The organism is Brevundimonas bullata (assembly GCF_003350205.1).
GTDB lineage: Bacteria > Pseudomonadota > Alphaproteobacteria > Caulobacterales > Caulobacteraceae > Brevundimonas > Brevundimonas bullata.
The window spans coordinates 1-56,076 of the sequence record NZ_QLLC01000018.1; the positions used below are offsets into that span (position 1 = coordinate 1).

The following is a 56,076-nucleotide window of genomic DNA, read 5'->3' on the forward strand; positions in this document are numbered from 1 at the left end:
TTCAAGGGCCGGACTCTAGCTCCGCGTGGAGGAAATTCTCAGGGGCACGTCACCAGCCACATGGTCCGCAGCGCGTTGAATGTGATCGGGGAAAAGGCCGAAAAGGCCGACCTTCCACTATTTCGACAGGCCCTCGCGTCTCCCTACTTCACGATGTCCGAACGAGATTTCGAAGTGTTCGGAAAGTATGGAGAATGGTCAGATATCCCCAACATCGCTCGGGCTAGCCGCTCGTCTGGCGGGTCACTTCTTATCCCCGATGTCGTGGTGCCGGTGGAAGTCGTCGCTCGAGCTATTCTCAAGATCGCAGGACGGCGGACGAGAGAAGTGCTCGAGCTTGAGCTGCCCGATGTGGTCCGGCGCGCGATGCTAAAGCTCCTTTCCAAGGCCGCGTTCTCTGGGTTGCCGGATACAGCCCTTTTCCGCCTGTTCAACGAGACCTCTGACGATGTCCGTCGAACCGCAGCCATTCGCGCAGCTCGCGACCTAAGTCGGCGACGATGCGTTCAGATACTGGACATCTACAACACCCAGGCCACTTACTATTACAACGTCATGCATTGGCTTGATTTGGCCGTAAGCATGCCAAGAGCCTTGGTTGACACAGTCACCTTCTCCCATCTGTCCGAGGATTGAGCAGGGGCAGTGTCACTCGCGCCTAGCGCTTAGGCCCACTGCCTTCCGTCGGATGGTTTAGCAAGACGCTCTAAGCGCCCGCCCTTGCGCCGCGTGCCAACTCGGCGATCCGATCTTCGCCGGTCGCCGCGACCAAGTCTCGCAGTTGAACGACAGACACTAGCTGGAGCGTCAGGTCTTCAGCATCGACATCGTACTGGTCGGAATAGCGCGCCTCCACGTACGCGCGTTTCAGCAGTTCGAAGCGGCGGCGGTCGGCGCGTTGCTCTCTCGGCCACGCGGCGGCCAAGCGCTTGTCGCTATCCTCCGCGAGGGATCGAAGGAACTTGATGTTGTGGGAACGCGGGAAATAGAAGGTGTGGGTCAAGAGGAAGCAGGCATAGGCCGTCTCGGTCGCCTGATGCAGCAGGAAGGCGGCTCGCTTGCGGACATGCTGCCCCTCTCCGCTCATGGCCACATGCCGTCGCGCATCCTCGATCCAAAGGTCTAGATCCTTGATCCGGGCCTCGTAATAGCGCTGCGCCGCATCCCGCGCCTCAGCCGCCGTCATCGGCTGCGGCTGAGCGAACGGATGCCCCGGCAACTCATAGAGCGTCACCCCGTCGCGCAGGATGTCGGTCCAGAAATACTCGCCGCGCGTCAGGGCCTGGTTCACCTCGGCCATGGTGTGGACGATGATGTTGACCGTCCGCCCCACGGCGGGATCGCGCAGGATCTTGTCCTCGGCGACGTACCAATAGTCGGCGATGTCGGTCAGCTTCTCATGGCTGACGATCACCAGCAGATCGAAATCGGACAGATAGCCGTTGTCGGGTTCATCGACCCAGTCGTTGCGGGCGTATGATCCGAACAGGATGATCTTCAGCACTCGGCCGTCGCGCCGCCAGGACTGGGTGCCCCCGCCACCGCTTTTGATCGCGGCCTCGAACTCGGTCAGCAGGGTCGTGCGGACGCGTTCCAGCTCGCGCTGCTGCTTCGCCGGCAGATGGTCGAGATCAGCGCGCATGGCGGCGCCCGCCCTGCATCCGCAGCGTCGTCGGGTCGATGATCATGCCTGTCGCCTGCGTTTGCATCCGCGCCCCAAATCACTTCCGCACAAGCCTACCTCCCCTGCCCGCCAAGCGCCACAATGAGGGAGGGTGTCCGCCGGACAGTTGAGAACACGAGAGCTCGTGCGCCGACGCCTTTAGCTTGCGCCTGTACATAGCGGCGGCCAGCCGGGGACGCGGGACTGTCGCCGGTCCGGCGGCGCGAGGCAAGCCGCGGGGCTTCCCGAGCGGTATGTCATGAATGTGCCGGCGGCCAGACGCGATCGACGGAAAGCGCCCCCGCGGGCAAGGCCTTCAGCATTTCGCCCTCTGGCCGGGACAGGTCCAGCCAGGCCACCCCCTCATCCGGCGCCAGCACTACGACCTGTCGGTCATGGTAGGGCGCGACATCCGGGCCGGGCTCCGTCGTCAGCATGGCGAAGGCGCCGTCGCGAATGACGCCCGCGATCCAGAACCAGGGCGCTCCGCTCATGGTGAACAGCCATTTGGTCTTTCGCTTCTCACCGTGCTGAGCCTCAGTGAACTCATAGAAACCGTCGGCCGGGATCAGACACCGTGTCGATCCATCGAACCGTCGTCCGTCCGACCGGAAGTTGAACACGGGGCGACCGCCCGGCCCCTTCCACGCCCACGGCGTCATCGTCAGTTGAGGGGTCTCGCCTTCGAGTGTGATGACCGCGGCCCGATCACCAATACGGATGTCGTCCGTCGCCGGGAGGTTGGGCTGGCCATCAGGAAAATGCAGCGGCCTGTCCGCCTGGCGGAAGGCATCCCCGATCACGTTCACCGGGACGTGGAGGCGGTAGTTGTTGCACATCGGGTCAGCTTCTCATGGCGCCGGGGCCTTGTGGAGTCGCAGCGCCGTCACCGAACGTTCGAAGCCGAACAGGAGGAACCGAGCATCGTCGCGGAAGTTAACGGCTTGGAGGGTATGACCATGATCATCATCGCCTTGGCCGCCGCACTGATGCTGGACGCCTCGCCGAAACTGGAAACGGTGGCGAAGCTGACCGCGCGCGAAGCGCCGGCTCAGGAAAGCCACGCTGCGCCGATCCTCGCCGTCGCCGTGACGCTGGAATGCACCGCGCGCGCGACCGGCCAGGTCGAGAACTGCCGCGTGCTGGGAGAGACCCATCCAGGCCTCGGATTTGGCGACGCTGCGGTCGCCTTGATGCGAGACGCGACCGTTGAGCCTGGCGATGAGGACTTCCAGTTCGCCCGAACGATCCAGTTCACCCCCTAAAGGTCTGATCAGTCGCCACGACGGCGTTCGCAACACCCGCAGCCTTCAGCCGTTGAACGGCTTTGAAAGGGAAACCGTACATGCTCAGGTCCGTAATCCTGACGGTGGGAACCGTCGCCCTGCTCACCCTTGGCGCCTGCGGCAGTCGGGACGCCGAGCGTTCCGCGCCTGAAGCCGCATCCCTTGAGGATGACGCCACATCGGAGCTCACCACTGGCGCGGCCGCCTCCAATCCGGCGGCGACCCAACAAGCAGGTGTCGCCCAGACACCTACGCAACAGGTGGATCAGGGCGGGCAAGAGGGATCGAGCGCGCCGCCGCCCCAGTGACGCTCGCCCGAACGCTCAGCTACGAGGCGCCAGATCGCGATAGGGCTCCCCGCGTTCGCCCGCATCCGCCCGCGTCAGGACTTGGGTTTCCAGCGTGGAGGAGATCGCAACCTTGATGTTCCGATGTCGAACGCCGTCGTCCAGGGTTCGACACTCTTCCTTCAGGACATAAAAGATCGGGACCCACTCGACGTCCTTCACCGTGATCAGGCCCGGCATCAGGTCCGGGTTTGGGCCTGCTGCCGCCGCCATGGCGTCTAACGCTTCCGCGAGTTGGTCTGGGGTCATGGTAGCGCTTTAGCCGAGTCGGTCAGGCTCAAGAACCAGGTTGCAGCAAGGAAGACGGCCGCCGCCTAGACCCCCATCGCTTTCAGCGCCGACTTCAGGCTAACCGCCGAGGCGCGGAAGTTCGCCCATGGATCGGGCTTCTTCAGCAAAGCCCCATAAGTCCAAAGGTTGAATGCAGCCGGATCCAACCCGGCCTTGACCTGCGCCCATGAGAGGGGGAACGCGATCCCCGCCCCCGGTCGGGCGCGCGGCGACCAGGGGGCGACCGCCGTCGCCATCCGTCCGTTCCTCAGATAGTCGATAAAGATCTTTCCGCCCCGCGCCTTCTTGGCCAGGGTGGTCGTGAACCGATCGGGCGCCTCAGCGCGGATCTGTTCGGCTACAGCCTTGGCGAACGCCTTGTTCTGGTCCCAGGTGACACGCGAGCGGGCGTCCGTTTTGATCGGTGCGACAACGTGCAACCCCTTGCCCCCGGTCGTCTTGACGAAGGCCGCCAGGCCCAAAGCCTCGACCTTCGCCTTCACCACCTTGGAGGCAGCGATTACATCGGCGAAGTTCAGCCCTTCGTCTGGGTCCAGGTCGAAAGTGATCTGGTCCGGGATTTCCGGCTCGCCAGGGGCGCAGCCCCATGGATGCAGCTCCAGCCCGCCCGACTGGGCGATCGCGACCAGACCGCCCACATCGGCCGCGGCGACATAGGGCGTGCGCGCCTCGACATCGATCAACTTCAGGCGCGGGTTCGACCCCGGCATGGCGTGACGCTGGAAGAAGGTCTCGCCGGCGATGCCCTCAGGCGCACGAATGATCGAGGTCGGCCGGTCCGCCACATGGGCCAGAATCCGCTCGGCCGCCGCTTCATAGTAGCGCGCCAGATCGGCCTTGGTGATCGCCGGCCGGTCATCCACGGCGGGCCACAGCACCTTGTCGGGACTTGAGATCGTCACTCCGGCGACCATCACCTTGCCCGGTCCAGCCGACCGCGTCGTCATCATCGGGTTCTTCGCATCGCCCATCTGCGTCGGGGTCTGCGGCGCCTGCGTCACCTCGGCAGCCGTCTTGTCTTCGCGCAAGCCTTTGAACGCCGCCTGTCTTAGGGAGCCCGCCTCGGTGTATCCCCCATGCTCGACTTCGACGACCAAAACCGGTTTGACCCAGTGGATGTCTCTGGCCGCCCTCGGCGCGCGTGGACCAAAAAAAGGCGATCTGTCTGTCGCCACGCCCTTAAGCGCCGGCACCAGCATCTTCGTCACCGCTTCGCCATAGCCGGTCCCAACGCGTCCCAGATAGCGCAGGCCGTTCTCTTCCTTCACGCCGACCAGTAGCGAGCGAAACCGCGTCCCCCCTTCCGACGACCACCCGCCGATCACCACCTCGTCGCGCCCTCGGCATTTGGACTTCAGCCAGGTCGTGGACCGCCCCGCGTGATACGGGGCTTCCAGCTTCTTGGAGATCACACCTTCTAGGTCCATCCTGCACGCGCTCTCGAGCACGGCCTGCCCTGATGAGGCGAAGTGCTCGACGTAACGCACCCGACCCGCCGCTCGTTTGGCGATCCGGTCAATATAGGCCTGTAGCCGCGCCTTGCGATGCGAGAGCGGCAACTTGCGCAGATCCTCCGCCCCCTCGAACAACAGGTCGAAAGCGAAGTAGACAAGGCTGCCGGTCTTCTCGTTCGAGATTGCGGCCTGAAGCGCCCCGAAATCAGGCATGTGATCGTCGTCCAGCGCGCACAACTCACCGTCGATCACAGCGTCCGGCCAAGTTGCGGCATCCGCCGCCAGCTCAGGGAACCGGTCACTCCAGTCCAGACCCTTGCGTGTCCGCAGCACCGCCCGGCCGCCACCGACCCCGATCTGAATGCGATAGCCGTCAAACTTGATCTCATGCGACCAGCCCACTCCGCCGGGCGGATAGTCCGTCACCTTGCACAGTTGGATCGGCGCAAATGGTGGCGGCTTTGGCGCCTTCAGCGCCGCTTTCGACGACCTGGGTTTGGCCGGCCCCTTTCGCGGTTTCGGCTTGGACGACGTCCATTCCTTGGCGCCCTCTGCGATCTCGACCAGCGAGCGCCCCGTGGTTACGGAGGCATCGATCTCGGCCAAAGCATCCCCCTCGCCTGCCACCGCGAAGTCGTCCTTCTCCTTCAACAGCAGCCAGTTGTTCCGCTTGGACGGCTTGCCGCGATCGTTCTTCAACCGGATCAGCGCCCACTTGCCCTTCAGCCGCTCGCCGTGAAGGACCATTTTGATTTGCCCCTTGGCCCAGGCCGCCTCTAGGTCCGGCTCCTGTGGTTCCCACGTGCCGACGTCCCACATCTGCACCGTGCCGGCGCCATAGTTGCCCTCGGGTATCGTGCCCTCGAACGAGCCGTAGTCCAGCGGGTGATCCTCGACCTCCACTGCAAGTCGCTTGACCGCCGTGTCGCGCGACGGCGCCTTGGTCACGGCCCAGGACTTCAGCACCCCGTCCGCCTCAATGCGGAAATCATAATGTAGCCGCGTCGCCGCATGACGCTGGATCAGATAGCGAAAGGCGCCCGTGGATCGCCCGCCCTTGGCGCCCTTGGGCTCGGGAGTCTCGCCGAACCGGCGCTTGGTTTGGTAGGTCTTCAGTTCGCCACGCATCCCGCCATAATCCCTGCTGGAGCAAACCGTTGCGGCTCATGTCGTCAGGATCAGGGACACGGTGATTTCGGCAATGCGCCAGCAGCGGTCATTGAATGGTCGCCGATAGCAGACCTTCTAGCGCGCCCTCCTACATATCCGCTCCCGCAGGTTGCCACAGGGGGTCGCAAGTCGTACTGCGACGCATTCTTATCATGAGTGCGAGGCGACGATGCGCCCTTCCCTGTTCGGCCTCCTGGCATCCGTCTCCTGTATGGCCTTGACCAACGCCTCGCCGACCTGGGCGCAGCAAGAGGAACCGACAACTCTTTCCGACATCGTCGTAACAGGATCGCAGGTTTCCCTGCCCCCCGCCTATGCTGGGGGTCAGGTGGCTACAGGGGGGCGGGTCGGCTTATTCGGGTCGCTGGACACTATGGACACGCCCTTCTCCTCGACCAGCTTCACCGAAGACTTGGTCCGCAACCAGCAGGCCCGCAGCGTCGCCGACGTGCTGCAGAACGATCCGGCGGTCCGCGTCTCCAAGGGCTTTGGCAACTTCCAGGAGCTCTACATCATCCGCGGCTTCCCGGTCTTCTCGGACGACATGACCTATAACGGCCTCTACGGCGTGCTGCCGCGCCAGTACGTGGCGGCGGAGCTGCTGGAGCGAGTCGAGGTCTTTCGAGGGGCGACCGCCTTCCTGAACGGCGCTGCGCCCGGCGGCAGCGGCGTGGGCGGCGCGGTCAACCTTGTGCCCAAGCGCGCGCGCAATGCGCCCCTGACTCGTCTGACCGCCGGGTGGGAAGGCGGCGACGAGATCTACGCCGCCGCGGATGTTTCGCGCCGCTTTGGGGAGGGCGACGCCTGGGGCCTGCGTCTGAATCTGGCCAGCCGCGCGGGCGAAGGCTCGGTCGAGGGCGAAGGTCGCGCCATGACGGTTCTGGGCCTCGGCCTGGATCGCCGCGGCGATCGCGCCCGATTCTCCGCCGACTGGGGATGGCAGGACAACCGCATCGACGCGCCGCGTCCGCAGGTCACGCCCGCCGGCGCCATTCCAAAGCCGCCGTCCGCCGACAAGAATTTCGCCCAGCCCTGGACCTATACCGACGAAACCCAGCTGTTCGGCGCCCTGCGCGGCGAGTTCGACGTGACCGACGCCATCACGATCTGGGCCGCCGTGGGCGGACGCGAAGGCAAGGAGCGTAACAGCCTGGCCAACCCGACAGCGCAAGCCGACGGAAGCCTGAGCAGCAACCGTTTCGACAACGGACGGCGCGATCAGGTCTTTTCAGCCGACGTCGGCGTTCGCGCTGATTTTGACACCGGACTGGTCGGACATCGTCTGGTCGCCTCCGCCGCCCAGGTCCAGACGCGGGAGAGCAACTCCTACGCCTTCTCCGATTTCGGCGGCTTCGTCGGCAACATATATGATCCGGTCTTCGTCCCTGCGCCGCCCGCCGACGCCCTGATCGCCGGTTCGTTGACCGATCCCACCGTCGTCGGGCGGGTCAAGACGACCAGCTTCGCCGTGGCCGACATGATCTCATTCCTGGACGGCCGCGTCCTGGCCACGGTCGGCGCCCGCTATCAGGAAATCGACACTCGCTCCTACGACTACAACACCACGGCTCGCACCGGCAGGTACGCCAGCGATGCGGTCACGCCGGTCTTCGCCCTTGTCTACAAGCCCAGCGACAGGGTCTCGCTGTACGCCAACTATTCCGAGGCCCTGCTGCCCGGGAAAATCGCGCCGGGCGTGATCAACAACCTGCCGGTCGCAAACGCGGGCGAGGTGCTGGAGCCCTTCCGCGCCCAACAGGCCGAGGTCGGCGTCAAATACGACGGCGGCGCCTTCGGCGGCACGCTCAGCGCCTTCACCACCACCTTGCCGAGCGAGCTTTTCGACCCTGCCGACCGCCTCTATTCCGCCGGCGGTGAGCAGAAGAACCGGGGCGTCGAGCTGACGGTCTTCGGCGAGCCCGTCATGGGCCTACGGCTGCTCGGCGGCGCGACCTGGCTGGACGCCGAGATCAAGCGCGCGCTGGATGCGTCGCTGGACGGCAAGTCGCCCATCGGCGTGCCAGAATTCCAGGCCAACCTGAACGTCGAGTGGGATGTCCCCGCCCTCGCCGGCCTCACGCTAGAAGGCCGCGCCGTCCACACCGGCGCCCAGCCCGCCAGCGCCGACAATGCGATCGAGCTGGACTCCTGGACGCGGTTCGACGCCGGGGTGCGCTACGCCTTCGAGGCGGGCGGGCAGCCCCTGACCCTGCGGGCGCGGGTCGAGAACCTGGCCGATGACGATCAATGGGTTGCGGTCGGCGGCTATCCGGGCTCGAACTATCTGACGCTCGGCGCGCCCCGCACCCTGCGACTGTCGATCTCCACGGAGTTCTGAACCGCATGCGGACGCGGACCATCCGCGCCTGGTCCTGGGTGCACAAGTGGTCGAGCCTGATCTCGACCGTCTTCCTGCTGATGCTCTGCATCACAGGCCTGCCGCTGGTGTTCACGCACGAGATCGAGGAGGTCCTGTTGCATCAGCAGTGGGAACCAGCACGCTCAGACGGTTCGAAACTGAACCTGGATCAGGTGCTCGAGGTCGCCCTGTCGCGCCATCCCGGCGACGTCGCGGCCTTCATGAGTTTTGATGAGGAGCGCCCGGTCGTGAACGTGACGAGCGTCGATCCGAAGGGACCTGCCGGCGTCTACAACTTCCAGCCCATAGACCAGACCAGCGGCGAGGCCGCCCCGCCTGTCGCCGGCCACCCGGTAATGGAGTTCCTGCTCCAATTGCACACCCACATGTTCCTCGGCCTGCCCGGCATGCTGTTCCTAGGCGCCATGGGTCTGTTCCTCATTGCGGCCCTAGTGTCGGGCGTCGTGCTCTACGCCCCTTTCATGCGTCGCCTGCCCTTCGGCACGGTTCGGGCATCCAAGGCGGCGCGTACACGCTGGCTGGATTATCACAACCTTCTAGGCGCGGTGACGCTAGCCTGGGTTCTCGTCGTTGGCGTGACGGGCGTGGTCAACACTCTGGCGACGCCCATCATCGCTTTCTGGAAGGACACGGCGCTGAAGGAACTGACTGCCGCCTACGACGCCCCTGTCGCGGCAGGTGAACGCGCCTCGCTCGATGCAGCAGTGAAGCGCGCCCAGGCCGCTCTGCCCGGCATGAGGTTGCAGTTCGTGGCTTTCCCCGGTTCTGACTATTCGACGGATCACCACTATGCCGTCTTCTTCCACGGCGACACGCCGCTGACGATGCACATGACGACGCCAGCGCTGATCGACGCGCGGACTGGCGACCTAGCGGCGGTGGCGCCCATGCCTTGGTACGTGAAGACCCTGTCGCTGTCCCAGCCGCTCCATTTCGGCGACTATGGCGGGCTGGGTCTGAAAATCCTGTGGGCGCTGCTGGACATCGCCATGATCGTCATCCTGATCTCAGGCCTTTACCTCTGGCTCGCCAAGCGGAAGAAGACGTCATGAGCCGCAAGGACCTGGGCTTCCGGGCCATATTCGACGCGCCGATCATCCTCTTCGCACTCAGCCTGACCGGGCTGATCGGCGCTCTGTTGGAGGATGGTCTGTGGGACGGCCTCGGCGCCGCCCTCCTGGGAACGCCCCTCCTCGTCCTGGCGTGGGCTTTGATCCGTCGAAGACGGTAGAAGCCTGTCCGGTCTGCGTGGCCCGATACCAACTAAACCGTCGTCGCCGTTGCCTAACGGTCTCCTTATTCGTCCAGTCTGCGCCAAAAGCGGTCATCTGGGCAAGGCCGAAAACACGACATTCCGGATCACACACATAGCTCAAACCCGCCGGCGGTCGTCCTCAGTCGGCGGACGCCATGAGCGGATCTTCGACCTCTGGCGTCACGATATCTTCAGCCTCCCCTAGACAGGTTCGCCCAGACCCTCGGCTGAACTGACAACTACCGCTGCGGCAGGGCCCAGGCGATCACATGATCTCCCGCCGGGGTCTCCATGAAATGATGCCCGCCCGCCATTAGCACCAGGTACTGCCGCCCGTCCTGCTCATAGACCATGGGTCCGGCCTGACCGCCGGCCGGCAAGACGTCGGACCAGACCGTCTCGCCGGTCTCGATGTCGATGGCCCGGATCAGGTCGTCGGTCGTAGCGGCGATGAAGATCAGCCCGCCGGCGGTGACAACCGACCCGCCGTTGTTGGGGGTGCCGATGTCGAGCGGCAACATCGACGGGATGCCGAACGGGCCGTTCTTGCGCGCCGTGCCTAGGGGCCGATCCCAGACAGTCTGGCCGGTACGAATGTCGATGGCCCGGATGCCGCCGTAGGGGGGCTGTTTACACAGCATGCCGGTCGAGCCCATGCGCCAGCCGGCGTTGACGTCGATGGCGTAGGGCACCCCCATCTGGGGATCGCCTGCGCCCTCGGCGCCTTCCGGGACGCCGCCGCGGGACTCCGGCGTTTGTTCCTCCAGCCGTGGGTCGCCATGCGGGAACCAGCCCTTTTTATCGGCTTCTGCGCGCGGGACCAAGCGATTGAAGTTAGGCATATCGTTGTAGTTGGCGATGATCCAGCCCCGCTGCGGATCGACCGCAATCCCGCCCCAGTCCGACCCGCCATTGTAGCCGGGATACTGGATCCAGCGCCGGTCGCTGGTCGGCGCCGTGTAGATGCCGTCATAGGCGGCCTGGCGAAATCCGATGCGGCAGATCATCTGGTCGATCGGCGACATCCCCCACATGTCGCGCTCGGTGAGGTCGCGCTTCGCCAGGGTATGGAAGCGCGAGAACGGCTGGGTCGGGGCGCGCTCTTGCGGCTCCACCCCGCCCACGGGCGCGGGACGATCCTCGACAGCCGTCAGGGGCCGACCGGTGCGACGATCCAGAATATAGAGGTCGCCCTGTTTGCTGGGCAGGACCAGGGCCGGAACGACACCGGCAGGGGTCCGATAGTCGATCAGAGTCGCCTGGGAGCCGAGATCGTAGTCCCAGACGTCCTTGCGCACCGTCTGGAACGACCAGGCCGGGCGGCCGGTGTTGACGTCCAGCGCCACCAGGGACGTCGAATATCGATTCTCGGCTTCCGACCGGTCGCCGCTGTAATAGTCGGCGGCTGAGTTGCCCATGGGCAGATAGACCAGCCCGAGCTGTTCGTCGCCCGAGGCGGTCGTCCACATATTGGGGGTGCCGCGCGTGTACTGGTCGCCCGCGTCCGGCCGGCCGGTCAGGTCGGGCCGGGTCATGTCCCAGGCCCAGCGCAGCTCGCCCGTGATCGCATCGAAGCCCTGGATCACGCCCGACGGCGCCGACCGGTACTGGCCGTCCAGCACCTGGTGGCCGGTGACGATTACGCCCTGGACGATGGTGGGCGCCGAGGTGATCGAGACCATGCCGGGGATCACGTCGCCCATGCCGATCTTGATGTCGACCGCGCCATTGGTCCCGAACCCGGCGCAGGGGCGGCCGGTCCGGGCGTCTACGGCGATCAGCCGGCCGTCCAGCGTGCCTTCGATGATGCGGGTGGCGCAGGGGGCTGCGGCGGCGGGAGCTGCCGGCGTGGTCGGCGGCGGAGCGCCGGGCGCACCCGCCGCCGGGGCGGACGCCCCTGCGTCGTGATAGGCCACGCCGCGACAGGCGGCGGTGTACGGAATCCAGTCGTCCGAAACCTCGGGATCATAGCGCCAGCGCTGGCGGCCGGTGCGGGCGTCCAGGGCGATCAGAATGTTCCGCGCGGTGCACAGATAAACCGTGTCGCCGATTTTCAGGGGCGTGGTCTCCGCGCCCCATTTTTCTTCCGGGGTATCGCCAGTGCGGAAGGTCCAGGCTCGCTCTAGCTGGCCGACGTTGTCAGGGGTGATCTGGGTCAGCGGCGAATAGCGCCGCGACGCCTCGGTTCCGCCATAGGTCGGCCAGTCCGCGCCGGCGGCGCGCAGCGAGGGATCGGCCATGGCGGCGAGCGCGGCGGCCGCAACGTCGGCTGGCGACACGGGCCGGTTGGCCTGAGCGATGACCACGCCGGAAATCAGGGCCCCGACGACAAACACCGCCGCTCCCGTCAAGGCCAGCCGTCCGCCTCGGCGGGTGTCCAGCACCGGCAGTGCGGCGATCACCAGCACCAGCAGAACGGCCGGGGCGACCACCCGGGGCACCAGGGCCCAGCCGTTCAGCCCGACCTCCCACACGGCCCAGAGCACGGTCAGCACGAACACGCCGGCGTAGATCAAGGCCCCGGCCAGACGGAGCCGCCACAGCATCACGCCCGAGGCGATCAGCCCCAGACCGGCGAGCAGGTAATAGGCAGACCCGCCCAATGACAGCAGCCATGCGCCGCCAACCACCAGCACCAGACCGATGATTACAAGCACAGCGGTCAAGGCACGCACCGCGATGCCGCTGAGGCCCGCTCGCCTGTCTGTTCGCGCCATGTGCATACCCCGAGGCTGAATATCCGCACTTTGTGAACCGCGACTGCGCGGAGTGGTTCCCCTCGGCCGGTATGCGCGGCTTACACGTAGCTGAGCGCAGACGCGCTCGACGCCGCAGGCATCGAAGTGCCATTTCCCCAGACGGATGTGCGCCTTCGGAGCTTGTTCGACCGCGAAGGCGAAGACGCGATTGAAGCTCTCGATCTGGCAAACCGAAGAGAGCTCCGCGTCGGCCGCGATCCGCACGTTGAAGAGCCCCGTACGCACCCATCCTCAACCAATGACGCAGCGAGTGAGATCCTTGCGCCGCCAATAGACCCGGTGGACCAGGAAGGTTGAGGCTATTTCCCATTTCCGAGCTATCCGCTTTTTCGGACCTAACGGGCTCGAAAAGACTGTCATTATTGAACGCTTCGCCTGACGAAGGATTCGACGCGCGGGCAGGCCGAGAGGTCGGCTTCGCGCCAGGAGCTGACATTGGCCCATATGTGCAAAGCGGACTTCCGGTCCGACTGCTCCCCGTTAGAAGCAATGGACAGGATTAGATTCTCACCCTCTCGGATTTCTTCTCGTTTTCGGGGCCTGTCATGTAGGGGGATTATGGAACTGAAGTGTCTGAGGAATCGCCCTGGGTGCAGCCCGGCGTAGCGGAATGGAACGTGCATGGTTGGGGACGGGGAGTTGAAAGCGTGGTTCTTCAGGGAGGTGTTTCCTCTCGAAGCCGCCCTGACTCGCTATATCCGTCGCAACTGGCGCAACGAGAATGACGTGGCCGACTTGAGGCAGGACATCTACGCCAAGGTCTACACAGCGGCGCAGCGGCAGCTGCCGCTGAACGCCCGCGCCTTCCTGTTCACCACGGCCCGGAACCATCTCATCAATACCGCCAAGCGCGCCAAGATCGTGTCCTTTGATCTGGTGGCCGATTTGGAGGCGTCCTTCCCCGAGGCGGCCTCGGCTGACCTCGACAGACAGTTGACCGCGCGAGACGAGCTGAGGCGAGTTCAGGCGGGTCTAGAGCGGCTGCCGACGCGTTGCCGCCAGGTGATGACCTTGCGTCGCGTCGAAGGTCTCTCCACCAAGGAGGTGGCGGCTCATCTCAACATCAGCGTCAGCACCGTCGAGCAGCAGGTGGTTCACGGTCTCCGGGCGCTCACCGACTACATGATGGGCGGTCAGGGACGGATCAGGCGATCTCCGTCCAAGACGCCCGCCGCCAAAAGCGAGTCTCAATCATGAGCGCCCGCAACGCAATTGAAGAGACAGCCGCCTATTGGCTGGTGCGCCAGGGCGACGGGCTTTCAGGCGAGGAGCAGGCTCAACTCGACGCCTGGTTGAACGCCGCCGCCGAACATAAAACCGCTTTCTGGCGCCTCGAGTACAGCTGGGAGAAGGCTGGACGCCTGAGTGCTCTACGTGGGCCCGACACCCTGGTCGAAGCCATGGTCGAAGCCATGGCCGAAACCACGCCTTCCGCCTCGCCGCGTAGGGGTCAGCTCCGTTGGGCCGTGGGTCTGGCGGCTACACTGGCCCTGGCGGTGCTGACATCGACCGCCCTCCTCTGGCCCCGGCCAGCGCACTATGCGACCGACACCGGAGAGCGGCGCCTCGTGGCCTTGTCTGACGGGTCGCGTGTCGAGTTGAACACGGAAACCCGCCTGCGCGCCTCCATGTCGCCGGACAGCCGAGAAGCCTGGCTGGACGAGGGCGAGGCCTATTTCGAGGTCGCCCACGACGCATCGCGCCCCTTCACTGTTCACATGGGCGATCGCACCGTGCGCGTTCTGGGCACGCGGTTCAGCGTGCGACGCGAAGGCGAAAAGGTGCAGGTTCTCGTCGCCGAGGGACGCGTCCGCCTCAGCGGCCCTAAAAGCGGTCCCGCCGCCAAACCCGTCCTGCTGGTGCGCGGCGATGTCGCGACCGGCATGGGGGCTTCCGTCCTGCAAAGCCGGACATCAGACCAGCGCGTGGATGACCAGTTGGCCTGGCGTCGCGGCCTTCTGGTGTTCGACCAGATCACCCTCTCGGACGCCGCCGCCGAGTTTAACCGCTACAACCAGACCCAGCTGAAAGTGCTCGACCCTCAGACCGCCGCCATCCGCATCGGCGGCAGCTTCGAAGCCACGAACGTAGAGGCATTCGTCCGCCTGTTGCAGAGCGCCTACGGCCTGGAAATCGACCACGACGACGGAATTGTAAAAATATCCGAATAGGGATGTAGGGGGTTTCCGCCTTCGTCTTGTCACAATCCCAGAGCCGTCCAATCCGGACGACAAGGGGGTTCTATGACTAAGGTTTCGTTCTTGCGGCATATGCTGACCGGCAGTGCCTGCGCTTTGATCCTGGCGGGAGCAGCAGCGGCGCAGACCCGCAATTTCGACGTTCCGTCGGGAGAGCTGAAAAACGCCCTGGACGCCTATGCGCGTCAGGCCGGCGTTCAGCTCGTCTACAAGACCGAAGACGTGCGCGGGGTCAGAACGCGCGGCGTTCAGGACGCCGTTGATGCGGAAACCGCCCTTCGTCGTCTGCTGGAAGGCACAGGCCTGACCGTTCAGCGCGACAGTTCCGGCGCCCTGGCCATCGTGCGCCAGGCAGTCCAGAAAACGGCCTGGAACGATGATCAGGCGTCGACGGTGGAAGAAGTCGTCGTCACCGGCTCGCGCCTGAAGAACGTCTTCGACGCCGCCACGCCAGTCGTCAGCATGGAACGCGAAGCCCTGCTCGAGGGCGGCTACATGGACCTGGCCGAAGCCCTGACGGACATTCCCGGGGTTGAGGAAGGCAGTTCTCTCGCCAACAATCAGAGCGCGACCCAGGCCAACGGCCTGTCGACCATCAGCCTGCGCAATCTGGGCGAGAACCGCACCCTGACGCTGATCGACGGCCATCGCACCGTCTCCAACGCAGGCAACCGCAACGCCGTCAGCCTCAGCTCCATCCCCGAGTTCTTCATCGACCGCGTTGAAGTGACGACCGGCGGCGGCTCGGCCGTCTATGGCTCCGACGCCATCGCCGGGGTGGTCAACATCATCACCGAGCGCAACCTGGACGGCTTGCGCGCCCGCATCGTCGGCGGCACGACCCACGACGGCGGCGGCGACTCGATCGAATACTCGGTCGGCGCCGGCGGCCGGTTTCTGGACGATCGCCTCTATGTCATGGCCGGCGCGACCTACGACCGTCAGTTCAAGCTGAAGGCGACGGATCGCGATCGCGCCCTGCAATCCATTTTGTACGTGCCAGCCAGCAACACGGTCACCACGCCGGATCGCTCGACCTACATCTCTGGCGGACGCTTCATCAGCGGCCGTTGGTTCTATGATGACAGCGGCCTGCGCCCCAACATGGTCACCGCCGTCGACGGCTATGAAGACCGTCCCGATGGCACGCTGATCACGCCGCGTGACAACCTGAACGGCGCCGCCAAATTCGACTATGCTGTGAGCGACAACCTCAAATTCTGGGGCCAGCTCCTCTATTCCAACGTCGTGACGGATTCGACGCGGGCTCCCACGACCTTCAGCAACACGACCACTTTCGGCGTCAACGACGAGTTCACGATCGGGCGCATGTCGCGCACCCTGAACCCGTTCGCCCCCGCCGAGATCAAGGCGGCGGCCTCCAGCTCCGGCATCGACTTCCGTCGTCGTGTGACCGAGGTCGGCCCCAATCTGATCCACAATGAGCGCGAGACCATCCGCAGCTGGGTCGGCATCGAAGGCAGCCTGCCCAAAGACTGGGACTGGAAGCTGACCTACGGCTACGGCAAGTTCTCCGGCGAACAGATCCGCGGCAACACGCTGAACCTGCAGCGCGTCAAGTGGGCCCTTGATTCCGAGCGGGTCAACGGCGTGGTGCAGTGCCGCGACGCCGCCGCGCGCGCCGACGGCTGTGTGCCGTTGAACCTCTTCGGGGTGGGGTCGATCACGCCCGAGATGGCGAACTATATCCGCGCCAACACCTACTATCGTCCGACCAATCGTCAGGACACGATCGAGGGCTATGTCTCGGGTTCCTTGTTCGAGCTGCCCGCAGGGCCGATCGAAGCCGCCTTCGGCTTCGAAAGCCGCCGCGACCACACCCAGACGCGCACCGATCCGCTGATCCAAAGCGGCGTGGCCAGCTCCTCCTTCCTCCCGGAATACGAGGGGACCATCAAGGCCAACGAGGTCTTCGCCGAAGCCTCCGTGCCCCTGCTGGCCGACCTGCCGTTCGCCCATCGTCTGACGTTCAACGGCGCCGTACGGGTCGCGGACTACAATCTCGACGCTGTCGGCACGACGGTCAGCTATCGCGCCGGCCTGCAATGGTCGCCGATCTCGGACCTGCGCATCCGCACCGAGTACGCCCGCGCCCAGCGTGCGCCTGACACCAGCGAACTGTTCTCGCCGCCGCGCGATGACGCCGACAACGTCGTCGACGTCTGTAGCGGCGTGACGGCCAATACCGCCGGCATCGTCGCCCAGAACTGCCGCGCCGACAGCCGCATCGCCGCCGCCATCGCCGCCGCGTCCGACGGTACGTTCCGCCAGCTGACCACCCAGATCAAGGCGCCGAACGCCGGCAACCCGGACCTGTTCGAGGAAACGGCGGACACCTGGACCCTCGGTCTGGTCTATCGTCCCAGCCGTGCGCCGGGCCTGGAACTCAGCGTCGACTACTATGACATCAAGATCACTGACGTAATCTCGTCGCTGAGCAACTCGGCCCTGCTGCTGGGCTGCTACTCCGACGCAAACGGCGCCGACAACGTCTTCTGCGACACCATCACCCGCGACGAAAACGGGCAGTTGGTGCGCATTCTGAACCAGGAGCAGAACCTCAACGAAACCCGCGCCCGCGGTGTGGACTTGGCCGCATCGTACCGCTTCGACCTGGAGCACTTGAACGTGCCCGGCAAGTTCCGCGCCAGCATGAACTACAGCCGCCGCCTGGAGTTGAGCACCGAATACGACAGCATCGACAAGGTCGAACTGGTCGACTCGGTCGGCGAGGTGGGCACAGCCAAGAACGAGGCCCGTTACGGCCTGTCCTGGTATGATGATGTCTGGAGCGTGCGCTGGTCGTCGCGCTTCATCGGCGAGGTGGTCGACAGCCTGGAACGCAAACAGCAGGCCGTCGCCGCCGGTTGGTCCGACCCGCTGTTCCTCAATGTCGACGCCTACTGGCGCCACGATCTGAGCGTCAGCTTCAAGCCTGACCGCAGCAACCCGCAGTTGAAGGTGTTCGGCACCGTCAAGAACATCTTCAACAACTACGGCCCCTTCCTGCCGGACGGCACCGACAGCGGCAACGCCTACAACTACAGCTCGGCCTACGGCATCACCGGCCGCGCCTTCACCCTGGGCGTCCAGGTCGAGTTCTAAGACGCTCCAAAGGACCCGGCGACGTTCTGTCGAGCGTCGCCGGTCTCCGGGACCAATCAGGTCCCATCCGGTTCATTTCAGGATCAAGCCATGTCAAAACGCTTCGCTGTCGCGATGGCGGCGCTTCTCTGCGCCTCATCAACCCTCGTCCAGGCGCAGGACACGGCCTCTTCCCCCTCTTCGCCGAAGTTGGTCGTGACCATTGTGGTCGATCAGTTCAGCGCCAACCTGTTCAACCAGTACCGCAGCCGCTGGACAGGCGGCCTGCGTCGCCTGTCCGACGAAGGGCTAGTCTCAAGCAACGGCTATCAGACCCACGGCCTGACCGAGACCTGCCCTGGACATTCCACGGTCCTGACCGGCGTCCACCCGGCTCAGACAGGCATCCCTTCCAACGACTGGATCGACCCGACGACGGGCGAGGAAGTCTATTGCCTGGCCGCGCCCAGCAACACGCTGGCCCATGGCGGCAACAGCGACAACGGCCCGGTGGGCCCCGACAATATCCGCGCCTCCAGCCTGGGTGACTGGCTCAAGGATCAACGCCCTGGCTCGCGCGTCTTCGCCGTGTCCGGGAAGGACCGGGGCGCGATCAATCTGGCGGGCCATCGCCCCGACGGCGCCTACTGGTTCACCGACGACTTCGGCCTGACCACCTATGTCGAGCCAGGTCAGAGCGCACCGGCGCGTCTGGCTGCTGTCGACGCCTTCAACGCCGAGTTCCGTCGCCGCCAGGCCACGACGCCCCACGCCTGGACCTATAGTCAGCCCCGGTGCCACGCGCTGGAAGCCCGTTGGGAAATCAACGGCAGGACGCTGCATTCCAAGGTTCCTCCAGCCAAAGACGACTTCGATTCCTCGCCGGAACTGGACGAGGAGACGCTCAAGGCCGCCATCTACCTGATCGACACCCAGAACCTGGGCCAGGGGCAGACAACCGACCTGCTCGGCGTCAGCCTGTCGGCGACCGATCGCATCGGCCACGCCTATGGGACGCAGGGGCCAGAGATGTGCGAACAGATGCACCGTCTCGATCAGGCCCTGGGCCAATTCCTCTCTCGCCTCGACACCATCTCCGGCGGCGCCGTCGTGGTCCTGACCGCCGACCACGGCGGTTCCGATTTTGTCGAGCGTCTGGCGCAGCGCGGCTCCCCTCATGCCCACAGGATCGATTCCGCCCCGCTCGCCGCCGTCAACGCCTCTCTGCGTCAACGCTTCGGCCTGGACGCCTCACCGCTTCAATCGGGCTCCAGCGGCCTGATCGTGGCGGACAAGGCCCACAAGACCCTGCCGGAGCCGCTGCGAAGCCAGATCATCGAGGCCGCCCTGCCCATGCTGCAGACCCTGCCCGACATCGTCTTCGTCGAAGCTCGCGACCGCCTTCTGGCCGACCCCTTGCCTGACAGCGAGCAACCTGAAATCCTCACCCTTCGCGAACGCATGCGCCTGTCAGCCGTGGCCGAACGCTCTCCCGACATCATCATGGTCCGTGCGGCGAACGTCACGGGCGGCGGACGCGTCGGCGGCAATATCGCCGGCCACGGCACGCCCTGGGACTATGACCGCCGCGTGCCTATCCTGTTCTGGAAGCCCGGCGCGTCAGCCCAGGAGCGCTTCCTGCCCATCCGCACCATCGACATCGCCCCTACCCTGGCGACCGTCATCGGCGTCCAACCCCCGCCAGTCTCAGGACGCGCCCTTCCACTCTGGGACTGATGGGAAGCTTTGAGGCAACCGACGGTGGGATCCCGGTTGCTCCCGAGAAGCATGATCCGGCGATGGCCATCAGACCCGGCCCCAGCGCCCGAAAGCAGCCATTTCGAACCGCCGCCTTGAGTCACAAGCAGCCTATAGGCCCACCTTCACAATTCGTGATGCTGCCCTTTCACGGCAACCGCCACCGCCATCCCCTGCCCCACAGGCGATAGCGCCACCGCATCCCCAACCGCCAACGGCTGCCCTCCCACCTTCAACCGACCATAATGCTCCACGCCCTGGGCATCGCGAACCACGACAAAGGCCGCCGCCCCCGCCTCATCGTGAAACCCCGTCTTCACCACCACCCCAGCCACCTTCTCGCGCCCCAACAGCCGCACCTCGCGCGCGCCCTCCAGTCGGCGTTGGTTCATCGTCCTGATGATGTCCCGCCGCACTTGTAGGGTTCGCAGCTTCATCTCCATCTCTGGATCGAGCCGGTATCGACGGCCTGCGCGCATGGCGAGCCCCAGCTCTTCCAGATGCCGTAGCCTCCCCCGGCTTAGCGCCGCCCAGGCGCCGGTCCCTCCTGCCCCGTCATCGACCATGCCGTCTGCATCCGCCGCCGCCAGCAGTCGTCTATCCAACCCGGTGAACCGATCCGCCTGGGTCTCCTTCCAGACCCGCCGCTCGGCGTCGACACGCGAAAGATCGCCGAGCCGTTCCTGTGCGACCTCCTGGGCACGGGCTCGAAAGCCGTAGCCCATGTAGTCGCGAGGGATGACTAGGTCCCGTCCATCCCCACGCCGCCCTCTCACCAGGACATGGGCGTGCGGTTGGTCGGTGTCGTAATGGCAGGTCGCGACCCAGCGCAGAGCTGGCTCGCCCAGATCGGCTGACACCCGCGCCATCACCTCCCGCACATAGCCCCTAAGATCAGCGATCCGATCGCCGTGCTCGGGCGAGATGATGAAGCGGAAATGATGGCGGTCAGCGCTCCATCCACGCGTTTCCAAGGCCGCCTCAATCCCATCGTCCGCCCGGTCGAAGAAGTCCGGACGCGCCCCCTCGACGCCCGCCCCTGACCGGCCGAGATAGGCGACGTGCGCCGCCAGCGCCCCCGCCCGCGTCGCGGCCTTGCCGACATGTCGCGACACCAGGGCCTTCACGATCACACGCTGGCGGACATCCATACGGAAGGCCCGGCCCGACCGTCCCTGCGCCGCCCTGAGCACGCCCGAACGATCTCCCAGGGCGAACTGACGCGACGCCGCCAGCCTCTGGAACAGGCCTGTGCGCACCGGCACCCGATCGATCTTCAGGGAAAGGGGAAGGCGGACCTGGACGCCTTGACGATCTGGAGCCGTACCCAATGTCAGCCGGTGATCGATCGCCTCGCGGATGAGCATGATGCGCCTCCAGAAAAAGGCCGCCGATCCCTAAGCCGACAACTCTCCGCAAGTCATCCAGAGCCCGACCTTCATCGGCTAACCCATCGAAAGAATAGCGAAAAGAAGGCCGCGCCAACACCGCCTTTTATCTTGCCCTAAGGCCCTTTTCGCAGATTTCCAGACATCCTCAGCAAAGCTTCGGACACCCGATCAAATGCGATCACGCGTCTCCGCTGTCAAAGGCGGGAGCGCTCAACCGCGTTTCGCTTGGCCAATGCTGCCGCCGCATAACAAAGAAAAACCCGCCCGGCCTAAGCCGAGCGGGTCGTTCATTCAGTCTGCCGGACGGTCCGGTTCGTCGTCCCAGTAGGCCGGATCGCAGGGATCCAGTCTGCGGATGCAATAGTCGTCCCAGAGATCGGCGGCTGAAAGGCGGATCGCCATCTCGTTCTGCTCGGCTTCCCATTCGATGCGGTCCGGTTCGTCGTGGTCGGAAGTGTCGGAGGTCATCACCCTCTCCATGGAATGACTCGCCCGGAGAGACCGAGCGAGTCGTTTTCGAGATGCAGATTGTCAGGCGACTCGCGCCTTGACGGCGACGTGTCGCAGCCCGGACTCCATCGCCTTCTGCCCGAGGTTCAGCGCCGGTCCGAACGGACGTCCGTCCACTGACCGCCCCTCATCCAGAGACCGTGCGAGCGTAAGGCAGCAGGTCGGCTCGAGCGCGATGAGATCATCGTTGGCCCTGAAGGGCGCCGCCTTGCCGTGGGCGTCGAAATCCGCCCGGGCGAGGATGAGCGTCACCCCCTTCTGCTGCGCCCATCGGATGGCCAGCTTCTCCGCGCCTTTCGCTCCGGTCGTGGCGAGCGCCATGTCCGGCCACTCCGCCAGGGCCCAGTTCAGGGCGTCGAAGATGCGCGCCGCGTCCTCCGCCCCATCCGCCGACGGCGCGCCCCGGAAGGCCACCACTGCGCCCCGGTGGCGGGCGTCGCCCGCCCTCCGCTCGCGAACCGCCCGGATGGCTTGCTTGGCCTCCAGCTGCGCCGCCGTCAGGAAGCTCCCCCGGCGACTGCCTCGCCAAGCTGTCCAGACTTCTCCCGTGGCGACTGTCCAAGCGTCGGCGGCTGCATCCCGTATCCGCTCCGCCGCCTGCGTCGCCGCATCGCCCGCTCGAGCCTTGGCGGTCGCCTCCTGCAGCTCCACGTCCGCCGCCTCCGATCCATCGAAATCGCGGTCGAGCCGGCGCATTGTATCGCGCGCCCGATCAGCCTCCCGTTCGATCCGACCGGCCGCCGAATGAAAGGCGCCGATCAGGGCTTCGCCCAAGAGCGTCTGGAAGTCCTCCAGCGCCGTGTCCGCGATCACGTCCAGAAGTTCGGTCATGAGCGCTCGCCCAAGCTGGACCAGGGCTTCCTCGGAGGCCTGCGGGCGATGATCGCCGAACGCTGCGCCAAGATCGAAGGCGGAGTCTGATGTCGCGGTGACGACCATGGCCGAGCCGGTGTTCGAAGTGTGCATCGTATCGTTCCCGTTCTGAAAGGCCGAAGCGCCCCATGCGCAACGACCCCGTTCCTGGCCACGTCGGGGTCCCCGGCGGTCACCGAAGCGGTTCGCCTCTCGCGGGCCGCGAAGGGAAACGGCGAAGCCGTTGACGGCCGGGGTGACGTGTCAGGATGGGAGGTCGTTGTGTGGGGGCATGTCCTCGCCCACTCGGGGCGAGGACCCTATTCGGCGCCGTCGCGCCGATTGCCACGGAAGACGCGCCGACGCCCCAGACCGCGACGACGGCCGCGCCGTCGTCGCCTTCTCCTCCGCGGCGGTCGCCCTGGACACATCAGACGTCAATCGACGCCGACCATCCTCATCAGGCTCTCGGCCGAACAGGGCCGCCTCTGATAGCCTACGGCGGCATGGGCCGCGCAAAAGGCGCCGTGCGTCACCGGACGCCCGCACAAACCGAAGCCCGCCTCGCCGGAGGAGCCGTAGGGCCAGCGGCACTGACCGAACCCTACGGACAGTATGGTGGCCGTCGGCGCGGGCGGCGCAACCCCCAAGGCCGCCGCCATCCCCGCCGCCGATCGGACCTTCACGGCCGCAGGCGACCTCGCACCGGGCGGCGAAGCATCGACCGCGTCCCGAGGCGGCTTCGCCCGGGGCGGCGCCGATGTTCGCGCGCGCCTGACCTCGGGTCCACGGGCCAGGCCCAGGCGATGGACCTTGCCCAGGACGGCGCTGCGCGAGACGCCGCGGCCGAATTCGCGCGCGATGGCGGCGGCGGTCCGGCCCTCCAGCCACAGGGCGGTCAGGCGGAGAATACGATCCTCGGTCCAGATAGAGACGGTCATGGGGATGCTCTTCGTCAGCGAGCCCGATCGGCTCGCCCCCGACCGCCCTTCCTCCCGCTTTCCGGGACCGGCATGACAATGGCCCGGCGCGTCTGCGCCGGGCCCTGCCGTCCGCCTTCCGACCGGGTTGCAGTCAGAAGGGGATGTCGTCGTTCAGATCATAGCCGGACGCCGCATCCGGGCAGGCGTCACCGGCGGCCGGCTCTCGGTTCGAGCGGGCGTCGCGCCGGTTCTTCAACCGCATGTCGTCCACCACCACCCGCAGGTCGTAGTGTTCGACCCCGTCCTTGCCGGTCCAGCTGTCATTCTCGACATGGCCCTGAAGGACGACCCGGCTGCCCTTGCGGGCATAGGGGGCGATGTAGGTTTCCGTCGTCGCCTCATTGAAGCAGACGCAGTTGAAGGCGGTCGTCCGCTCGCCCGGTTCCCCGTCGGCGCGCCGATAACGGGTCGTCTCCAGGACGCGGAAGCTCGCGCGTTTTCGGCCCGAACCCTGGGCCGAGAGGATGGACGGGTCGGCGGCCAGATAGCCTTCGATGACGAGGGTCTGCATGGTCAGTCTCCTTGATATGAGGGTGAGGATTCAGGTCGCCGCGCGGCCCCGCTTGCGAGTGCGGGCCGTCTCAGCGATTTCGTCAGCCTTGTCCGCCGAACCTTCCGCTTCGGGTTCCGCGGCCCGGTCGCCCGACCAGTCGAGGACGGTCAGCCGGTTCACCACCAGCTCCTTGGCGGCGCGTTCGGTCCCGTCCCTCGCCGTATAGCTCGTGTCGACGAAGGCCCCCACGACCAGGGCCTCGCAACCCCTGGCCAGGCCTCGGGCGATGACCTTCTCGTTGAGGCCCTTCGCCCAGCTGACGCAGTTGACGCCGACGATGCGGTCCTTGCCGCCGGCGTCCACGCCGCGCTTCTCGAGCAATCGGAACACCGCCTTGGCGAAGTCGGCGCTGATCTGGGGATCGGCCGCCAACCGGCCGGTGAACACCATGGTCTGCATGTCAGTCTCCTTGTGATCCGAGGCCGGGAAGACCTTCTCCCTCGTTCCGCCTCGCCCTCCTGAGCCCTTCCTCCCTCCGGAACCGGTTCCGCCGGGCGCCCCCCGACGAAACCGGCTTTCCGGTCAGGCCGCGTCGGTCGCCGCCGCGCTCTGGGCGCCGTCAACCAGGGCCGCCTCCCCGGCCGGCGTCACCACGAAGACGCCGACGCCCCATGTCCCCTCTCGGTCATCCGCTTCGCCGCCAGTCTCCGGATCGTCAGCGTCGGCGCCGCCCTCGTCAGGCGCTTCGTCCGCATCAGCGTCGGACGCGTCCGCATCGAGGACGTCGTCCGCGTCCTCCAGCGCCAGCCTCCATGACAGGCAGGCCGGCGCCCAGGTCCGCGCCTTCGCCTGGTCCTCGGTCCAGGCGACGAGGTCGCCCTTCCTCATGCGGGCCGGGGCCTCGGTCTCGGCCCCCATCCGCTCCAGCATGGTCAGCAGATGCTCGCGGGAATGCGGACGCAGATAGGCTCCATCCGGCGTCCACCAACGGGCAATGTCCGCGTCGCAGAGGTCGGCGATCTCGGCGGCCTCGGTCCTCGCCGCCTTCCGCACGAGGCTGTTTCGGTCCTCTCGCAGGTCGAGGCTGAGGGCCGTCAGTTCCGCCAGCAGGCCCAGCCTGTCGCCCAGCTCCATGGCGTGGACCCAGGCGATGATCGTCAGGCCCGACGCCTCCCAGGCGCGACGCCGCTCATCGAGGCGTTCGCGCACCGCGCCGTCCAGGGCCTCGACGATGCGCCCCCCCGTCGGGTTGAAGATCGAGGCTGTGACGGCGAGGGCCGCCTCAGTCCGTCCGATCGACGGCCAGATCGCCACGGCCCCGAACAGCCGGGCGATCAAGGCCGTGAGCGCGACCTCCGGCGCGTCCGCCAGGGCGCGGATCAGACCGCGCGTCGCCATGTCCGTGCGGGTCGCGTGCAGGACATGACTGACCCCGTCGACCTCGGGAGCCGGGGCCCGCGCACGAGGCGGCGCATAGGCGCTGCGAGCCATCGGTCGTCCCGGAGACTCCGTTGTCTCTACGTCAGTCTCCCCGGCTTCGTCGCCCCTCGACCTGACTGGATCGACCTCGGCCTCGACCGGCCCGTAGCAATCGACCTCGACGCCGGTCCGCAGCGACGGACGCAGGACCAGCACGGTGGCCAGCCGTTGCCCGGCGCCGGCCTGATCCTGGGCGATCCGCGCCCGTACAAAGGTTTCCAGGCCTCCCGCACGGACCGCATCGGGCGCTACCGGTTCAATCGCCGCCACGGCCTCAGCCGCCGCCTGGGTGCGGTCGCGAGCCTCGTGATAGACAAGGGTCGCTTCCTCGGACAGGGCGCCATAGGCGTAGTAAAGCTGCTCCAGGTCCTCGGGCAGCTCCATCCCGTCGTCACCGGGAGCGAGGCGTACGGTCAGGCCCTCCGCCTCAAATGGCGCCGCAATCTCCGCCGCGCGTTTGAGCCAGGCCCGCGTCAGGGCCTCCGGATCCAGCAGGACAGGCGGCATCTCCCCGAACAGATCAGCCTCCGTCCGCCCGCCCTCGGCCGCGTAGAGCGCAGGCGTGACCAGGCCGCAGCGGGGATCCCGGTCCGTGATCCGGCCCTCGCCCAGCTGTTCCTGGATGCGCCACTCCGCCAGACCATGTCCGTCGAGGACGCTTTGGGCCATTTCCACCTGCTGGGCCTTGTCCTTCAAGCGCGCCAGCAACCTGGCCTGGCGCAGGGTGATCTTGCCGGCTTTCAGCGCCTCCAGGGCGACGGCTGGAAGCTTCGACAGGGCCGCCAGACGGCGGATCTCGACCTCGCCATAGCCCAGGGCGCGGGCGATGACCTTCACGCCCAGCCTTTCCCTCAGCATCCGGCCGATGGCGGCGATGACGTCGGCGACGTGAACCGGGGCGGCGGTGTTGGTCAGGACGACCGCCGCAGCCTGGCGCTTCCGGTCCGTCTCGACGAAGACCTCCATGGTATGATCGTCGTCGATGAAACCGCCGTCACGCAGCAGCCGGAGCGCCAACAACCGGCGACGCCCGTCCAGGACCATGTAGGCGGCTTCGTCGCCCAGCCCTGGCCGTACGGTCGGAAGCTGCAGGAGGCCGGCGGCGGCGATCGTGTCGGCCAGTTGCGGAATGTCGTCGTCCGGCGCCTCGCCGTAGCGGAGGTTCTCGGGGGCGATGTCGAGGTCGCCGAGACGGACGACGGCCTGGCGGCGTGTGGATGCGAACGGCCCCGAGGGTGAAGGCGTCGAAGCCGGAGCCCCAGCAGCGGCGGGGCGTGAAGCGGAACGGGTCATGGGTCTTCTCCCGCCGGTTCGGCGAGGCCTATCCCCGCCTTGCCGGCACCCCGCTCCGCCCTTCCTCCTTCTCCCTGCCAGCGGCCTCCGCATCATTCCAGTCCCCGAAAGGGGCCGGCGGCAGACGGATGGAGGCCGCTACGCCCTCGCTCCTCAGACGCGTGCAAAGCGCCGCCGCCGCCCCCTCGCCCGCACGGCCGCGATCCCCCGCGATCAGGACCCGGCGTACGCCCAAGGGGGGCGACCAACGCGCCAGGTTGCCAGCGGACAGCAGGGCCCAGCCGGGGAGATCGAAGCGCGCCATGGCCGAGAGCGTCGTCACAACCCCCTCGCCGACGACCATTTCGGTCTCCAGCGGCGAGAGACGAACCGCGACGCCGCCCGGCGCCGATCCGACCGTCTTGCGCGGAAGTCGAATCCGACGCGCCGCCCGGCCGTCCGGATCCAGATAGGCGATCTCCACAGCGCGCATTTCATCGTCCGGGGCACGGATCGCCGCAATCAGGGCCGGACAAGTCGGGCTGTCAGGTCGAAACACCGATAACGGCGCGCCGGGGTGGCGGCGCAGGTCCTCGGGCATGGATCGGAGACGGAGCCCGCGGTGTCTGAAGTAGCGAAGGCAGAGATCGCCTTCCGCGAGCGGCAAGGCGCCCCCCCAGACCATCTGGGCGGCAGCCATCCGCCTGCGAGGCGGCGGCCGTATGGGCGTGACCGACGCCCGCCCGAATACGCCCGTCTTTGCACCCGTCAGGCGCCCAGCGGCGCCGATCAGGCCCAGACCGACGAGATGGGCTCGAACCTCGCGCCAGCCCGTCGAACCAAAACCGTGGATCACGACTCGATCCTGCTCCAGCAAAAGGGAGACTGACCGGTCCGCCCTGCTGTGACCTGGCGCCGGCACGTTGGCGCTTCGTCCACCGTGGTGAAGGTCGCCGCCAAGGGCGGCGACGATATCATGGAGCCCCGTGGCGCGGATCATGGCGTCCTCACATCAGGCCGAGGGCGCGAAAGCTCTTCGTCCCTTCCCGGCCGACGACCACATGGTCGTGGACCTCGATGTCGAAGATGCGTGCGGCCTCGAGAATCCTCCGGGTCATCTCGATATCCGCCCGCGACGGCGTCGGATCGCCGGAAGGATGATTATGAACCAGGATCATGGCCGAGGCGGACATCTCGAGCGCCGTTCTCAAGACCTCTTTGACGTAGACGGGCGCGTGGTCGGTCGTGCCCGGCGCCCGATGCTCCTCGCGCATCAGGACATTGCGTTTGTCGAGATAGAGGACCCGGAACTCTTCCCGGGGAAGATGGGCCAGGGCGACCCGGAGATAGTCCACGAGCGCGCTCCAGGAAGACAGGACGGGACCCTGGGAGGCCAGATCGCGCGCCATGGCCGAAGCCAGAGATCTCGCTCTGGCGATGTCGGAGACCGCCGCGTCGGAAAGTCCTTGTGCGCGCAAGATCGGCGTGGCCGTCGCGGCCACCGCGGCGAGGGAGCCGGCTTGCGCAAGCAGCCGTCTGCTGACGCGACGGGCGTGCATGACGCCCAGCCTCGTTTCCAGAAACCCTGCCAGGATTTCAAGATCGGGATGGTCCGGCCGGGCGTTTCGTGATCGCCGGGCGTTTCGCGTGGCCACGGGCAAGACGTTTCCCGGCGCGTCGCCGGCATGGGGTTCGATGGTCATCTGAGGGTCCTCGTCGCCGCTCCGGTTTGGAGCCCCCCCTGGCTCCCTTCCTCCTCACTCCTGATCATCGCTGGACAGAGCAGGCGCACATTCCGGGACCCTCTGGGACCTTGAGGCTTTGTTGACGAAGGCGGTCTCAGGATCGCGCAAAAGGGAGAAACGGTCATGACCCCCAAGAAGAGGCGGCGGATCGGGGAGGCGCTCAGGCAGCGGGCCGGGCAGTGGCGCACGCGCATAGGCTTCAGCTTGCTTATCGCCCTGGCCTTCTGGCCCATGGTCGGTCTGCGCTTCGCCCTGATCTGGACCGTCGCCTATGTCCTGGTCCAGGCAGGGGAAAGGTTCGTGACAGCGGTCTGGACCGCTTCGCCGCGGCTGAGGCGCCGGCTCGCTCCGATCGGCGTCAGCCTGGTCCTCTCCAGCAACCTCCTCTTCGCTGTCTTCGCCCTGCGCCAGGCCATGACCCTGGAGACCCAGGGCCTGGTCTGCGCGGCTCTCTTGCTGTCCGGCGCCCTGATCAACGGCCTCATGGTAACCGCCGGTTCCCGGACGATCACGGCAGTGACGCTGGGTCCTCATCTGTGCGCGCTTGCGGCCCTGCCCGTCTTCATGCGCATCCGGTACGACCAGCCCCTCCCTGCCCTGCAGCTTCTGGTCGCCGGCCTGCTGCTGGCGGCGGCTACGGTCGCGGCTGTACGCGGCCTGTCCGCCGCCCTTGCCCAGCGCCGGACAGCCGAGGCGACGGCCGTCGCCGCGCGTCGTCTGGCCGAAGCGGCCAGCCGCGCCAAGAGTGATTTCATCGCCAATATGAGCCACGAAATCCGGACGCCCCTCAATGGGGTGATCGGCATGGCGCGCGCCCTGTCCCAGGCCGACCTGCCCCCTCGCGAAAAGGAGCAAAGTCTCCTGCTGGTCGATTCCGGCGAAGCCCTCCGCGTCCTGCTCAACGACATGCTGGACCTCTCCAAGATCGAGGCCGGCAAGCTAACGATCGACGCCCGTCCCTTCGCTCTCCGCCCGATGCTCGAGGGCGTCACCCGCCTCTTCGAACCAGCGGCCGCCGCCAAGGGATTGACGATCGGCCTCGAGATCGCACCCGGCCTGGCCCGGACCTGGATCGGCGACGAGGCGCGCATTCGTCAGATCCTTTCCAATCTGGTCTCGAACGCGGTCAAGTTCACGAGTACGGGAGGCCTGGTCGTAAGCGCGGCCCCCGCAGGCGGCTCCAGCGGATCGGCAGCCTTCGCGGGGCTTCGGCTCGCCGTCGTCGACACGGGCCCGGGCATAGATCCCGCCCAGATGGATCGTCTCTTCCAGAAATTCGTCCAGCTCGACGAATCCTCCACCCGTCGCCATGGCGGTACGGGACTCGGACTCGCCCTGTGCGCGGATCTCACCTCCCTGATGAAGGGCGAGGTCCAGGCCCGACGCAGGCCGGGCGGCGGCATGGAGTTCGTCGTTCTCCTGCCGCTGGAGATCAGTCAGACCGATTTCGCCGAGACCCCGACCCTCAAGCCGGCTGCGCCGGCCGTCGGCGACGGCGACGGCGCGCCGCTATGGGTTCTTGCCACCGAAGATCACCCCACCAATCGCAAGGTTCTCGAACTCCTGCTCGAGCCGACCGGCGTGCACTGTCGGTTCGTCGAAAACGGCCAGGAAGCGGTCGAGATCTGGCGCGAGCAGGACTGGGACATCATCCTGATGGACGTGCAGATGCCTGTGATGGACGGCCTCGCCGCGACCCGCGCCATCCGGTCGGAGGAAGCCTTCGGCGGCCGCCGGCGAACGCCGATCATCGCCCTCACGGCCAACGCCTTGCAGCACCAGCAGGAAGAATATGCGGCTGCGGGGATGGATGACTTCGTCGGCAAGCCCGTACAGCCGGATCGCCTGTACGCGGCGCTGAGCCGGGCGGCCGAACAGTCTGCGCCTTCGACTCGGTCAGCGGACGCCGCCCAGGCCTAGTCGCGGCGACTCAAGTGGGCGCAGCCGCTTGTCCCGACGAGCGCGCCGCGAGGGCGCCCGGCATTCGATTTCGCGGAACCCCGAGCCGGCCGGATCGTTTGATGCGCCAAATCGAGGTAAAGCGGCGTGAATTCATACTTTTGCATTGTTAACATGCCCGGCGTTCCCGCGCGTGAAATCAGGGTGCTGGACGTGCGCGACGACGCCTCGGCCATACAGGCGCTGTCCCCTGTCGCCGCCGAATGGGTCGGCTTCGACACCATCTGCCTCTATCAGGGAGAACGCTTCATCCAGGTGCTGAGCAATCCGGCCCTGGGCTTCCCCCAGGACGCACTGGCCCTCCCGCAAGACCCGACGCCATGGGCCGAGGCGGCCTGAATCCGCGCCCCCTCATCCTTCTTCCTGGCCGGCGAACCAGGCCGCATAGGCGGTATTGCGCGCCAGGCGGCGATTGACGTCAGGCGCGCCGTCGCTCCACCACGGCGGCCCCCTTTCGCCCAGTGAAACCTTGGCCGCCTCCACCTCTTTGCGAGCGAGAAGCAGGGCCTGTTCATCCCCTGCCCGCAGGGCGTCCCGCACCGCCCTGCGGGCGCGCATCAGGTCATCTACGAGGCGCTCGCGCGCCTCTGGAGCGAGAGATGGGTTGGAACATCGCCACAGGCGCCCCCGCACGACGAAATACCGCCCGTCCGGCGTAACGGGATGGGGGCTATCGTCCCTCAACCGGCGCGACGGCGCGGCGAGGCTCGGGACGTCTTGGCCGGCGCGGGCGACTTGGAGGTGCGTCCACGTCCCTTGGTCCGCGGAGCCGCCCCTTGGAGACTGGCGCGAAGGGCGGCCATAAGGTCCACGACATTGGTGTCTTCCGGCTCGGCCGAGCGCACCGGCTTCTGGCCCTTCTGCTTGGCCGCGATCAGGGCCTTGAGCGCCTCCTCGTAGCGATCAACGAACTGGTCAGGATCGAAGGGTCCGGCCTGCTGCTCGATGATGCGCCGCGCGATGTCGATCATGGCGGGATCGGGCGGCTTGTCCGATATCGCGCCGAACACGTCCCTTGTGTCGCGCACCTCCCCTCGGGTGCGCAGGGAATAGGCCAGAATGCCCTGGTCGCGAGGCTCCAGAGCCAAAAGGCGCTCACGTGTCGAAAGCACCACCCGGCCCAGGGCGATCTTGCCTTCCGACCGCATGGCCTCGCGGATGACGCCAAAAGCTTCTTCGGCGATCGCTCCGGCGGGAGCGAGATAATAGGGGTTGTCCCAGTAGAGCCGATCAATCTCGTCGGCGGGGACGAACCGCTCGATGTCGATCGTCTTGGTGCTCTCGAGCTTGACCGACTTGATCTCCTCGTCGGTGAGCAGGATGTATTCGTCCTTGGCGACGGCATAGCCCTTGACCAGAGACGACCGCTCCACGGGCCCGGTGTCGGGATCCGTCGTCACCATGCGGATACGGTTATTGGTCTCCGGATTGATGAGGTTGAAATGAACCTCCCCTCCCGAATTGGTGGCCGTATAGAGGGAGACCGGACAGGTCACGAGAGACAGACGCAGGTGTCCCTGCCATGTGGGGCGAAAGGCCATGATCCGAACTCCTGGCGAACATCAGGCTCGCCACCTCGGATTCAACACCGTCCCCCCGAATTCGCTCCGTCCCGATTTCAGGCTCGCAGACCGGTCAGCGTCAGCCGCAGGGTTCGGCCTGACCGTCGCCGAGGTCGATGACGAAGCAGTGTTCCTGACCGCCCTCCATCTCCGCCACGAAGACCCGGATCTCGTCGTCGGCGTCCACGGGCGGCGCATAGATTTCCGTGTAGCCGACGGCGGCGGCCTCGAAACTCGGCGCCTCTATGACATGTCCGTGGGCCCGTCCCACGCCCTCGGCATAGGCGAAATAGCGATGCTGTGCAGCTTCGATCATGGGCTCTCCTCCTCAAGTGAATGCGGCAGGCGACAAAAGGATTCCATGATTCGTCCGGGGATAAGCCTTTCTCCTGATTGACTCGGTCCCGGAATGAGAACCAGAACATAACAGGAACATTATAGACCTCGGAAAGGAGGCCGTCATGCACGTCCGGCCTGTAGCCGAGCTGGCCGCCTTGCGCGCCCGCATTGAAAGCCTGGAGACATCCGGACGGTCCCGCGCCGGCGTCCTGCCCTTCGGCGTTGCTATCGTCGACGCCGCCCTGCCCCAGGGCGGGCTGGCCCTCGGCGCCCTGCACGAGGTGGCCGGCGGCGGCGACGGGGCGGTGGACGGCGCGATCGCCGCCCTCTTCGCGGCCGGCATAGCCGCCCGCCTGCCGGGCCAGGTGCTCTGGTGCCTGACCCGGCCTGATCTCTTCGCCCCGGCCCTGCAGCAGGTCGGGCTCGACCCGGACCGCGTCCTCTATCTGGAGACCGGCGACGAGAAGAGCCTGATGGCCTGTTTCGAGGAAGGCCTGCGCCACGGCGGCCTGGCCGCCGTTGTCGCCGAGACCGCCCGCCTCTCCATGACCGCCTCGCGTCGCCTCCAGCTCGCCGCCGAAAGCTCGGGGGTCACCGCCATCGCCGTGCGGCGCTGGCGGCGCGCGAGCGAGGCCGCCGACTTCGGTCAACCGACAGCGGCGGTCACCCGATGGCGGGTGACCGCCCAGCCCTCCTCGCCCCTCCCCGCGCCCGGCGTCGGCCGCCCGCGATGGTTCGTCGAACTCCTCCGCTGTCGCTCCGGCGACTGCGCCGAATTCTCTCTGGAAGCCTGTGATGAAAAGGGTCGTCTCGCTCTACCTCCCGAACTGGCCGATCGATCGGCTGCGCCGGCGGCTGGGGTCCGCCGCACCGCCGCCTGAGACGCCGACCGTTCTTGTCGGGCGGGATCGCCGCCGACGGATCCTTACGGCCTGCAATCCAGCCGCCCGGACCCTGGGTCTGCGCCCTGGCATGGCCTCGGCCCAGGCCCATGCCCTCGTCCCCGGCCTGAAGCCCTTTGACTCCGCTCCTGCAGAAGACGCAGCCGCGCTTGAGCGCCTCGCCCTTTGGGCCATGCGCCGCTACGCCCCGGTCTGCGCGGCGGATGCGCCCGACGGTCTCGCCATCGACGTCACGGGCGCCGCCCATCTCCGGGGTGGAGAGGAGAAACTCCTGGTCGACCTGGAAGCGCGCCTAGAGGAAGCCGGCGTCCGCGCCAGGGCGGCCGTCGCCCCGACCTATGGCGCCGCCCATGCCGCCGCGCGTCATGGCGGCCCCGCCGTCATAGGCGCGGGCGAGATCGGCCAGTCTCTGTCCAACCTGCCCCTCGCCGCCCTCCGCCTTTCGCCGGACCTCATCCAGTCCTTGGGCCGCATGGGCTTTGAGACCATCCTGGATCTGGAACGCCAGCCCCGCGGCCCCCTGACGCTCCGCTTCGGGCCCGAGGCCGGCAAGCGCCTGGACCAGGCCTTTGGCCGGACCTTCGAACCCATCATTCCCGTCATCGAGATCGAACAGCCCCGGGTGGAGCAGGTCTTCGCCGACCCCATAGGCGCGCCCGAGACCCTGGCGCGCTACGTCGGTCTCCTGACAGACGCGCTTTGCGCGCAGCTGGAACGACAGGGCCTGGGCGCACGCCGCCTCGACTGGCTCTGTCATCGTGTCGATCATCGCATTGAGGCCGTCCGCGTCGGTACGGCCCGGCCTGTGCGGGACCGTCGACGCCTGACCCGACTGCTGCAGGACAAGATCGAGACCGTCTCGCCCGGCTTCGGCATTGAGCGGATGACGCTGACGGCCTCGATCGCCGAACCCCTGGACTGGCGGCCAAGCCCCTCCAGCCTGGCGGATGAGGCGGCGCCTGACGTCTCGGGCCTGGTCGATCTGCTGGCCAATCGCATCGGCGCCCGCAGCCTTTATCGCATGGCGCCTGCAGAGAGCGACGTCCCGGAACGATCCGTCCGCAAGACGGCCCCGCTCGCGGGCCCCTCCCTGGCCGCCTGGGCTCCGGACTGGCCGCGGCCGGTGCGTCTCTTTCCTTCGCCCGAGCCGGTCCAGACCATGGCGCTCCTGCCCGACAATCCCCCGACCCATTTTACGTGGCGCGGCGTGCGGCGACGCATTCGGCGGGCCGACGGGCCGGAGCGGATCTACGGCGAGTGGGGCCGGCGCGACGCCGAGATGTGGGCTGTCCGGGACTATTTCCAGGTCGAGGACGAGGCCGGTGAACGCTTCTGGCTGTTCCGGGCGGGCGACGGCCTCGACGCCCGGACCGGCTCCCAGGCCTGGTTCATCCACGGGCGGTTCGGATGAGGTACGCCGAGCTCCAGTGCGCCTCCCACTTCTCTTTTCTGAGGGGGGCCAGCGCCTGCGAGGAGTTGTTCGCCGAGGCGGCCGCCTGCGGTCTCGACGCCCTGGCGGTGACTGATCGCAACAGCCTGGCCGGGATCGTTCGCGCCCATGAAGCGGCCAAGGCCGCGGGGGTGCGCCTGATCGTCGGCTGCAGTCTGGAGCTGACCGACGGCGCCGTGGTCCTCGTCTATCCGACCGATCGGACCGCCTATTCGCGCCTGACCCGCCTGCTGACCCTTGGCAAGCAGAGAGGCGGCAAGGGCCGCTGCTTGCTGGACTGGGAGGATCTCGCCGGTCATGCCGAAGGCCTGGTGGCCATACTGGCGCCCGACCGGCCGGACGCCGCGGCCCGCCGTCGGCTCGAGCGGATGAAGGCGGTCTTCGGCCAGAACGCCCACGTCGCCCTCGCCCTGCGTCGACGTCCGCGAGACCAGATGCGCCTTCATGAGCTGTCATGCCTGGCGGCTGAGACCGGCGTCGCGACCGTGGTCGTCAACGACGTCCTCTACCACCATCCGGACCGCCGCATCCTGCAGGACGTCCTCACCTGCATCCGGGAAGGTTGCACCATCGACAGCGTCGGCTTTCGCCGCGAGCGTTCCGCCGACCGGCATCTGAAGCAGGCCGTCGAGATGCACCGCCTGTTCCGGGCCTGGCCCGAAGCTTTGGCCCGAACCCTGGAGATCGCCGACCGGTGCCGCTTCTCGCTCGACGAGCTTGCCTACCAGTACCCCGAAGAGGCCGGCCTCCCCGGGATGACGCCCCAGCAGGCGCTAGAGCATCTCACCTGGGAAGGCGCGAAGGCCCGCTATCCGGAAGGCCTGCCCGAAAAGGTCCGGAAGAGCCTGGAGCATGAGCTGCGCCTGATTGGGACGCTCGAATACGCCCCCTACTTCCTGACGGTCCACTCCATTGTTCGTTTCGCCCGCAGCCAGGACATTCTTTGCCAGGGCCGGGGCTCTGCCGCCAATTCAGCGGTCTGCTATGTGCTGGGCGTCACCTCAATCGACCCTGAACGCAACGACCTCCTGTTCGAACGCTTCATCAGCCAGGAGCGCAAGGAACCTCCGGACATCGACGTCGATTTCGAGCATGAGCGTCGCGAGGTCGTCATCCAGTGGATATTCGAGACCTACGGGCGTCGCCACGCCGCCCTGTGCTCTACCGTCATCCGCTACCGGTCGCGGGGCGCGCTTCGCGACGTGGGAAAGGCCCTGGGACTGTCCGAAGACATCATCAAGGGCCTGTCGTCCCAAGTCTGGAGCTATTCCAGCGAGGGCGTCGAGGACCGGCACGTCGAAGCGCTCAACCTCAACCTCGCCGATCGCCGTCTGCGGCTGGCCCTTGATCTGTCGCGTCAGTTGATCGGCTTCCCGCGACACCTTAGCCAGCACCCCGGCGGCTTCGTTCTCACCCACGACCGCCTGGACGACCTGGTTCCCATCGAGCCGGCGGCGATGAAGGATCGCCAGGTCATCGAATGGGACAAGGACGACATCGACGCCCTGAAGTTCATGAAGGTCGATGTCCTGGCCCTCGGCATGCTGAGCTGCATGAAACGCGGCTTCGATCTCCTGGCCGAACATAAGGGCGTCGCCCTCGACCTGGCGACCATTCCGGCTGAAGACCCCCTGACCTACGCCATGATCCGAAAGGCCGACACCCTGGGCGTCTTCCAGATCGAAAGCCGCGCCCAGATGGCCATGCTGCCTCGGATCAAGCCGCGCACCTTCTATGATCTGGTCATCCAGGTGGCCATCGTCCGGCCCGGTCCCATCCAGGGCGACATGGTCCATCCTTATCTGCGGCGTCGCGAAGGCCGCGAGGCGGTCGACTATCCCCGGCCCGAGCTGGAGAAGGTGCTGGGCAAGACCCTCGGCGTTCCCCTCTTCCAGGAGCAGGCCATGAGGGTCGCCATTGAATGCGCCGGCTTCACCGCCTCCGAGGCCGACCAGCTCCGCCGCGCCATGGCCACGTTCAAGTTCACGGGCGGGGTCAGCCACTTCAAGGACAAGTTGGTGGGGGGCATGGTCGAGCGCGGCTATGCGGCCGAGTTCGCGGAAAAGACCTTCAGCCAGCTTGAGGGCTTCGGCTCCTACGGCTTTCCTGAAAGCCACGCCGCCTCCTTCGCCCTGATCGCCTATGCCTCGTCCTGGCTCAAGCGTCATCACCCGGACGTCTTCTGCGCCGCCCTCCTGAACGCCCAGCCCATGGGCTTCTACGCCCCGGCGCAGATCGTCCGCGACGCCCGGGAACACGGCGTCGAGATCCGCCCCGCCTGTATCAACGCCAGCCGCTGGGACTGCACCCTCGAAAAGACCAGCGACAGTCGTTTCGCCGTGCGGCTGGGCCTGCGGATTGTGCGAGGCCTCGCCAATGCCGACGCGGCCCGCATCACGGCGGCGCGGTCGGACCGTCCCTTCGCCTCCGTGGACGATCTCTGGCGCCGCGCGGCCGCGCCCGCCGCCAGCCTGGTCCGCCTGGCCGAGGCCGACGCCTTCCGCCCTTCGTTGGGGCTGGAACGGCGCGAGGCGCTCTGGGCCATCAAGGCCCTTCGGGAAGCGCCTCTGCCCCTTTTCGCGGCCGCGGACGCTCGGGAGGGATCGGTCCAGGCGGAAGTGCCCGAAGCGACGCCTGACCTGAAACCGATGACGCCCGGTCGGGAAGTGGTGGAAGATTACGGCCACCTGGGCCTGACGCTGCGCGAACATCCCCTGAGCTTCATTCGGGGCGATCTTCAGCGGCGACACGTCATGACCTGCGCCGAGGGCACGGCCATGCGCGATCGCCGCCTGACACGGATCGCCGGCCTGGTCCTGGTGCGACAGAAGCCCGGCAGCGCCAAGGGGGTGATGTTCATCACTATCGAGGACGAGACAGGGGTCGCCAATCTCGTCATCTGGCCCAGCCTCTACGAGGCCCAGCGCCGTGTCGTCCTCTCTTCAAGCCTGCTGGTCGTCGACGGCAAGGTCCAGCGCGAGGGCGAGGTCGTCCACATCGTCGCCACCAGGCTCCATGACGGCTCAGACCTGCTGGCTTCTATAGGCGAGAGAGGCCAGGCCTTCCCTCTTCCCCACGGCCGCGGCGACGAGGCCCATAAAGCCAGCGGCTCCGATCCCCGCTGCGCGCCTCCACGGGCAGGTCAGGCCCGCGACATCTATATTCCCGACTTCTCTCTGGAGACGATCAAGGTGAGGTCCCGGGATTTCTGCTGAAAAACAGCCTTGCGGCGCAAAAGGCACGACGCGCAAAAGTTGATCTTCGGCAGGAACACCCGGCGCCTCGCGCCGCTTTGCGGTGACAGGGATCATCAACTACCGCCCGCCCTGTTCATGAGTATATGACGCATGCCCCGTAACACCGCCACGCCGGCTGCCCTTCGCGCTCTTCAACAGGAGGCTGAGAGGATGGCCCGGCTCTCGCCTTTCTCCGCCGACCGCGACCGGTTCAACAGAATCGCACAGCGCTACCGCGAAGAGGCGGAAAAGCAGGCCTAGAGGGCCGATTTTCCTTCTCCCGGACCGCACGGCAGCTTCGTTGCCGCCGCCGTCGCAAGCCTGAATTTCCAATGGCGGAGACAACGAGCCTGTCGCAGGGACTGATCTCCCGGCCCCCTGGGTCGCATCGCTTGGCGCTTGCTCTGAGGCCTTGATCGGGTCCAGTAAACTTGACCGTCCCGAAAGGGATACCGGACGCCAAGCCATGAACCAGCCGACCGCTCCCGTCTGGGCCCCGCAGCATCTACGGCTGGGCATACGGGCCGCGGGCGTGGCCCTATGGTCCTGGAACGTCGATACCGACCGTCTCACCATGGATGCCATGGGCTATGCCCTGTGGAATGTTCCCGAAAACGTTGAGGTCGCTTTTGAAGATCTCTCCAGATACATTCACCCCGCCGACAGGGACCGCGTCCGGGCGGCCTTCAATGCGACGCGAGGCATCGTCGGACCCTATGAGATCGATTTCAGGATTCTGATCGAAGACGAGGTGCGCTGGATTTCCGCCCGTGGCAGGGGCGACGACGAAGGCATTGTCGGCAATGTCATGTATGGCGTCTTCCTTGATGTGACAGGTCGCAAGCAGGCCGAAGAAGCCCACGAGCTTCTGGCGGGCGAGATGAGTCATCGGGTCAAGAACCTGATCGCCATCGCCGGCGCCCTCACTTCGATGTCGTCGAGGGCTCCGGGCACCAAGGAAGAGATGGCGAGCGAACTGACCAGTCGCCTCGCCGCCCTGGGCCGCGCGCACGACCTCGTTCGTCCTGTACCGGGCCAGACTGAAAACGCCGCCCTTCTCGCGGATCTTATGTCCATCCTGCTGAACCCCTACGACGATCCTGGCGCGTTCAGCGGGCGCATTCGGGTGGCTGCCCCGCGGATGGGCGTGGACGAGGCCGCCGCCACCGATCTGGCGTTGGTTATCCATGAACTGGCGACGAACTCACTCAAGTACGGTGCGCTCTCGAGCGCCAGCGGTCTGCTCGACCTGACGTGCACATTAGCCGAGGACGAAGTCGTCATGGTCTGGACCGAGCGTGGCGGCCCCGCCGTCAGCCCGCCGGCGAATGCTTCTGGATTCGGCAGCCGCCTGCTTGACCGGATCGTCACTCGCAAGCTGCGCGGGTCTATTGATTACCAGTGGAGCCCGGAAGGTCTGATCGCCACTGTGCGCGTGAAGGCCGAGAGACTGCTGGCGGACCGAGGGGCCCTCGACGAGGACAAGCCTTGAAGCCATAGGCCGCCCGAGATTGAAGGTCGCGCAAAACAGGGCGTCTTGTCCGTATCAGGTCCGGCGATCCGACCGTCCGTTTACGGCTTCGGTCTCGCCGTTCTCAACTGCCGGAGGCTTGCCGTGGGACGGCGGCTATGCCTGATGGCCGCCACGGCGACGGCCGTAAACAGCAGGCAAAGCGCAATCAGAACATAGTTCATGTTCCGTCTCGTCCCACACTCCAACCTCGCCCGAAGCGTTTGAAGACATTGCCGGCGAGGACCAGTCCAACAGCCACCGGAACCGCGAAGACGAAGACAAGGAGAAAGGCGGCTAGGGTGTTCATACGGGTGGAGCGTCGCCCGGCGCTGCGAAGTTCCCGCCCGCTTGTCGGAGGCCCGGGAGCAACCGACAGCACGCAGAGCCGTTCATCGCGGAACCTTCACCTTGACGAGCACACCATGACCTCAATCCGCTGTCTGCCCGCCGCCGCTGTCGCTGTCGCTGTCGCTCTCGTCGCCTGCCCAGCAGCAGCTCAGAACACCGGCGACGCGCCTTCCCAGCAGCAGGAACGGATCGGGGCCATTCTTGGCGCGCTTTTCGGCGACCGATTGGGCGTTACGACGTCGATCGAAGCCCAATGGGCGGCAGGACGCACGCCGCTCCTGACCCAACGCAACCAGTTCACCGCTCGTATTGATTCTGATGTCCGCTCCGGCGCGATCAATCAAACGACCGGAACCCGACTCAAGAGCGACTATGCGGCGCTTGTGGATCTCGAAACCCGCTATGGATCTGATCGTCGTTTTACAGCGGAAGAACGCGCGGACCTGGCCAGCCGCTACGAAGCCCTGGCCCGCGTGCTCGCGGACGGCCGCTATGCCGACCCCTCGTCAGAGGTCGCTTCGGTCGTCGCCGGCAAGGCGGACTTTGACCGTCGGGTCGATACAGCCGTGTCGGCGCGTCGCCTGAGCCGTACGGAAGGGTCGCGGCTCAAGGGCGACTACGCCGCCCTGATCCAGGTCGAAGCGGGATATCTGCGCGATGGCCAGATCACGGCTCGCGAACGCGAGGACCTCGACTTCCGGCTGGACGCCCTCGACGCCCGCGTCGGCGACGTGGGATACGGGAGCGGGACACCGGTCCAGACACCGCGCGTTCGTCTGGACGCCGTGCTTCGGGGCTTGCCTTATTCGGGCCTTTCCACCGCCGCCCAGACGCAACTGCGCATCGAGCACGGCGACCTTGACCGACTCGCTGCGGCTTATGAACGCCTTGCCCCGTCGGCGGATGACCGGACCTATCTGGAACGTCGCGTCGGCGAACTCGAGACCCGGGCCAAGGTGCGGCGCTGAAGCGTCGAGCGCTCGGCACGGCGGGGTAAGAGGCGACCGATCGCTGACCTGCCTCGCAACGTCCATCCACGCCCAGTCCGGCAAGAGATGCGGCTTGCCGCCTGAAAAGCTCAGGGCTTCGGCGCCTGCCGGAAGAGGCGCCGTCAAGGCAGGCCGCTGGCTTCTCCCATGTCTCAGGGATCGCTCCATCCCATGACCCGGACGCGCGCCTGGGGTTTCACACTGGAGGAAAACACCAGGGTCACCCGTTTTTCACCGCGCCCAGGCACGTAGTCGAGGCTGGCCCGCGCCCGCTCCCCTTCGGATTCGCCTTCTATCTCGACAGCGGCCGCCGTCATGTCGCCCTTGTTGAGCACCCTGACCTCCACAGCCCAACCCGATGCGACGGGCCGAGGGGCTTCCGGTCTGACAGAGAGATCCGGCGGCGACTGATGAGCGAATGCGGACCGAGCGAGCACCACGATTGCGGCCAGGGTGACGACGAGACCCACGAGGGCGCACAAGCCCTGCAACCGGGATAGCGTCGCCCCGTCGGATTTTTTGCGGCTCTTCATCCTGGTCATCATCCTCATACCAGAAGCCGGGCCGCCGCGGCCCCCAGAGCCGCCGGGAAAGCCAGCACGACCACATTAGCCACGACCGCGCCCGCCCCATGCCCATCGACAGCGGCGAAGGCCCACAGCATGGCGAAGCTCGCCGCCAGACAGAGAGCGTAGCCCGGCAGGGTGAAGTGCAGGAAGGCGCGAAGCGGCGTTTCCTTCTCTTCCTGGCCCGCAAAGCCTGCTTCGAAGACGATGACATGCAGGAGGACCATGGAGACGACCATCAGCCCCAGAGCGCCCAACGGCGTGGTCAGATAGGCGATCAGTCGCATTTCCTCGGTCGGCGCGAGATTCATGGCGAAATAGAGCGCACCCGCGAGCATGAGAAAGAGCTCGCCCGGGTAGGAGGCCTCGTCCTCTCCCCCTTCTTCTCCGTCGCCGGAAAGCTGGCGGCGGGCCACCAGGGCGCCCAGAGCCGCCGGCGCCGCCTGAAGGGATATCTGTCCGGTCGCCGAGGTCAGGGAAGCGTAATCAAGGACATTGAAGAGAGCCAGGAGCGCGGCTGAGGTCACATAGCCGACGGCGAGCGCGACCAAGGTGTCCAGGGTGTTGTTCATCAGACCCCTGCGCGCCGAAAAGCCCGCGTAATGCGCGAGACCGTAAAGCACCGGCAGCGCCCCGAGAACAAAGGCGAGGCGTCGCAAGGGGGGCGCGGACACGCCCAGCGCCCACATCTCCATCGTCATCAGGAGGGGCAGACTGAACAGCAGGGCCCCGCCGAAGGCGCGGCCGAGATCCGCGAGATAGCTCAGCTCCGATTTAGCCCCGTGAACCGCAGCTTCCATCCTTCCCCCTCATCTCCGGCGTCGTACTTCGACGCGATGCGCCTTCCGTAAGCCGTCGCTGAACCGCGCAGTCTCAAGCGTGCCTGGAGCCAACGTCGACCCAGCCTTGCTGTTCCTCTCTGTCGACCACCCGGCTTTTAGGATGTCTCACCCGACCCCCGCCCCGCCGGTCACACCCCAGACCTCTCCCGTGACAAAACTGGCTTCCTGTGAGGCCAGCAACACATAGACAGGGGCGATCTCCACGGGCTGTCCCGGACGGCCGAAAGCGCTATGGGCGCCGAACTGCTCGACCTTCTCCTGGGGCTGGCCGCCGCTGGGCTGCAGCACGGTCCAGAAGGGCCCGGGCGCTACGGCGTTCACACGCACGCCCTTGTCGATCATCTGTTTGGCCAGGGCCTTGGTGTAAGCGATGATACCAGCCTTGGTCGTGGCGTAGTCCAGCAGGATGTCCGACGGCTCATAGGCCTGTATCGAGGCGGTGGTGATGATGGACGCCCCCGGAGGCAGGTGCGGCGCCGCAGCCTGACACAGCCAGTGCAGCCCGTAGAGGTTGGTTTTCATCGTCGCGTCGAAATCCTCTGTCGAGACCTTTGACACGTCTTCTCGGTATTGCTGATGGCCGGCGTTGACGACGAGAATATCCAGTCCGCCGAAGGCCTCGACGACGCGCTCGACCATGGTCGCGTTCCAGTCCTCGTCGCGGATGTCGCCCGGCAACGCCAGCGCCCTGACCCCGGCTTTCTCGATCAGGGCGATCACCTCCCTGGCGTCCGCCTCCTCGGACGAAAGATAGCCGATCGCCACGTCAGCGCCCTCGCGGGCGAAGGCGATGGCGATCGCCCGCCCTATGCCGGAATCTCCGCCCGTGATCAGGGCCTTGCGCCCCTTTAGCCGACCATGGCCGACATAGCTGTCTTCGCCGTGATCCGGCCTGGGGCTCATGCGGCCCGCCAGCCCCGGCTCAGGCTGCGGCTGGCGGGGAAAAGGCGGTCGGGGGTACTGGCTGCGTGGATCCTGCATGGCGAGGCGATCTGTCATCGGGTCATCCTTGTGAGGAGGCGCGCGACGTCAGGCGGCGCGCTAACATGCCGATCTAATGCCGTCGCCTCCCGGCCCGTTCCGACCTCGCGCACCCTTGTGACCGACCCGGCCGGGGTCCTCACCCAGTCCTTAAGGCAAGGCTGTGGTCGCTGGGAACGCAACCTCGCCCTGCGTGCTTTGTTCGCTGGCGTATCAACTCGAGAAGAGCAAAGACGTGGCCGCAGAACTGAATGCTCGACGCGATGTCGTCGTCATCGGCGCCGGCCCGGCTGGCCTGGCCGCAGCCCTGTATCTGGCGCGATATCGTCGGGACATTCTGGTTCTGCATGACGGCAAGAGCCGCGCGCTGAGGATTCCTCTAACCCACAATGCGCCGGGATTTCCGGACGGAGTTCGCGGACCGGAACTGATCGCCCGGATGACGCGCCATGCCGTCCAGTACGGCGCCGCCGTCGAGGAGGCCGGAGTGGTCATGATCGACGCTGTCGCCGACGGATTTCACCTCCGGCTCAAGGACGGCTCTACGCGAGCCAGCCGCGCGGTCATCCTCGCCACCGGCATAGAGCTCAATCAGGTCGATCTGCCGGACGCTGTCCATGAGGCGGCGATCCGAGCGGGCGTGCTGCGCTATTGCCCGGTGTGCGACGGCTTTGAGCATACGGACAGACGGATCGGCGTGATCGGCTGCGATAGCAACGGCGCCGCCGAAGCCCTCTTCCTCCGGCAATACTCCGACGACGTCACCCTGATGCCCCTCAGCCATCCTGAGGTTTCCCCCGCCCAGGTGCAGGAGCTGGCGGCATCTGGCGTCAGCGTGGAAACGGGCGCCCTACTCGCTCTGGAACCGGGTGCGGACCGCATCGGCGTCCGGCTTGAAGGGCGCGCGCTTCTGGAGTTCGACGTCATCTATCCGGCCCTGGGGTGTCGGCCACGGTCAGTTCTGGCGGAGCAGCTCGGCATCGGTCTGACCGGAGCCGGTTGCGTGTCCGCCGCCGGCGTCGCCGATAGCGGCGTTCCCGGCGTCTTCGCCGCCGGAGACGTGGTGGAAGGTCTGGATCAGATCAGCGTCGCCATGGGCCACGGCGCCATAGCGGCGACAAAGGCTCACAACTGGCTCCGCGAGCAGGACCACGAGACGCTGCAGGCTAAAGCCTAGAACCCGAAGACCGGCTCCCGTCCAATACGGAGCGATGCGACCACGCCGTCAGAGTGATAGGCGACCTTCTGAACTCAGAGGAACAGCGGCTAAACGGGCACGTTGCGGTTTGATGAGCGAACTCGTTGCGAATATCGTGGGCTCGGCGGCGGCCGTCTGCTCCATCACCAGTTTTGCGCCTCAAGGGCTGAAGATCTGGAAGGAGAAGGACGCCTCGGCTGTCAGTTTGAAGACCTACGCACTGACGGTCACCTGCTTCATCCTTTGGGTGATCTACGGCGTCATGACAGAGGCATGGCCGGTCACGATCGCTAACGCCTGCGCCCTGGCGATGGCGTCAGGCGTTCTGGTCATGAAGTGGCGCTTCCGCGACGACGGTCCGAAAGCCGCCCATTCCTGAGCCGCGCTCTCGTGCAAGCTGACGCACTGCCGGGACGCGCGGGCGGCGTCGGCGGCTTGAACGCTTCCAGACGACTCCGCCCCGACGCCCCTGAAGCGTTCGTCGTGGTCCGAAACCACCGACGGCAGGACAAGGCGAGCCTCACGGCGATCCCACGTCCAACGTCCTCGCCCGGCCCGCTTGAGCTCGACCCCCGAGGGACATCTGGCGGCCGAGACCAGCCCTGATAACGCGTCTCCACCTGCCGAAGCGGTCGAAATCCCAGGATGCCGGGCCTGATTGTTCAGGCCAGCGTCCTGAAGGTGATCGAGTATCGCAGCGTCGTCATCGGCAAGATCGAATGCTCCCATTCCCGCCGGGCCTCGCCGAAAAGCCGATAGACCGACCCGGGCTCCAGCGGCGCGGCTGACCGGCGCCACCCCGTCCCATCCTTCTGGCGCAGGCGCATCACACAGGGAGCCAGCAGAGAGACGCCGAGAATCTCGCCATAGACAGGCCGATCCCGATGCCAGCCGATCCCGGCCCCCGGGGCGTATTCATTGACGAGGGCCTGAACGAAGTCGCCGCGCTTCACGCCTACCCGCTCGGCAAGACGGGCCAACAAGTCCTCCAGGAAATCCGGCCACGGATCGGCGACATCCAGCCTGCCCCGTTCCACGTCATAGCGCCGTCCGAAGGCGGCGATGCGCCGGAAGCCGAGGTAGCCGAGGTGCTCATAGGGTTTGAAGCTCAGACTCTGGAGCTCCGACGCCAGCTCAGCCTGCTCATCAGCGGTCAAAACGTCGGGCCGGTAGTCGAACCCGTCTGGTTTCGTCGTCGGCGCAGGGACATGGCCGAACAGGTCGGCCTGGACCGCCGTCATGACAGCGCCAGTTCGCCCACAGCGGGCTGGGCCGTCGCCTTCTCGAGATTGGAGATGGTGACCCCGACCAGGCGGATCCCCCTGGCAGGCGGATAGAGCGACCGCACTAGCAGGCGGCTGATCTCCCTGAGGCGGGCTTTCGATGCGACGGGCTCGGCGAAGGACCGGCGGCGCGTCGATTGCTGGAAGTCGGCCCATTTGACCTTCACCGTCACGGTCCGCCCTAGCGAACCGGCCTTCTCGCACCAGGCCCATACCTCGTCGGCCATCTCCTCGACGCCGGCCTCGATCGCCGCTGGCTCAACGAGGTCCCGCGCGAAGGTGGTCTCCGAGCCGCTGGACTTGCGCTCACGGTCCGGATTGACCGGCCGATGATCCTCGCCTCGGGCGATAGCGTAGTACCAGGCGCCCGACTTGCCGAAATGATGCTGGAGAAAGGCGAGCGACTGGCGACGCAGGTCCGCCCCCGTTTCGATGCCCAGCCGGGTCATCTTCTCCGCCGTCACCGGGCCGACGCCATGGAAGCGCTTGACCGGCAGATCCCGGACAAAGGCCTCTCCTCGGCCCGGCGCCACCACGAACTGGCCGTTCGGTTTGCGCTGATCCGAGGCCAGCTTGGCCAGGAATTTGTTGTAGGAAATCCCGGCCGAGGCCGTCAGCCCCGTCTCTTCCAGGATGCGGGCGCGGATCTCATCAGCGGTGGCGGTGGCTGTCGGCAGCCCCCTGAGGTTGGCGGTGACGTCGAGATAGGCCTCGTCAAGCGACAGCGGCTCTATCAGATCCGTGTAGTCGGCGAAGACGGCGTGGATCTGGGCCGAGACGGCGCGATAGACGTCGAACCGGGGCGGCGTGAAGATCAACTCCGGGCAGCGCCTCAGCGCGGTGCTCGACGGCATGGCCGACCGCACCCCGAATCTGCGCGCCTCATAGCTGGCGGCGGCCACCACGCCGCGCGAAGCGGCGTGGCCCACGGCCACCGGCCGGCCGCGCAGCGCAGGATCGTCCCTCTGCTCCACCGAGGCGAAGAAGGCGTCCATATCGACATGGATGATCTTGCGAGGCGTCGCGATTCCCATGACCGACGCGTAGCAGAAAGGGAACAGATCGGGAACAGTGCTTGGCGCATAGAGGGTCCTCGGCAACCGGCGGCCCTCCAAGACAGCGCGCCGCCGAACGCCTTCACTCCTTCCAGCACGCCGCGGCCGATCGAAGACGTGAGGTTCGCCGCCGAATCCCTGGCGGAGCGATGGGCGAGCCGGGAGACCGGTTTCGTCTTCAGCCTCGCCGCCGCCGCGTTACGCTCAATGCCCCAGCGCGCCGGAACAGGCTGGCCTGAACGCCATGACAGCTGACCGCGATGCGGACACGCCCCGCGTCAGGCTCGGCTAGAGGCTCCGAGCTCTTCTTCAACCTGGTGAAAAAGAGTCTGCGCCTCCCCATCATCCAGGGCTTCGATGTCGACCGCCCCGGTCAACTCGATCACAAGATGGATGACCGCCCGACAGGCTGCGCCGTCTCTGGGAGCCTCCGCCTCGACCCAGGCTGCAATGGCCGAAAGCGTGTGGAGAGCCTCCTGATCGGTCATGGGGCTGTCCGTCAATGAGGCGGCCGCCGCGATCTCACGCATTTCCCACAGAGCCCGCCGGCAGACTCCGGCTCCGCGCTCTGTCACAGGCCTCGGCCTTGTCGCGTTTTCCCTTGCGCGGACAATCGGGCTGACCGAGCCGGGAAAGCGCTGGGCCTGCGCCTCCAACCCTTTGTTCGCGCAGTCATCCGCGCATTCGACAACTCCAATAACGGCCCCGCCGAGCTGCGCGGTTTTTCAAAAATCGGGGCGACCCTGACCGGGAACCTGCGGATCAGGGGCAGGAACAAACGCCCGCCGCCTGTCCTGGATGTCGCCCATGAGCCACGACGGTCACAGTGCGTCCTGGTTGAAAGCACGGTCTCACTCGACGCCTGAACTTGTCATCTCATTTGGGGCTTGCGTCGCGCTGTCCCGGAAGGCCGCAGCGTCCTCGACCTGAGCGCCATTGTCGACCGGAGCCTGAGCAAAGGGGCCGGCCCAAAAGGCCCAGACGATCGCAAAGCCGATCGCTGTAAGCCCCAGGCCTGAGAGGAGGACCGTCAGTATGCGGCTCCCTCGGCGTCCCTGACGGGCGTGCGGGCCCTGATCGCAGCTGGGCCGCCCGTGTGTTCGGACGGGGCGTCTTCAAAGCGGTCAGACATGGCTTCCTCTCCAAGTTCAAGAAATTGAGGCTCGCTTCTGGGCCGGCATGGCGTCAGGCGCCCAAACCCAAGCTCATGAACCGCCTGACCCGGCCCCTGGAGCGTGCGGGCCTGCCCCTTGGCCACGTCGTCTCTATGGAAACTCGGGGGCCGGCCCCTGAGGTCGGGACTGGCAGGCGTCGCGCGTTTTGGAGGCGACGCCTGCCCGCCGAAGGATGGAGCGCATCACTGCCCCGCTTCCTCAATGGTTCATCCGCCAAAGGCGTTCCCTCCGCCAGGCAGAGGCAGGCGACGCGGCTGCGGCGATCCGCCGTCTTAATGGCGGGCACTGTTCAGAAGGCGCCGCCTGAACACTCTCGCCATCAGGGCTTGAGGACCACCTTGGTCCACTCATTGGGGTTGTCGTGGAAATTCTTGTAGGCCGCTGCGGCCTCCTCGAGCGGCAAGCGATGACTAATCAGGTCCGTGGTGTCGATCTGGCCGTCCATCACAAGCGCCAGTAGTTTGGGCAGGTATTTCTGCACATGGGTCTGACCGGTTTTCAGGGTGAGCCCCTTCTGCATGAAGGCGCCGATCGGCAGCTTGTCGCCGATCCCGCCGTAAACCCCCGGCATGGAGATGCGGCCGCCTTTGCGGCAGGCCATGATGGCCTCGCGAAGGACATGCTGGCGGTCCGTTCCCAGTTTCGTCTCCTGCTTGACCGCATCGATGATGTTGTCCGGAGCGAAACCGTGCGCCTCCATGCCCACCGCGTCGATACAGGCGTCGGGGCCGATGCCCGCCGTCATTTCCTTGAGGGCCTCAAGAATCTTGACCTCATGATAGTTGAGGACCTCAGCGCCGTTCTGCTTCGCCAGGGCGAGGCGGCGCGGATGGTGGTCGATGGCGATCACCCGCGCCGCCCCCATGTGGATGGCGCTCTTGATCGTGAACAGCCCGACCGGGCCGCAGCCCCAGACCACGACCGTGTCGCCCGGCTCGATCCCGGCGTTTTCAGCCGCCATCCAACCCGTCGGAAAGATGTCCGAAAGGAAGAGCACGCGCTCGTCTTCGATGCCGTCAGGCACGACGATGGGCCCGAAGTCCGAATAGGGAATGCGCGCATACTCCGCCTGCCCGCCTGCGTAACCGCCCGTCAGGTGCGAGTAGCCGAACAGCCCGGCGGCGGGGTAGCCATAGGCCACCTCGGAAGCATCGGACTTGTCGGCCGGGTTGGAGTTGTCGCAGGCCGAATACTGCTCCTTGCCGCAAAAGAAACACTGGCCGCAGGCGATGACGAAGGGCACCACCACCTTCTGCCCGATCCTGAGACTCGTATTGCCCCGCCCCACCTCGACGACCTCGCCCATGAACTCATGGCCGAGAATATCGCCGCGGTGCATGCCCGGGATGACGCTGTCGTAGAGGTGCAGATCCGAACCGCAAATGGCCGTGGCGGTGATCTTGATGATGGCGTCCCGGGGATTGATGATCTCGGGGTCGGGCACCGTGTCCACCCGAACATCATGTTTTCCGTGCCATGTCAGTGCGCGCATGAATTTCGTCCTTGAATAATCAGCCGCGCGGCGCGGCGTCGGGAGCCCGGGAGGTCGAGACCTCGCCTGTCTCCATCAGTTGCTTGAAACGGCGAAGCTCGCGTCGGGCCTGGACGCGCGGTTCGCGCTGCATCACCTTGGCCACGAGCTTGCCCACGGCGCCGGCCGGCGGGTCATAGCTGATCATGACCCTGACCTCGGTCCCTCGCCCGAAGGCGTTGTCGCGGAACTCGACCCAGCCTTCGTGATCGATGTCCGCCGCCTCCGTCGAGCGCCAGGCGATCTTTTCGCCCGGTCGGTCCTCCACGATCTCGGTTTCCAGTTCGACATCCATCCCGCCGGGCCCGGCAATGACCCAGTCGCGTCCGTCGCTGCTGACGGACAGGACATTAGCCATGAAAAGGGGAAGATTCCGGAACTCGCGCCAGAAGGCGTAGAGCTCGGATCGGGGCCGGTTGATCATGACCGCCTGGATGGACGACGAGGCATGATCCCCGTCGTGGACGTCGTCGTTCAGAAATCCTGTCGACGCCATATTCGCGTCAGTGCTTCTCGGCTGCGTCTGCATGGGTTCTCTCCGGTTCCTGGGCGGCGCGGCCGCCCTGCGGCTCATAGTTTTTCGCGCGCCTTGGCGAGGTCGCGAACAAGCTTGGTCCGCGTCTGGTCAAACCGCGTCTTCTCTTCGACGGCCCGGGCTTCGAGGCTTCTCATCTCGGCCCGAACAGCCTCCGCGCTGTCGGCGTAAGCCCGCTCGAGCGCCTCCATTTCGTCTGCAAGGCGCTCGACGCGACGTTTCTCGGCGGCGGTCGGCCCTTTGCGCGCCGTCACGCGCGCCGCTCGGGGACCGGCCTTCCCGACATCGACTGTCAGCCCCCGCTCGACGACCTCTCCGGGTCGCGCCCGAGCCGCTTCGGCGTCCTCGGCTTCCGGGGCTTCCCTGGCGAGGCCCGAAGCGAAGATGTCCTGCTGGATGCCCCAGGCGGCCAGGGCCTTGGGCCGGGAGGCGGCCGCCACCGTAAAACGATGGAAGCCGTCCGACCATTCAAAGACCTTCAGCCTGGGGGCCATGCTATTCGCCGGAAATCGACTTCTGGACTTCCTCGGCCTTCTGCAGATGGGCTTCGATCTTGGGCAGGACGGTGCGCGCGTGCGTCGCCAGGGCGGGCGCCTCCGCGTTGTCCGAGAAGCCGCGGTGCAGGGTCACCGCCTCCTGATGAGCCGCGACCTGCTGATCGATGTAGACCTTGTCGAAATCGGCCACGCCCGCCGACCTCAGATTGTCGATCAGCCCCTTGCGCCGCTGATCGAGTTCCGCAGGCGGGGTCACGTTCGGGGCCGCGGTTGAGGCGGCCGCCTTGAACGCCGCGCTGGCGGCGGTGTGATCCGTCTTGATCATCTGGGCCAAGGCCTTGACGTCGGCCCGGCTGGCTCGATCCAGCGCTATATCGGCGGCCTGGATTTCATACATGTCCCCCATGGCTGCGGCCGGCACATAGGCGCTGACCAGGTTTGCTCCCATCGTAGCGGCCGAGGTCTGGCCTACCGGCGCGGACACCGCGTCCTGGGCCTTGTTGACGGCTTCATTCCCGTCCCGGGGGCTGCAGGCGGACAGAAGGGCGGCGGCAGCAGCGGCGGCGACAAGGATCGAGGCGTGGCGCATGTTGGTCAGCTCCTGATTGATATGGAGGACAAAGCGCCTCCGACGCCATCGGGTTTCCTCCGACCGGGCGCGGGCGCGGCGCCAAGGCCCTCGGAGCCCGGCGCGACGGGCGGGCAGGCTCACTGTCCGAAAGCCGACACAGGGTCCGCGTCTCGGAGCGCCGTTGGGACTGCGCCCGGCGAACGCCGGGAATCTGGGCTCGCGGAAAGCGTCAGACGGCCCGCGCGCTCGCTCCGCCAGCCCGTTCGAGCAGCCGCCCGGCTAAGCCTCTCTCAAGGCGCGGAACCAGGACGACGCTGTGCGAGGAAGCCTTGGTCCCGTCCATCATCTTACGCGCCGCCGCCTTAGCCTCCGACGACAGCAGAAGCCCCTCCTCCACCTTCGTGTGGAGGCTCTCCAGGCTGACGACTAGGCGCCGTCCGTCATCTGCGCGAGCGCAAGCGCGTCACCGACCGCCTCTCCCAGGGCGGTATTATCGAAGATGACCCAGAGATCGCGATCACGCGTTCCCCAAGCCAGCACCATGTCGCGAATGATCTCGAGCCGGTCCCGTTCATAGGCTGACCGATACATGGCCGGACTGCCGTGAAGACGGAAATAGACGCATCCATCGCCGCCAGGCAGGCCCGCGCCTGGCGCGGGCTCCGGGTCCGCTGCGACGCGCGCCGCCCCGTGGTCAGCGAGGAGTCTATCCGCCGCTTCCGTGAACCAGGACGGGTGACGGGGCTCGATGACGACCGGCGCGTCGAAGCGAGCCCGAAAGGCGTCCAGAAAGACCGCCGTCCTGGCGTCGTTGAAGAGAAGGCTCGGCGGCGTCTGCACGAGGATCGGGCCCAGTCGGTCGCCCAGGCTCTCCAGATCGCTGGCCAGTTCCGCGAGCAGGTCGTCGCAGTTCTCCAGCTTCCGAAGGTGGGTGATCTCGCGCGGCGCCTTGACCGAAAAGCGAAAGTCCCGAGGCGTCGCGGCGGCCCAGCGCGCGAACGTGGTTGGGCGATGGCGGCGGTAGAAGGTCGTGTTGATCTCGACCGCGCCGAGGCGCGCGGCGTAGCGCTCCAGCCCGCCGCCCGTGACCGGAAACCGGCCTCTCACCTCCGCCGGAATGGCCCAGCCTGCTGTGCCGATCCGGATCTTCATTCCCTCCGGCCCGAGAGACTCAGCGCCGGGCGACAGACCTCCTGGATCACGGCGCGTCGCGTCGCGCCGCCATGCCCGGCGTCGCCGGCGCGAGTTCCCCGGCCTGGGTCTTGGGCGGGGGACCGTCCGTCTGCTGGAGACCATCGTCGGGCGTCTGGCGGATCGAGAGTATGGATTCGCCGCTTTTCAACAGGGGCGCGGCCGCGTCTACGGCCTGGGCGTCCGTCGGGGACGGCACCTTCAATCTCCGTTCGGCGCCATGGGCGTCGGCGACGATGATCTCATAGAATTTCATATCGGTCCTCATCGGTTCCGGGCGTGATCCCGCGTCGGATCCAGCGCCGTGACTGCCTGGATTAGCGCGCCGCTCGCCAAGCCGTTCCGAGCGCCTGACGGCAGGAGCGGGATCGGAGTTATCGGGAACAGGCGCCGCCTTTCGAGGCTTGAAACCCAAGCCGCCGCCTCTGCTCCAAGGACCGACCTCGCATGAAACCCGCCGACAAGCCCCCTGTCCTGCGCAACCCTCGGCGGCTGCTCCGCTTCACCGGCCTCCTTTTGCTGCTGCTGCTGCTCGTCTACCTCGGCACGGCTCTGACAGGGTTTTTGAGAAATCAGGAGAAGCGGCCCGATCCGAGAATGACGGGCGCGGAGGCGCCGCTTGAGCGCGCCGGAGGCGTTTTGACTGTCAACTGACGCGACCCCTTGGGTCGCCTATCGGGCTTATGGAACGTGCTGCGCCCAATCGAGTTACCGCCTCCCGACTGAACAGCAAGGAGACAGGGGAATTCGATGTCTGCGGATGGGGTTTATGATGACGACTTCTTCGCCGCGTTGGCTGATCGCGGCTTCTACGTCTTCACGTCCGGGCCCATCGCGTCGGCAAAGCCGCAAGCCTTCGCTGCACGCTCATCGGCTCCGGTTCTATCGACAGGCGACCCCAGCGCCGAGGCGAGCGACGACGCCCTGGTCGAGGCGGCGTGACCCAGCTCCGACCACCCCATGCAGGTCTGTGCGTTAAGTTGACCCCCCGCGCCGCAGAGGGTCGGCCCCGACCCTATCGAGCAGCGGGAAGCTGAAAAATCTGGAGAGACGGCCTGCGCAAGGGGTTCCCCCCCAAAGGCGTCGCACTGACGCCGGGTCGCATACAGGACAGAACAGCGGCGCCTGGAGCCGATCCAGCGGGAAACCGTTGCGGTCCGGCGCACTGGGCGCACAATCAAGGATTCAATCATGGCTGAGAAAACGCTCGACAATCTGTTCCACGACACGCTCCGCGACATCTACTACGCCGAGCGGAAAATCCTGAAGTCCCTGCCCAAGATGGCTCGCGCCGCCCAGTCGCCCGAGCTCAAGGCCGCATTCGAGAAACACAAGGACCAGACTGAAGGTCAGATCGAGCGCCTTCAGCAGGTGTTCGAGATCATCGGCAAGGCGCCCCGCGGCAAGACCTGTGACGCCATCGACGGGATTCTTGCCGAGGGGGACGAAATCGCTGAGGAGTACAAAGACACCGCTGCGCTGGACGCCGGCCTCCTCGCCGCCGCCCAGGCGGTCGAACACTACGAGATCACCCGCTATGGCACGCTTAAACGCTGGGCCCTGGTGCTCGGACTGAATGACGCCGCCGCCCTGCTTGACGAGACGTTGCAGGAAGAATCCCAGACCGATGAGGATCTGACCACGATAGCGGATGCTGCGATCAACGCAGAGGCGATGGGTCTCGCCCGGTAATCTCACGGCGGTCGAACTCGGCCGCCGTCCCCTGACGGCGAGCGCCCGCACCTGCAACGCGGGTCTGGGCGCTGGCCGTCAGCGGGCGCGGGTCGGAGGAGCCTGATCCTGGGTTCTGGTGCGGAAGTGACCGACTGTGGGCGCCGGACGATGGCGGGCGGGTTTGACCCGGAGCCTGTCTATAAGGCCTTCACTTCATGCTCGCCGGACTGCGCTACCTGGACTGCCGCCTCGCAGCCACATGCGACTATGCCCGGGACGGATTTGAAAGAGGGACTGGCGGCTCTTGAGCATCACGCGGTCCTCCAGGTTCCCGGACCCGTGTCGCTAGGCAGGTTCCGCAGCCTGGGGACCGGCGGGGCTGGTCATCGACGCCTCCCAGATAGACACTTCCAAACCGGGGCTCTTCTGGCCGAAGATTGGTCGGGCCGATATCCGCCTGCCCGGATTCAGAACGCCAGCGGAACCGTCTGCCACAGGATGCTGACGCCGGCGACCAGAACGCCTGTCAGACCCACGCGCCGTTCCCAAGCTTCCGGACCTCCCTTACCTTGCTGTTTCCCGAGCCAGACCGCCATGGCGATGACCGCGACCAGACAGCCCAGGCTGAAGACCAGGCCCATCCAACGCGCGCCGGCAGCCTCGCTCGACGACCAGACGTCGGCCGCGCTGGACATCAGATAGAGACCGATGAAGTGAGCCGCCCAGATCAGCAGACCGCCGGTCATCCTCAGCCAGCGCGTCATAGGCCGCTGCCCGGGAACAGGCGAACCAGGAGGATGACGCCGATCGACTGCGCTGCGGTGAAGGCCAGGAAGAGGCCGATCAGGTCCACCGTCGAGGGACGCTCCGCCGCCAGGCGACCGAACAAACGCCTCAGTACGACATAGAGCCCCATCAGGCCGCCGATGGCGGCGAAGGTCCCAGCCCAGCTCAGCAGGGCGTAGACCGAAGCGCCCTGGCTGGAGAAGTCCGGCTGCAAGCCTGTCGTCCACCACGCCCGCCCCTCCACGATTGAAGCCGCGATCACCCCGGCGGAGGCCAGCACCAGCAATCCTGTTGCCGCCGAGACCGCGCCGTCGCGCGCCACTCTCACGGCCCGCGGCGCGGCGAGCGCGCAGAGGCCGGCCACGGCCAGCAAGCCGACGGAAACCAGGAGCGAACTGATAGGCGGCGGGGCCTGCCACAGGTCCGGCCGTCGGCTCCACAGGAAGACATAGGAGAACCCGGCCAGCAGGCAGACCATCCCCCCGACGATCAGGACGATCACCATGGCCCACCAGCCGTGGCTGGACGGCCCAGATACATAGTTGGGCACGCGGATGCCCGCACCGATCTCCGTCGTCTTGCGCGTATGCGGCGCGTCCAGGAACCAGCACCAGCGCATGATGCAATAGATGGCCAGCACGCCGCTGACGACGGCGGCGGCATAGGCCTGGATGGTCAGGATCAGGAAGAAGCCCGCCGTGAAGACCGCGCCGAACAGATGCCAGCCTGAAGGACGAGGGATGCGCAGCACATACTGCGGCTCCGCGTTCAATGGGCTGGTCACCAGGGTCTGACGCTCGCCCCGGGCCGCGCCCGGCAGGAAATAGCGGCCCGCTGCGACGTCTTCCGCCAGCCCCTTCTGATCCCACAACGGATAGAGGCTCTTCACCACCGGGATCGACCGGACCGAATAGAAGCCGCTGGGCAGCCACTCCAGCCCTGGACCGTCGTGGATGTTGCCGGCCTCGCGGGGGCCGAACGGCCGGAAGTTGCGGATCATGTCGATGACCCACAGCAGGACGGCCAGACCGAACATGAAGGCGCCGATGGTCGAGATGAAGTTGGGCAGATCCCAGCCTCTACCTGGCAGGTAGGTATAGACCCGCCTCGGCATCCCCATCAGCCCGGTCAGGTGCATGGGCATGAAGGCCAGGTTGTGCCCGGCGAACATCAGCCAGAAGATCCACTTCCCCCAAGATTCGCTCAGGGGCCGCGCGCTGGACATGGGCAGCCAATAGTAGATGGCGGCGAACAGCGGGAAGACCATGCCGCCGATCAGGACGTAATGGAGGTGGGCGACGATGAAATAGCTGTCGTGGGCCTGCCAGTCGAAGGGCACCATGGCGACCATGACGCCTGTCAGCCCGCCCATGACGAAGATGACCATGCCGCCGACGGCGAACAGACCCGGCGTCGAGAACCGCATCCGGCCCGCCGCCATGGTCGCGATCCAGGCGAAGACCTGAACCCCCGCCGGCACGCTGACCGCCATGGAGGCCGCG

At 66.4% G+C, this 56,076-nt stretch carries 52 protein-coding genes (1 of these 52 only partly in view); 21 read left to right on the plus strand and 31 right to left on the minus strand.

What is annotated here, in order from left to right:
* The coding region (locus DXK21_RS10010; protein WP_211306009.1) for a hypothetical protein at positions 1-636 on the plus strand (636 nt) is incomplete at its 5' end.
* Between the two features lie 70 nt (positions 637-706).
* Here DXK21_RS10010 and DXK21_RS10015 read toward each other — a convergent pair.
* Together DXK21_RS10015 and DXK21_RS10020 are read right to left on the minus strand one after the other, a co-directional pair.
* Positions 707-1,642, minus strand: a complete 936-nt coding sequence (locus tag DXK21_RS10015) for a nucleotidyltransferase and HEPN domain-containing protein (RefSeq protein ID WP_112999825.1) — start codon at positions 1,640-1,642, stop codon at positions 707-709.
* A 278-nt stretch (positions 1,643-1,920) separates the two neighbouring features.
* The gene (locus DXK21_RS10020; RefSeq protein WP_114817643.1) at positions 1,921-2,502 is read right to left on the minus strand and encodes an SOS response-associated peptidase family protein; all 582 of its coding nucleotides are present in this window, start codon (positions 2,500-2,502) and stop codon (positions 1,921-1,923) included.
* 114 nt (positions 2,503-2,616) lie between these two features.
* Here DXK21_RS10020 and DXK21_RS10025 point away from each other — a divergent pair, with 114 nt between their 5' ends.
* Positions 2,617-2,928: an energy transducer TonB family protein gene (locus DXK21_RS10025; RefSeq protein WP_162790624.1), complete on the plus strand. Its 312-nt coding sequence runs from the start codon at positions 2,617-2,619 to the stop codon at positions 2,926-2,928.
* 344 nt (positions 2,929-3,272) lie between these two features.
* On the opposite strand, the gene DXK21_RS10035 is transcribed toward DXK21_RS10025, so the two are convergent.
* On the minus strand, positions 3,273-3,509 hold the full coding sequence (locus DXK21_RS10035; protein ID WP_114817646.1) for a hypothetical protein: 237 nt from the start codon (positions 3,507-3,509) through the stop codon (positions 3,273-3,275).
* A gap of 101 nt (positions 3,510-3,610) precedes the next feature.
* Positions 3,611-6,169 carry a DNA ligase D gene (ligD, locus tag DXK21_RS10040; RefSeq protein WP_114817647.1) on the minus strand — a complete coding sequence of 853 codons (2,559 nt, stop codon included), beginning with the start codon at positions 6,167-6,169 and terminating at the stop codon, positions 3,611-3,613.
* A 415-nt stretch (positions 6,170-6,584) separates the two neighbouring features.
* On the opposite strand from ligD, the gene DXK21_RS10045 reads away from it, so the two are divergent.
* The 3 genes from DXK21_RS10045 to DXK21_RS10055 are packed head-to-tail and all read left to right on the plus strand — an operon-like array spanning position 6,585 to position 9,822.
* Positions 6,585-8,549, plus strand: coding sequence for a TonB-dependent receptor (locus DXK21_RS10045; protein WP_245945177.1), 1,965 nt, complete (start codon positions 6,585-6,587; stop codon positions 8,547-8,549).
* Complete coding sequence (locus tag DXK21_RS10050; protein WP_114817649.1) at positions 8,459-9,643, plus strand: PepSY-associated TM helix domain-containing protein; 1,185 nt, start codon at positions 8,459-8,461, stop codon at positions 9,641-9,643. Before DXK21_RS10045 ends, DXK21_RS10050 begins: the two co-directional genes overlap by 91 nt.
* Positions 9,640-9,822 (plus strand): hypothetical protein, encoded by a 183-nt coding sequence (locus DXK21_RS10055; protein ID WP_114817650.1) that lies wholly within the window; start codon positions 9,640-9,642, stop codon positions 9,820-9,822. Before DXK21_RS10050 ends, DXK21_RS10055 begins: the two co-directional genes overlap by 4 nt.
* Positions 9,823-10,085: 263 nt before the next feature.
* Here DXK21_RS10055 and DXK21_RS10060 read toward each other — a convergent pair whose 3' ends face one another.
* The gene (locus tag DXK21_RS10060) at positions 10,086-12,521 is read right to left on the minus strand and encodes a membrane-bound PQQ-dependent dehydrogenase, glucose/quinate/shikimate family (RefSeq protein WP_245945178.1); all 2,436 of its coding nucleotides are present in this window, start codon (positions 12,519-12,521) and stop codon (positions 10,086-10,088) included.
* A 705-nt stretch (positions 12,522-13,226) separates the two neighbouring features.
* Here DXK21_RS10060 and DXK21_RS10070 point away from each other — a divergent pair.
* From DXK21_RS10070 to DXK21_RS10085, 4 genes are all read left to right on the plus strand, one after another.
* Entirely contained in the window at positions 13,227-13,802 is a 576-nt protein-coding gene (locus tag DXK21_RS10070) for an RNA polymerase sigma factor (protein ID WP_114817651.1), read from the plus strand.
* Positions 13,799-14,776, plus strand: a complete 978-nt coding sequence (locus DXK21_RS10075) for a FecR family protein (RefSeq protein WP_114817652.1) — start codon at positions 13,799-13,801, stop codon at positions 14,774-14,776. Before DXK21_RS10070 ends, DXK21_RS10075 begins: the two co-directional genes overlap by 4 nt.
* A 72-nt stretch (positions 14,777-14,848) precedes the next feature.
* Positions 14,849-17,929: a TonB-dependent receptor gene (locus tag DXK21_RS10080; RefSeq protein ID WP_114817653.1), complete on the plus strand. Its 3,081-nt coding sequence runs from the start codon at positions 14,849-14,851 to the stop codon at positions 17,927-17,929.
* Between the two features lie 195 nt (positions 17,930-18,124).
* Entirely contained in the window at positions 18,125-19,645 is a 1,521-nt protein-coding gene (locus DXK21_RS10085; protein WP_245945179.1) for an alkaline phosphatase family protein, read from the plus strand.
* Between the two features lie 146 nt (positions 19,646-19,791).
* Here the strand turns inward: DXK21_RS10085 and DXK21_RS17050 are convergent, their stop codons facing one another.
* The 9 genes from DXK21_RS17050 to DXK21_RS10130 all read right to left on the minus strand — a co-directional run bounded on the left by DXK21_RS17050 (position 19,792) and on the right by DXK21_RS10130 (position 28,349).
* Positions 19,792-21,033, minus strand: coding sequence for a DUF3363 domain-containing protein (locus tag DXK21_RS17050; RefSeq protein WP_114817655.1), 1,242 nt, complete (start codon positions 21,031-21,033; stop codon positions 19,792-19,794).
* A 315-nt stretch (positions 21,034-21,348) separates the two neighbouring features.
* Positions 21,349-21,525: a hypothetical protein gene (locus DXK21_RS10095; protein WP_162790626.1), complete on the minus strand. Its 177-nt coding sequence runs from the start codon at positions 21,523-21,525 to the stop codon at positions 21,349-21,351.
* Between the two features lie 63 nt (positions 21,526-21,588).
* The gene (locus tag DXK21_RS10100; RefSeq protein WP_114817657.1) at positions 21,589-22,533 is read right to left on the minus strand and encodes a DUF2493 domain-containing protein; all 945 of its coding nucleotides are present in this window, start codon (positions 22,531-22,533) and stop codon (positions 21,589-21,591) included.
* A gap of 323 nt (positions 22,534-22,856) precedes the next feature.
* Positions 22,857-23,360: a GcrA family cell cycle regulator gene (locus DXK21_RS10105; RefSeq protein WP_114817658.1), complete on the minus strand. Its 504-nt coding sequence runs from the start codon at positions 23,358-23,360 to the stop codon at positions 22,857-22,859.
* Between the two features lie 133 nt (positions 23,361-23,493).
* Positions 23,494-23,913 carry a single-stranded DNA-binding protein gene (locus tag DXK21_RS10110; protein WP_114817659.1) on the minus strand — a complete coding sequence of 140 codons (420 nt, stop codon included), beginning with the start codon at positions 23,911-23,913 and terminating at the stop codon, positions 23,494-23,496.
* Between the two features lie 30 nt (positions 23,914-23,943).
* A complete protein-coding gene (locus tag DXK21_RS10115; protein ID WP_245945180.1) occupies positions 23,944-24,354 on the minus strand; it encodes a single-stranded DNA-binding protein in 411 nt (136 codons plus the stop codon).
* 123 nt (positions 24,355-24,477) lie between these two features.
* Positions 24,478-26,667, minus strand: a complete 2,190-nt coding sequence (locus DXK21_RS10120; protein WP_114817660.1) for a ParB/RepB/Spo0J family partition protein — start codon at positions 26,665-26,667, stop codon at positions 24,478-24,480.
* Positions 26,668-26,695: 28 nt separating this feature from the next.
* Positions 26,696-27,646 carry a DUF7146 domain-containing protein gene (locus tag DXK21_RS10125; protein WP_114817661.1) on the minus strand — a complete coding sequence of 317 codons (951 nt, stop codon included), beginning with the start codon at positions 27,644-27,646 and terminating at the stop codon, positions 26,696-26,698.
* 7 nt (positions 27,647-27,653) lie between these two features.
* Positions 27,654-28,349 carry a JAB domain-containing protein gene (locus DXK21_RS10130; RefSeq protein ID WP_114817662.1) on the minus strand — a complete coding sequence of 232 codons (696 nt, stop codon included), beginning with the start codon at positions 28,347-28,349 and terminating at the stop codon, positions 27,654-27,656.
* Between the two features lie 165 nt (positions 28,350-28,514).
* On the opposite strand from DXK21_RS10130, the gene DXK21_RS10135 reads away from it, so the two are divergent.
* Positions 28,515-30,311 (plus strand): ATP-binding protein, encoded by a 1,797-nt coding sequence (locus DXK21_RS10135; protein ID WP_114817663.1) that lies wholly within the window; start codon positions 28,515-28,517, stop codon positions 30,309-30,311.
* 153 nt (positions 30,312-30,464) lie between these two features.
* On the plus strand, positions 30,465-30,689 hold the full coding sequence (locus tag DXK21_RS10140) for a hypothetical protein (protein ID WP_245945181.1): 225 nt from the start codon (positions 30,465-30,467) through the stop codon (positions 30,687-30,689).
* A 12-nt stretch (positions 30,690-30,701) separates the two neighbouring features.
* Here DXK21_RS10140 and DXK21_RS16945 read toward each other — a convergent pair whose 3' ends face one another.
* The 3 genes from DXK21_RS16945 to DXK21_RS10155 all read right to left on the minus strand — a co-directional run bounded on the left by DXK21_RS16945 (position 30,702) and on the right by DXK21_RS10155 (position 32,228).
* Positions 30,702-30,908 carry a hypothetical protein gene (locus tag DXK21_RS16945; RefSeq protein WP_245945182.1) on the minus strand — a complete coding sequence of 69 codons (207 nt, stop codon included), beginning with the start codon at positions 30,906-30,908 and terminating at the stop codon, positions 30,702-30,704.
* 122 nt (positions 30,909-31,030) lie between these two features.
* Positions 31,031-31,891 carry a non-homologous end joining protein Ku gene (gene ku, locus DXK21_RS10150; protein ID WP_114817666.1) on the minus strand — a complete coding sequence of 287 codons (861 nt, stop codon included), beginning with the start codon at positions 31,889-31,891 and terminating at the stop codon, positions 31,031-31,033.
* A 100-nt stretch (positions 31,892-31,991) separates the two neighbouring features.
* The gene (locus tag DXK21_RS10155; RefSeq protein WP_114817667.1) at positions 31,992-32,228 is read right to left on the minus strand and encodes a DUF5961 family protein; all 237 of its coding nucleotides are present in this window, start codon (positions 32,226-32,228) and stop codon (positions 31,992-31,994) included.
* Between the two features lie 145 nt (positions 32,229-32,373).
* Between DXK21_RS10155 and DXK21_RS10160 the strand changes: the two genes are divergently transcribed.
* The 5 genes from DXK21_RS10160 (at position 32,374) to DXK21_RS16520 (ending at position 40,668) form a co-directional block, all read left to right on the plus strand.
* Positions 32,374-33,132 (plus strand): ImuA family protein, encoded by a 759-nt coding sequence (locus DXK21_RS10160; RefSeq protein WP_114817668.1) that lies wholly within the window; start codon positions 32,374-32,376, stop codon positions 33,130-33,132.
* Positions 33,047-34,564, plus strand: a complete 1,518-nt coding sequence (locus DXK21_RS10165) for a Y-family DNA polymerase (protein WP_114817669.1) — start codon at positions 33,047-33,049, stop codon at positions 34,562-34,564. The genes DXK21_RS10160 and DXK21_RS10165 overlap by 86 nt, the downstream gene beginning before the upstream one ends.
* Positions 34,561-37,818 carry an error-prone DNA polymerase gene (locus DXK21_RS10170; protein ID WP_114817670.1) on the plus strand — a complete coding sequence of 1,086 codons (3,258 nt, stop codon included), beginning with the start codon at positions 34,561-34,563 and terminating at the stop codon, positions 37,816-37,818. The genes DXK21_RS10165 and DXK21_RS10170 overlap by 4 nt, the downstream gene beginning before the upstream one ends.
* Before the next feature lie 487 nt (positions 37,819-38,305).
* A complete protein-coding gene (locus DXK21_RS10175; RefSeq protein WP_114817671.1) occupies positions 38,306-39,331 on the plus strand; it encodes a sensor histidine kinase in 1,026 nt (341 codons plus the stop codon).
* Between the two features lie 320 nt (positions 39,332-39,651).
* Complete coding sequence (locus tag DXK21_RS16520; protein WP_162790627.1) at positions 39,652-40,668, plus strand: hypothetical protein; 1,017 nt, start codon at positions 39,652-39,654, stop codon at positions 40,666-40,668.
* Positions 40,669-40,841: 173 nt separating this feature from the next.
* Here DXK21_RS16520 and DXK21_RS10185 read toward each other — a convergent pair whose 3' ends face one another.
* From DXK21_RS10185 to DXK21_RS10195, 3 genes are all read right to left on the minus strand, one after another.
* Positions 40,842-41,222, minus strand: coding sequence for a hypothetical protein (locus DXK21_RS10185; protein ID WP_162790628.1), 381 nt, complete (start codon positions 41,220-41,222; stop codon positions 40,842-40,844).
* 14 nt (positions 41,223-41,236) lie between these two features.
* Positions 41,237-42,055, minus strand: a complete 819-nt coding sequence (locus tag DXK21_RS10190; protein WP_114817674.1) for a TIGR02587 family membrane protein — start codon at positions 42,053-42,055, stop codon at positions 41,237-41,239.
* A gap of 147 nt (positions 42,056-42,202) precedes the next feature.
* A complete protein-coding gene (locus DXK21_RS10195) occupies positions 42,203-43,096 on the minus strand; it encodes an SDR family oxidoreductase (RefSeq protein WP_114817675.1) in 894 nt (297 codons plus the stop codon).
* A 217-nt stretch (positions 43,097-43,313) separates the two neighbouring features.
* On the opposite strand from DXK21_RS10195, the gene DXK21_RS10200 reads away from it, so the two are divergent.
* Entirely contained in the window at positions 43,314-44,255 is a 942-nt protein-coding gene (locus DXK21_RS10200) for an NAD(P)/FAD-dependent oxidoreductase (RefSeq protein ID WP_162790629.1), read from the plus strand.
* Between the two features lie 112 nt (positions 44,256-44,367).
* Positions 44,368-44,655 carry a SemiSWEET family sugar transporter gene (locus tag DXK21_RS10205; RefSeq protein ID WP_114817677.1) on the plus strand — a complete coding sequence of 96 codons (288 nt, stop codon included), beginning with the start codon at positions 44,368-44,370 and terminating at the stop codon, positions 44,653-44,655.
* A 283-nt stretch (positions 44,656-44,938) separates the two neighbouring features.
* Here DXK21_RS10205 and DXK21_RS10210 read toward each other — a convergent pair whose 3' ends face one another.
* The 9 genes from DXK21_RS10210 to DXK21_RS10250 form a co-directional block, all read right to left on the minus strand.
* The gene (locus DXK21_RS10210) at positions 44,939-45,517 is read right to left on the minus strand and encodes an alpha-ketoglutarate-dependent dioxygenase AlkB (protein WP_114817678.1); all 579 of its coding nucleotides are present in this window, start codon (positions 45,515-45,517) and stop codon (positions 44,939-44,941) included.
* Positions 45,514-46,593, minus strand: a complete 1,080-nt coding sequence (gene dinB, locus DXK21_RS10215; protein WP_114817679.1) for a DNA polymerase IV — start codon at positions 46,591-46,593, stop codon at positions 45,514-45,516. The genes DXK21_RS10210 and dinB overlap by 4 nt, the downstream gene beginning before the upstream one ends.
* Before the next feature lie 299 nt (positions 46,594-46,892).
* On the minus strand, positions 46,893-47,102 hold the full coding sequence (locus DXK21_RS10220) for a hypothetical protein (RefSeq protein ID WP_162790630.1): 210 nt from the start codon (positions 47,100-47,102) through the stop codon (positions 46,893-46,895).
* A 1,006-nt stretch (positions 47,103-48,108) separates the two neighbouring features.
* Entirely contained in the window at positions 48,109-49,281 is a 1,173-nt protein-coding gene (locus tag DXK21_RS10225; RefSeq protein WP_114817681.1) for a zinc-dependent alcohol dehydrogenase, read from the minus strand.
* A 19-nt stretch (positions 49,282-49,300) separates the two neighbouring features.
* Positions 49,301-49,816, minus strand: coding sequence for an SRPBCC family protein (locus DXK21_RS10230; protein WP_245945183.1), 516 nt, complete (start codon positions 49,814-49,816; stop codon positions 49,301-49,303).
* A 74-nt stretch (positions 49,817-49,890) separates the two neighbouring features.
* Positions 49,891-50,349 carry a hypothetical protein gene (locus DXK21_RS10235; protein WP_211306010.1) on the minus strand — a complete coding sequence of 153 codons (459 nt, stop codon included), beginning with the start codon at positions 50,347-50,349 and terminating at the stop codon, positions 49,891-49,893.
* Between the two features lies 1 nt (position 50,350).
* The gene (locus tag DXK21_RS10240) at positions 50,351-50,941 is read right to left on the minus strand and encodes a DUF4142 domain-containing protein (protein WP_114817683.1); all 591 of its coding nucleotides are present in this window, start codon (positions 50,939-50,941) and stop codon (positions 50,351-50,353) included.
* Between the two features lie 408 nt (positions 50,942-51,349).
* Positions 51,350-52,075 (minus strand): DUF72 domain-containing protein, encoded by a 726-nt coding sequence (locus DXK21_RS10245; RefSeq protein WP_114817684.1) that lies wholly within the window; start codon positions 52,073-52,075, stop codon positions 51,350-51,352.
* Between the two features lie 46 nt (positions 52,076-52,121).
* A complete protein-coding gene (locus tag DXK21_RS10250; RefSeq protein WP_114817685.1) occupies positions 52,122-52,370 on the minus strand; it encodes a hypothetical protein in 249 nt (82 codons plus the stop codon).
* Between the two features lie 191 nt (positions 52,371-52,561).
* Between DXK21_RS10250 and DXK21_RS10255 the strand changes: the two genes are divergently transcribed.
* The 3 genes from DXK21_RS10255 (at position 52,562) to DXK21_RS10265 (ending at position 53,806) form a co-directional block, all read left to right on the plus strand.
* Complete coding sequence (locus DXK21_RS10255) at positions 52,562-52,768, plus strand: hypothetical protein (protein ID WP_211306011.1); 207 nt, start codon at positions 52,562-52,564, stop codon at positions 52,766-52,768.
* A gap of 96 nt (positions 52,769-52,864) precedes the next feature.
* Positions 52,865-53,056 (plus strand): hypothetical protein, encoded by a 192-nt coding sequence (locus DXK21_RS10260; RefSeq protein WP_114817686.1) that lies wholly within the window; start codon positions 52,865-52,867, stop codon positions 53,054-53,056.
* 249 nt (positions 53,057-53,305) lie between these two features.
* Positions 53,306-53,806, plus strand: a complete 501-nt coding sequence (locus DXK21_RS10265; RefSeq protein WP_114817687.1) for a YciE/YciF ferroxidase family protein — start codon at positions 53,306-53,308, stop codon at positions 53,804-53,806.
* A 449-nt stretch (positions 53,807-54,255) separates the two neighbouring features.
* On the opposite strand, the gene DXK21_RS10270 is transcribed toward DXK21_RS10265, so the two are convergent.
* Together DXK21_RS10270 and DXK21_RS10275 are read right to left on the minus strand one after the other, a co-directional pair.
* On the minus strand, positions 54,256-54,552 hold the full coding sequence (locus tag DXK21_RS10270) for a hypothetical protein (protein ID WP_170136958.1): 297 nt from the start codon (positions 54,550-54,552) through the stop codon (positions 54,256-54,258).
* A protein-coding gene (locus DXK21_RS10275; RefSeq protein ID WP_114817689.1) for a cbb3-type cytochrome c oxidase subunit I crosses the window boundary here: on the minus strand, positions 54,549-56,076 show its 3' portion. It continues 1,019 nt past the right edge of the window; 1,528 of the gene's 2,547 nt are visible here — the last part of the coding sequence; its start codon lies off the right edge, out of view; the stop codon is at positions 54,549-54,551. The genes DXK21_RS10270 and DXK21_RS10275 overlap by 4 nt, the downstream gene beginning before the upstream one ends.

Excerpts from the sequence above, each read along its gene's own strand:
- DXK21_RS10175 (WP_114817671.1), top strand. The coding sequence starts at position 38,306 with ATGAACCAGCCGACCGCTCCCGTCTGGGCCCCGCAGCATCTACGGCTG.
- DXK21_RS17050 (WP_114817655.1), bottom strand. The coding sequence starts at position 21,033 with ATGCTCATCCGCGAGGCGATCGATCACCGGCTGACATTGGGTACGGCT.
- DXK21_RS10095 (WP_162790626.1), bottom strand. The coding sequence starts at position 21,525 with ATGACCTCCGACACTTCCGACCACGACGAACCGGACCGCATCGAATGG.
- DXK21_RS10165 (WP_114817669.1), top strand. The coding sequence starts at position 33,047 with ATGAAAAGGGTCGTCTCGCTCTACCTCCCGAACTGGCCGATCGATCGG.
- DXK21_RS10195 (WP_114817675.1), bottom strand. The coding sequence starts at position 43,096 with ATGACAGATCGCCTCGCCATGCAGGATCCACGCAGCCAGTACCCCCGA.
- DXK21_RS10205 (WP_114817677.1), top strand. The coding sequence starts at position 44,368 with ATGAGCGAACTCGTTGCGAATATCGTGGGCTCGGCGGCGGCCGTCTGC.
- DXK21_RS10235 (WP_211306010.1), bottom strand. The coding sequence starts at position 50,349 with ATGGCCCCCAGGCTGAAGGTCTTTGAATGGTCGGACGGCTTCCATCGT.
- DXK21_RS10160 (WP_114817668.1), top strand. The coding sequence starts at position 32,374 with ATGCACGTCCGGCCTGTAGCCGAGCTGGCCGCCTTGCGCGCCCGCATT.
- DXK21_RS10185 (WP_162790628.1), bottom strand. The coding sequence starts at position 41,222 with ATGAAGAGCCGCAAAAAATCCGACGGGGCGACGCTATCCCGGTTGCAG.
- DXK21_RS10045 (WP_245945177.1), top strand. The coding sequence starts at position 6,585 with ATGGACACGCCCTTCTCCTCGACCAGCTTCACCGAAGACTTGGTCCGC.
- DXK21_RS10140 (WP_245945181.1), top strand. The coding sequence starts at position 30,465 with ATGCCCGGCGTTCCCGCGCGTGAAATCAGGGTGCTGGACGTGCGCGAC.
- DXK21_RS10155 (WP_114817667.1), bottom strand. The coding sequence starts at position 32,228 with ATGATCGAAGCTGCACAGCATCGCTATTTCGCCTATGCCGAGGGCGTG.
- DXK21_RS10225 (WP_114817681.1), bottom strand. The coding sequence starts at position 49,281 with ATGCGCGCACTGACATGGCACGGAAAACATGATGTTCGGGTGGACACG.
- DXK21_RS10170 (WP_114817670.1), top strand. The coding sequence starts at position 34,561 with ATGAGGTACGCCGAGCTCCAGTGCGCCTCCCACTTCTCTTTTCTGAGG.
- dinB (WP_114817679.1), bottom strand. The coding sequence starts at position 46,593 with ATGGGAATCGCGACGCCTCGCAAGATCATCCATGTCGATATGGACGCC.
- DXK21_RS10100 (WP_114817657.1), bottom strand. The coding sequence starts at position 22,533 with ATGCACACTTCGAACACCGGCTCGGCCATGGTCGTCACCGCGACATCA.
- DXK21_RS10020 (WP_114817643.1), bottom strand. The coding sequence starts at position 2,502 with ATGTGCAACAACTACCGCCTCCACGTCCCGGTGAACGTGATCGGGGAT.
- DXK21_RS10070 (WP_114817651.1), top strand. The coding sequence starts at position 13,227 with ATGGTTGGGGACGGGGAGTTGAAAGCGTGGTTCTTCAGGGAGGTGTTT.
- ku (WP_114817666.1), bottom strand. The coding sequence starts at position 31,891 with ATGGCCTTTCGCCCCACATGGCAGGGACACCTGCGTCTGTCTCTCGTG.
- DXK21_RS10015 (WP_112999825.1), bottom strand. The coding sequence starts at position 1,642 with ATGCGCGCTGATCTCGACCATCTGCCGGCGAAGCAGCAGCGCGAGCTG.
- DXK21_RS10265 (WP_114817687.1), top strand. The coding sequence starts at position 53,306 with ATGGCTGAGAAAACGCTCGACAATCTGTTCCACGACACGCTCCGCGAC.
- DXK21_RS10105 (WP_114817658.1), bottom strand. The coding sequence starts at position 23,360 with ATGACCGTCTCTATCTGGACCGAGGATCGTATTCTCCGCCTGACCGCC.
- DXK21_RS10120 (WP_114817660.1), bottom strand. The coding sequence starts at position 26,667 with ATGACCCGTTCCGCTTCACGCCCCGCCGCTGCTGGGGCTCCGGCTTCG.
- DXK21_RS10210 (WP_114817678.1), bottom strand. The coding sequence starts at position 45,517 with ATGACGGCGGTCCAGGCCGACCTGTTCGGCCATGTCCCTGCGCCGACG.
- DXK21_RS10025 (WP_162790624.1), top strand. The coding sequence starts at position 2,617 with ATGACCATGATCATCATCGCCTTGGCCGCCGCACTGATGCTGGACGCC.
- DXK21_RS10255 (WP_211306011.1), top strand. The coding sequence starts at position 52,562 with ATGAAACCCGCCGACAAGCCCCCTGTCCTGCGCAACCCTCGGCGGCTG.
- DXK21_RS10130 (WP_114817662.1), bottom strand. The coding sequence starts at position 28,349 with ATGACCATCGAACCCCATGCCGGCGACGCGCCGGGAAACGTCTTGCCC.
- ligD (WP_114817647.1), bottom strand. The coding sequence starts at position 6,169 with ATGCGTGGCGAACTGAAGACCTACCAAACCAAGCGCCGGTTCGGCGAG.
- DXK21_RS10245 (WP_114817684.1), bottom strand. The coding sequence starts at position 52,075 with ATGAAGATCCGGATCGGCACAGCAGGCTGGGCCATTCCGGCGGAGGTG.
- DXK21_RS10075 (WP_114817652.1), top strand. The coding sequence starts at position 13,799 with ATGAGCGCCCGCAACGCAATTGAAGAGACAGCCGCCTATTGGCTGGTG.
- DXK21_RS10240 (WP_114817683.1), bottom strand. The coding sequence starts at position 50,941 with ATGCGCCACGCCTCGATCCTTGTCGCCGCCGCTGCTGCCGCCGCCCTT.
- DXK21_RS10035 (WP_114817646.1), bottom strand. The coding sequence starts at position 3,509 with ATGGCGGCGGCAGCAGGCCCAAACCCGGACCTGATGCCGGGCCTGATC.
- DXK21_RS10260 (WP_114817686.1), top strand. The coding sequence starts at position 52,865 with ATGTCTGCGGATGGGGTTTATGATGACGACTTCTTCGCCGCGTTGGCT.
- DXK21_RS10125 (WP_114817661.1), bottom strand. The coding sequence starts at position 27,646 with ATGATCCGCGCCACGGGGCTCCATGATATCGTCGCCGCCCTTGGCGGC.
- DXK21_RS10080 (WP_114817653.1), top strand. The coding sequence starts at position 14,849 with ATGACTAAGGTTTCGTTCTTGCGGCATATGCTGACCGGCAGTGCCTGC.
- DXK21_RS10190 (WP_114817674.1), bottom strand. The coding sequence starts at position 42,055 with ATGGAAGCTGCGGTTCACGGGGCTAAATCGGAGCTGAGCTATCTCGCG.
- DXK21_RS10110 (WP_114817659.1), bottom strand. The coding sequence starts at position 23,913 with ATGCAGACCCTCGTCATCGAAGGCTATCTGGCCGCCGACCCGTCCATC.
- DXK21_RS10220 (WP_162790630.1), bottom strand. The coding sequence starts at position 47,102 with ATGACCGATCAGGAGGCTCTCCACACGCTTTCGGCCATTGCAGCCTGG.
- DXK21_RS10250 (WP_114817685.1), bottom strand. The coding sequence starts at position 52,370 with ATGAAATTCTATGAGATCATCGTCGCCGACGCCCATGGCGCCGAACGG.
- DXK21_RS10055 (WP_114817650.1), top strand. The coding sequence starts at position 9,640 with ATGAGCCGCAAGGACCTGGGCTTCCGGGCCATATTCGACGCGCCGATC.
- DXK21_RS16945 (WP_245945182.1), bottom strand. The coding sequence starts at position 30,908 with ATGCGCGCCCGCAGGGCGGTGCGGGACGCCCTGCGGGCAGGGGATGAA.
- DXK21_RS10115 (WP_245945180.1), bottom strand. The coding sequence starts at position 24,354 with ATGCAGACCATGGTGTTCACCGGCCGGTTGGCGGCCGATCCCCAGATC.
- DXK21_RS10135 (WP_114817663.1), top strand. The coding sequence starts at position 28,515 with ATGACCCCCAAGAAGAGGCGGCGGATCGGGGAGGCGCTCAGGCAGCGG.
- DXK21_RS10270 (WP_170136958.1), bottom strand. The coding sequence starts at position 54,552 with ATGACGCGCTGGCTGAGGATGACCGGCGGTCTGCTGATCTGGGCGGCT.
- DXK21_RS10230 (WP_245945183.1), bottom strand. The coding sequence starts at position 49,816 with ATGGCGTCGACAGGATTTCTGAACGACGACGTCCACGACGGGGATCAT.
- DXK21_RS10050 (WP_114817649.1), top strand. The coding sequence starts at position 8,459 with ATGGGTTGCGGTCGGCGGCTATCCGGGCTCGAACTATCTGACGCTCGG.